The sequence below is a fragment of the Neobacillus niacini genome, assembly GCF_023715785.1.
Lineage (GTDB): Bacteria > Bacillota > Bacilli > Bacillales > Cytobacillaceae > Neobacillus > Neobacillus niacini_E.
The window spans coordinates 115,344-173,014 of the sequence record NZ_JAMBOX010000012.1 but is presented as its reverse complement, the minus strand read 5'-3'; the positions used below and the strand labels follow the sequence as shown (position 1 = coordinate 173,014).

The window sequence follows — 57,671 nt, the reverse complement described above, 5'->3', positions numbered from 1 at the left end:
CTTACTGCAAGTTCAGCAAGCATTTTGCGGTTTACTTCGATGCCGGCAAGCTTTAAGCCATGCATTAAACGGCTGTAAGAAAGACCGTTGATGCGAGCTGCTGCGTTGATACGAGTGATCCAAAGTTTGCGGAAGTCGCGCTTTTTCTGGCGACGGTCACGAAATGCATATTGCAATGATTTCATAACCTGCTGGTTAGCAACTTTGTATAATGTATGTTTTGAACCGAAATAACCTTTAGCTAATTTAAGAACTTTTTTACGACGTTTGCGAGTAACTGTACCGCCTTTTACACGTGGCATGTAATTTCCCTCCTAGTTTAAATCAATGCTTATCTATTACTTCACGTTGGTTAATAACTGACGAATGCGCTTGAAATCGCCTTTTGAAACAAGAGAAGATTTGCGAAGCTTACGCTTTGCTTTTGTTGATTTGTTTGCAAATAAGTGGCTTGTATAAGCATGGTCACGCTTTAGTTGACCAGTTCCAGTTTTCTTAAAACGCTTAGCCGCGCCTCTGTGAGTTTTCATTTTTGGCATTGGGAAGTCCTCCTTATTACTTATCGTTTTTAGGTGCTAATACCAAGAACATGCTTCGGCCATCCATCTTTGGATGAGATTCAACCGTTGACACTTCCTTGCATAGCTCAGCAAAACGGTCTAACACTTTCTGACCGATTTCTTTATGGGTAATCGCCCGTCCCTTAAACCGAATCGAAGCTTTTACCTTATCGCCTTTTTCCAAAAACTTGATTGCATTGCGAAGCTTTGTATTAAAGTCATGCTCATCAATCGTTGGGCTTAGACGAACCTCTTTTGTCGTGATAATTTTTTGGTTCTTCCGAGCTTCTTTTTCTTTCTTCTGCTGCTCGAATTTAAATTTGCCGTAGTCCATAATCCGGGCTACCGGAGGCTTTGCGTTTGGTGCAACAAGCACTAAATCCAGATTCACTCTTCCGGCAATCTCCAGCGCTTCGTTTTTGGATTTAATCCCCAATTGTTCGCCGTTTTGATCAATCAGGCGTACTTCACGAGCGCGAATCCCCTCATTTAACAACATGTCTTTGCTAATAATTAGCCACCTCCAAGGTTTAATCAAGAATACTTTTGTCCGGGACCGTTCCCCCTCTGATTCTGTCGCGGATTGGCAGTCCGAAAGCAAATAAAAAAGTGCGGATGAACACACCCACACTTTACGAAACATAGTTAAAAAACTAAATAGTCCACGTAAAACCTGCCAACAGCCTAATCGCGTCAATTCAGGTGAGAAGCGGGTGCTTCTTCTTTTCCCAGTAACTAGTATTCAATTTTATACCTTAGTAACTATATCATAAGCGAAAGCCGCATGTCAAATGGACTTTTTCATGACAACGAAATTCATTGTAGCAGGAAACCAAAAATTATTCAACAAATTTTTATGAATTTCTTCATTGGAAAAGTTAACAAAATATTCAAATCCATTTCATGCATTATTTGTTAGGATTGATTTGGAGTCTAAGAAAGGATGTGGCACATGGCCTATAAAAATCGAACACAGCCCGAGGAATTAATCATTTTGAGATTGTTAAATATCCGAATGATCTTGTCGGAAGCTGATAAGCAGCACTACTTTGCGCTTAAAAAGGGGTATGAAGGGGAAGTAATGTTTGATCAGTTAACAGAAAAGCTCCAATGCGAATGCTATATCATAAATGATTTGCTGCTTAAAGTGAACAACAAAACATTTCAAATTGACACGCTGATTATTCTTTATAAAAAAATCCTGATTTTTGAGGTGAAAAATTATGAAGGCGATTATTTTTCCCCTCTATCTGGAGCCGCTTTGTCTTTAAGAAGCTTGTTCAAAGACAATTTGACCCTTTTCCAGGGGGATTTTGTCTTTGATTATCCAATTACTTACAAAAAGGTCATTCTCGCCTTTTCCACCGTCGCTCTTATACTTAAAAAGGAAAAAAAGGGGGATCAACTCCCCCTTTTCGACATCACTTTATTTTTGCACTTCCGCCTTAAGCCCAGCCAGAAACTCCTCAAACGCCACTGTCTCAGACTTTTGTTCACCATATTTACGAACATTGACGGCCTGTTCAGCCACTTCCTTGTCACCGACCACGAGCATATATGGAATCTTTTGCATCTGCGCTTCGCGGATTTTATAGCCGATTTTTTCATCACGACCATCCAACTCCACGCGGAAGCCTGCCGCTTTAAGCTGGTCTTGGACTTGGCGGGCATATTCGTAATGCGCTTCCGGGGATACCGGTATCACTTGAACCTGTACCGGCGCGAGCCAAGTTGGAAATGCCCCCTTGTATTCTTCAATCAGATAAGCAACAAAGCGCTCCATTGTGGAGACCACTCCGCGGTGGATCACAACCGGACGGTGCTGCTTGCCGTCTTCACCGACATACGTTAAATCAAAGCGTTCAGGCAGCAAGAAATCCAACTGAACAGTCGATAAAGTTTCGTCCTTGCCCAATGCAGTTCTCACTTGAACGTCAAGCTTAGGACCGTAGAACGCAGCTTCCCCTTCAGCCTCAAAATAATTAAGCCCAAGGTCGTCCATCGCTGCTTTAAGCATACTTTGCGCTTTTTCCCACATCGCGTCATCATCAAAGTACTTTTCCTTATCCTGAGGGTCGCGATAGGACAAGCGGAACGAATATTCCTTAATGTCAAAGTCTTTGTAAACCTCCAGAATCAGTCGAACAACCCGTTGGAATTCTTCCTTGATTTGATCCGGACGGACAAAGATATGAGCATCATTCAAGGTCATCCCGCGAACCCGTTGCAGACCTGACAACGCACCGGACATTTCATAACGGTGCATCGTGCCAAGCTCGGCAATCCGAATTGGCAGCTCGCGGTAGCTGTGCATCGCATTTTTATATACCATCATATGGTGCGGACAATTCATCGGACGAAGTACCAGTTGCTCGTTGTCCATATCCATGACCGGGAACATGTCCTCATGATAATGGTCCCAGTGACCGGAAGTCTTGTACAATTCAACATTGGCCATGATTGGTGTATAAACATGGTCATAGCCTAAGCTAACTTCTTTATCAACAATATAACGCTCCACAATGCGGCGGATGGTCGCGCCTTTTGGAAGCCAGAGCGGCAAACCTTGACCGACCTTTTGCGAAGTAGTAAATAGGTTCAGTTCTTTACCGAGTTTACGGTGGTCGCGCTCTTTTGCTTCTTCCAGCAAACGGAGATGCTCAGCCAAATCTTCCTTCTTGAAAAAGGCCGTTCCATATACGCGCTGCAGCATTTTGTTATCGCTGTCGCCACGCCAGTATGCACCAGCAATGCTTAACAGCTTAAACTCTTTAATTTTTCCAGTAGATGGAACATGGACACCGCGGCAAAGGTCGAAGAACTCGCCCTGCTCATAAATGGTCACTTGTTCATCGTCCGGAATCGCTTCAATCAATTCAAGCTTATATTCGTCGTCTATTTCCTTAAAAAGCTGAACCGCCTCAGCACGGCTGACTTCTTTGCGGACAACCTCAAGGTTTTCACTTACGATTTTCGCCATTTCTTTTTCAATCTTAGGCAAGTCTTCCGGAGTTAGCGACTCTTCAAGATCCATATCGTAGTAGAATCCACCTTCAATAACCGGACCGACACCAAGCTTTGCTCCAGGGTACAGGCGCTTCACAGCTTGAGCCATTAAGTGGGCTGTGCTGTGGCGCAATACCTCGAGGGCATCTGCCGAATCTGGTGTCACGATTTCTATAGAGCCGTCTTCATGCAAAGGACGGCGCAGGTCAACCATTTGTCCGTTAAATTTACCGGCAATTGCCTTTTTCTTTAGGCCCGGGCTGATCGAAGCAGCAATATCTTCGGTTGTCGTTCCCCGCGGAAACTCCTTTACTGCTCCGTCCGGAAACGCAATTTTAACAACGTCTGACATAACAATTCCTCCATTTCCGCGTTTTGTAACGCTTTTTAAAAATAAAAAAACCCGTCCCTAAGGAATAGGGACGAGTTTGTTAACACGTGGTTCCACCCAATTTTTCATTTTTTGCTCAAGCAAGCAAAAAATGACTTTAGTTCAGGTAACGGCTGCGGCCGTCAACAATTACTAACCTCACAACAGAGGGGTTCACTGCTGAAGTTTAAAGGTGGTAAGTATTTCTTTCGTATTAGGAGGCTTTCAGCCGTGACCTCCCTCTCTTGAAACCGTAAAAAAATACTATTGTCCTTATCATTACTTTTGATGTGAATTAAACTATGTACAGTATTATAATGATATATTATTGAAAAAGCAACTTATTATCCTAATTATTTTGACATTTTCTCTAACTATCCGTGGTTTTTTGCCGAAGTCCCGCCACCTTCGCGATTCTTTAATTCTCTTAGGCCATGGTAGGCACGGACAATCACTCGTTCTTCAAAAATATTTTTGATTGTTCTTACTAGCGGGGCATCCTCATCCTTGACGTAAAGGAAAATGGCGGTCGGCGCTAGCGATAACAACGGGGCAATCGAAGCGGAGTCGACATAGACAGGATGATTAACAAGCAATCTTCGGTCAATCATTTTTGTTAACTCGCCACGTTTAATTTCCTGGAGCTCCTCATTGTAAAAAGTAATTTCATCATCAAACAGCAGGTGGAGCTTTTCCATTTTCGGCTCGCGATTTGCCAGAAAATCCCGCAGCATTTGGACAAACATTTGGTACTCCTGCTCCATTTTGTATTCATCAATGGAAATTTCCACGTAACTTTCCAGCAGTTCGAGATACGAACGGAGACGAAATTTTACAAACGAATCAAACGAAAAGGAAACATTCTCCTGCAAAACGTGTTCAATGGCTTCTTTAACATTTGGTTCCTCAACACTATCTTTTAAAAAATGGCTCAAATCCTCCCTTTGGCCATCCATTATGGAATAGAGAATTTCCAAAATCTGCTGCTGTTCCTCAAAGTCCTCGAAATAAAACTGGTTCATCAAAATTTCGCGAAACCAATCTTCGCGTTTTATTACCGTAATAAAATCATAAAATGCCCCTTTAAATTGCTGAAAAAACTCCTCTGAAACGGAACCGTTTAAAACCTTTACTATATGTCGATCTTCAAAAAGAAGAATATTTTCATAATCTGGATCATACTTTAGACATTCCCGCAAATGATGATAAAACTTGTTTGCATCCTGTTTGCTATGGAAGATGATTTCTGCCAACCAAATCCCCCCTTTAACCAAATCTCTGTTTTAATATATATGGGGAACTTGGCCAAAATAGAAGTTGGCAGTTGGCGGGATTTATTATTTGGCGAAAAAAAAGACTGCCAATTATAATTGGCAATCCACATAAAAATTATAACTAAAATAATTAACGACGGTTTGGCCCCACAACGTGGACAGGTTCACTCAGGGACCGAATTCGTTCCATAATCCGCATCGCCTTCATTTTTTCCTCTTCGCCGCGCTGGCTGTAGGTCAGATGGTGCTCGAGCCCTTGAAAATCAAAATTGGAGGTAAAGAATGTCGGAAGGTTTTCAAGCATCCGGAATTGCAGAATCGGCCCCAATACCTCATCCCTTGTCCAACTCGACATCGCTTCGGCGCCGATATCATCCAACATCAAAATGGGTTCCTTTTTCAATGCCTCAATTTTTTCGTTTAAACTGGAATCGGCAATCGAACTCTTTAATTCTCTAAATAACTCAGGGACATACACAATCATCGAGGAAATCTGTTTTTTCGCCAGTTCATTGGCAATAGCCCCTAAAATATAAGATTTTCCTACTCCAAATTTTCCGTACAAATATAGTCCCTTCGCCTTTTTGCCGCTTTCATAATTCATCAGGAATGTAGCAGCCTTGTCGCCTGCATCCAGTCTGCCGGGGTCCCCTTCAAAATCCTCAAAGGTGGCTTTCAAGATATCCTTAGGGACATAAAGGCTTTTAATCAGCTTTTCATTTTTCGCTTTTTCATCCGCCATTATTTTTCTTGGGCATCGCTTATAGATCACATCGATGGCATTACGATTAATGACGAGCTCGGGATGGTAGCCTTTCATGAAATTAACGCAGCCTTCAAGGCTTTCGCATTTATTGCATTCCTTGCTCTGGTTTGTATACTCAAACAGCTTGCTCATGCCTTTTTCAATCATGGTCTGATCAATTTCATTTTGATGCTGCATTAAAAACGCTTTGACACCGGGGTTTTGTAGAACCTGCTGGCGCTCCTGCTCATAGCGCTTTTGAAAGTTCTCGTTCGCTGCCAATTTCTTTAATGTTTGATTGATTTTTTCCAACCTTGGTCACCCCCTTATTTGCGAAAAGCCTTTAATTTTTCTTCCATTGCACGTTTTTTGGCTTCTATATCGGTATCGTTTGACTGTGGTAAGATTTTTTCAGTCACTGCAGGATCATTATCGAACCAATCAGGGATTAGCTCTTTACGCACCGGCTTTTTCCTTCCTGCCCAACCTGCCTTTTTATTTTCCATTTCTTTATAATCCTTGCGCGCGTATTCAATTGCATCCTTTACCGTTTTTAATTGGAGCCTAGCCCAATGACCAGCAATTTTCTCGACATAGGATTTTGTGAATTTTTTATCGGCCAGCAGCATGACGTACCAAATCAGGACATTAACGATTCCAGGGAGGAGCTTTTGCGTAATCATGATGTCCTCAATAATTTTTATGTCTCCGGAAGGCGGCGCTCCGCCATCCGAAAGATCGGTTAACACCTTTAGCGGTGAAACATTCTCAAAATAGTAAATTAATTGTTCATCTTTTGTTTTTGGTTCAACGACCCTGCTTTTATAGACAGGAGGCTGGGTTCGTTCCACCAGGCTTGGAAGTTGGTCATAATGAACAAATTGATACCAATCGCGCGCCCCTTTTCTTAAATCCTCAATATCAATCTCATCATGCTCATTAAGGGCACCAAGGATAAAATTCTTCATTTCAATGGCATTAATCCCGTACAGAAATGCCAAATTGCTAATCACATTTTTCACCTTTGGCGTCAAGGCTTTTTTCGGCACAAGTGATTCCTTTAATCCGGCCATTAGCAGGTCGAAGTCAAAGGTATTCTGGTCAATTTGGATGGGGGCCGCTTCAGTCCGGCCGATAAAATTTTGATTTTCTTCGGCTTTGATTTCCCCGGCCACCCCCTGAATATATTCCATGCTAGCCGGGGAAGCCGCTTCAAATACATCCTGGAAAGCTCTGGTCACATCATGATATTCTTCCTTCGGGATTTGCTGATCGGAGAAAAAGCGCTTTAATCTGGCAAAATGATTTTTGCCGATTTTTCGATATAGGAAAATGTTAAGCATTCCATCCAGAAAAAATTGTTCGGGATTGAGCGGCGGATAAAGCTCATAGATAAAAGAGCGCTCCCCATCAACGTTTTTGACATAGCATTTTAGCAGGCCGATGCCTTCAAGCTTTAAGCGTGCTTCATAAATATCATTTAGGTTTACTCCTAACAGGTTCATCAATAAATGATGGGTGGAGGTTTCCCCCCACAGCCGATTTTCCTCAAGCTCTGCCCAAAGCGTCATATAGAGGCTTAAGCAGGATGAGCCGATTAGGGGCTGATATAGGAATGTCAGCACTTTCCGGTCATAATCATGCAACAGCCCATTTGCTGTCACAATATAACGATCGATTGGAAGTATTTCCTGCCAATGCTGCACCATAACTCTAAATCCTCCCCATTTTAAGCAAAAAAGAGCCCCAAACAGCTCTTTATGATTTCTCTTTTTTAATCAATTCCTTTAATTCGTCAATAAAGACATTTATATCTTTAAATTGGCGGTAAACAGAAGCAAACCGGACATAAGCAACTTCATCGACCTGTGCTAGCCTGTCCATGACCATTTCGCCGATTGCTTCGCTTTTAATTTCTGAAATTCCTTGGCTGCGAAGCGCTTTTTCGACACCGTGGGTTATGTCTTCTAATTCCTTTAAAGCAACAGGACGCTTTTCACAAGCTTTAATCAACCCGCGAAGTATTTTGTCGCGGCTGAATTCCTCTCTCGTTCCCTCTTTTTTGACAACGATTAACGGAATCTCTTCGATTTTCTCAAAGGTGGTAAAACGATAGCCGCATTCTTCACACTCTCGTCTTCTCCTTGTGGCACGTCCTTCATCAACAGGACGAGAATCGAGGACCCGTGTACCATAATGTTGACAGGAAGGGCATTTCATCGAATCAACTCCAACTCTTTGCGGCATTAACGACAATTTCCGCACTTTATCCTACTACTATCTTATAAAAAAGCTGCCCTTTTCACAAGTACAACTGTTATCCGTTTTTTCTGGTGCCAACAAGGGTATGTAATTGATTCATTTTCTGATAGTAAGCGTTAATCCGCTTTTTTAAGCTTGGATAAGTCCCAAGCAGGGAAAACTTCTCGGATGAAATATTAAAATCAATTGCTGTTTCCATTGGCTTGACGGAAACGACTGTGGCAATTAAAAAACAAGGGAACGGCTTATTGACTTCAACCGCAATTTCCCCGTGTTCTTTTGAAACCGTCGTAACCTGACAATCCGCATCCTCCCTGAACATTTTTTCCACGGATTCGAACAGCTGGTTGAAAGTTGCTTTATAATAGTGCGTTTTTAAGGCGTCATCCGTTTGATGATCTGCTGTTTCAATTTCCCTTTTAAACCGTGTAAATAGCCCCATAATAATCCTCCTGAAAAATCACTTTATCATTATTTTATAACAATAATCCCAAAATATAAAAAGAGGCGTATCTGCTACACCTCTACATTCATCCATTAATTAAGTATTAAAGGGCTTTTGCCTGCTTCACGTGTACAGGGCCCATGCCGCGTGGAATTTCAATGTTCTCACGAGTTTTGGCATTCAAGGCTTCAGCGATATAATCAGCAGCAACATTTGGATTCAAATCTCCGCAAGTGAACACGTCAATGCTTGCATATCCATGTTCCGGAAAGCTGTGGATGGTTAGGTGCGATTCAGAAATAATCACGACACCGCTCACGCCTTGCGGGGCAAATTTGTGAAATGCCACTTCGCGAATTTCCGCTCCAGATTTAAGAGCCGCTTCCACAAAAGTCTTTTCGATAAAATCCATATCGTTCAATTTTTCAAGGTTGCATCCCCATAATTCAGAGATCACATGACGTCCCATTGTTTCCATATTTAATTCCCCCTCGAGACTTTTTGAGCCCTTCTTAAAACCCTGATATTGATGGTAACGGCCAATTACCACGGGGGAAAGTTAGTCCAGAGAGGTCCTAACCCTTTAAGTAATCAGACGGCACCTAATTATAAGAAGTTCACGATGACTAGTATACTTTGTTTATATTTTTTTTGCAACCTATGAAAGTCAAAATATATGTAAAAAGCTGCCAGATTGAAGGCAGCTTTTCCGTTATATTAACCGACTTTTACTTGGTTCATTTTGGCCAATTCCGCAGCCACGAACAAACTAAGGTCAACCACTCGTGCCGAATAGCCCCATTCATTGTCGTACCAAGCTAAAACCTTCACTTTTCTTGTCCCCATCACTATTGTCGACAGTCCATCGATAATCGCGGAATGCTCGTTTGTATTAAAATCAACGGAAACCAATGGCTCCATTGTAAAATCAAGGATCCCTTTCAATGAGCCGGAAGCTGCTTCCTTAAATGCATTGTTAATATCATCCATGGTTATATCTTGTTTCAGGTCGACCACCAAATCAACCAGCGATACATTAGGAGTTGGAACCCGTAGTGCCATTCCATGTAATTTTCCTTTTAGCTGCGGCAGCACAAGCGATATGGCTTTGGCAGCACCTGTCGTGGTGGGAATGATGGATTGTCCGCATGCACGAGCTCTCCGAAGATCCTTGTGCGGGTTATCGATATTTTTTTGGTCATTTGTATAAGAATGAATGGTTGTCATCAAACCACTTTCAATTCCAAACTTGTCGTCCAATACTTTGGCAACAGGGGCAAGACAATTCGTTGTACAAGAAGCATTGGAAATGATGTCGTGCTGATGTATATCCAGCATTTCTTCATTAACACCCATTACGATGGTAACATCTTCGTTTTTACCCGGCGCAGTCAAGATTACCTTTTTGGCTCCTGCATCCAGATGAAGCGCTGCTTTTTCCCTGGAGTTAAATTTACCGGTCGCTTCTATGACAATATCGATCCCCAGCTCTTTCCATGGCAGCTGCTCCGGATTGCGATTGCTTAATAGCTTGATTCTTTTTCCATTCACTAAAAGTTCATTATCTAAAGGGATGACATCTCCCTGAAATGTTCCATGATTGGTATCATATTTAATTAAATGTGCTAACGTTTCAGCCGGATAACTGGCATTAATGGCTACCACATCAAGCCTCTTTTCAAGGATTGCTTGTCTAAATACCATTCTCCCGATTCTCCCAAACCCATTAATTGCTATTCTGGCCTTCATTTTGCGGCTCCTTCCGTATTAATGTTATACTCTATTCACCCTTTGTTGGTAATAGTATAACACATTAGTCTGGAATTGCGATGAACAAATAGCTCAATTTTAAATGTTTCACAATTCAGATAATTACGGCCAAAAAAAAGAAGAGAGCACACCCTCTTCTTTTTCTTTACACTGTCGTTTTCCCGATGCCCCAGCCAGACAAAATTGCCGCAAGCTGTGTCCGGCTTTCCTCAATTGTTCCATTATTATCAATGACCGCGTCGGCCAGTTTAACTTTTTCCGATAAAGGCATTTGCGAACTGATTCTTGCCTCCGCATCCTCTTTAGTCAGACTGTTTCTCTCCATCAGCCGTTTTAATTGGGTCGCTGGATCGACGTAGACAAGCAGGGTTTTATCGGCCATAAACGTTAGCTTGCTTTCAATCAAGAGCGGAATATCTAGTACAATGACCTCTTCGTTTTTCCGGACAGCCTCCTCAATTTGCCGCTTCATTCGATTTCTGACTTCCGGATGGACAATGGAATTAAGGATTTGCCGTTTTTCCGCTTGGTGGAAAATAATGGCCCCCAGCTTTTGCCGGTCAATTTCCCCACCAGGCAACAATACCCCTTTGCCAAATTCTGCCATAATTTTCTGATGGGCCGTTTCCCCTTTTTGGACAGCAAGACGGGCCTCTACATCTGCATCAATGACTGTTACTCCCATTTCCTTGAACATATTTGATACGGTACTTTTTCCACTGGCAATCCCGCCTGTTAATCCAATAACTAGTGACATCCTTCGTATCCTTTCTTTTCGTTAGATTTTCCAAATCCCTATGATAATTAAGAGCACTCCCGGCAAAAAGGCGAACCGCTGCACCCAATCGAACTTATGAAATAAACTTCCACTCTTAATCCCGAAGAATACGAATAATGAACTCATCACCGCAACCGAGATTGCCAGGTTAATTGGAGAAAACCCAAGCATGGCCGCTCCGATCCCAGCACCAAAGGAATCCAACGACAGGGCAAAGCCCAGCATAAATGCCTCAATCCCAGTAATGGTTCCGGAACGGTCAAAATCGGCTGACATCGGCTTTTTTAATATATTGATCGCCAAGCCGAGGGAACGAATTTCAAAGTTTACAATCATTTTTTCATGTTCAACGGGCTCCTTCTCCTTCTCCGGGCGAAAAAATTGATACAATACCCAGGCGCCGAGTCCGATAAGAATGATTCCCCCGAGGCTTTCGGTCATCCGCGGCGATAAAACCCTTTCGAGGCCGTGCCCAATTGACACAGCGATCATCAGCGAGACAGCTGAGCATGTAGCAATAATAAGGATGGACTTAAATGGCATTGCCATTTTTCGTAATCCATAGGTAAATCCTACACTGAAGCTGTCGAGGCTAAGTGCAAATGCTAGGATGAGAAGTGAGAACAACTGACTCATGATGTCTAGAACTCCTTCCTGAAAATCACTACGATAGTATATGGAAGGAGCCCATCTTATGTGTTTCTGTTGTTATCAGTTTTTCTACATTAAACCTTCTGGCAGTTCGGGCAGAAATGCGTTCCTCTGCCGCCTACTTTTATCTTTTCAAGCGGCCGTCCGCAGCGTTTGCATTCTTCCCCCTGGCGCCCATAAGCATATAACTCGAGCTGGAACATGCCGATTTCCCCTTGAGAATTGACATAAGAGCGAATCGTGCTGCCGCCCTTTTTGACAGCTTCACTCAAAGTGGCGACAATCTCCCGATGGAGTCCGGTTATTTCCGGTTCGGTCAGCGAACTAGCGATTCTTTCTGGATGAATCCCCGCTCTAAACAAGGCTTCATCTACATAAATATTGCCAAGCCCGACAAGCAAATTTTGGTCCAACAATGCCGGTTTGACTTTGCGGTTTGTTTTTCTTAGTTTTTCAGTCAAATATTCAACTGTGAACTCTTCGGAAAACGGCTCGGGACCGAGGGCAATCAGGGGCGGATAGTTGAATTCATCCCCTTTTTTGTATAGATGCATCGTTCCAAACTTGCGGACATCTCGATACCTCAATTCCGTTCCATCTGTAAAATGAAAGATGACATGTGTATGCTTGTCGTAAGGCTCGTCACCGGGATGGAGTCCATAGCGGCCTTCCATCCGCAGATGCGATACCAAAGCGAATGTTTCGGTATAGATGATTAAAAATTTTCCTCTTCGTCCGACATCAACAATGGTCTCACCTTTTAAGGCATCGATAAATTGCTCTACCTCGACGGGGTTTTTAATGATTTTTGGCCAATGAATCGTCACTTGATCGATCGTTTTATGAAGAACTAGCTTTTTTAATGTTTTTCTGACAGTTTCCACTTCAGGAAGCTCCGGCATTTAGTGGCACCCCCCTATTGTCCAGCTCCAGCGACTAGGGGCTCGGGGTCATAAGCCAATCCGTCAAGAAGGCTAAAAAGCGCCTTCCCGCCGGCTCGTCTTATGCCTGTCGCCCCTGGTCAAGGCGCTTCCACTTTTCTTTTTACTTTGCGTCAAACCATGTTGGCCCATATGCATAATCCACTTTTAACGGCACCGAAAGTTCAATCGCATTTTCCATTACTAGCGGAACCAATTCTTTGAGGATTTCCACTTCTTCTTCAGGCGCTTCAAAAATCAATTCATCGTGCACCTGGAGCAGCAGCCTTGATTTTAAATTTTTATCTTTTAAGGCTTCGTCCATATCGATCATCGCTTTTTTAATGATATCCGCTGCGCTCCCCTGAATCGGTGTATTCATCGCCGTTCTTTCCGCAAAGCTTCTCAGATTAAAGTTGCGGCTGGTGATTTCCGGGAGGTAGCGTCTTCTATGCAGCAATGTGGTTACGAAGCCACTTTGCTTTGCCATATGAACAATTTCATCCATATATTCCTTTACACCTGGATAACTGTTAAGATAACGGTCGATAAAGCTTCCCGCTTCTTTTCTTGTAATTCCTAACGACTGAGAAAGACCGTAATCGCTGATGCCATAGACAATCCCGAAATTGACGGCCTTGGCATGCCGGCGCATATTCGAGGTTACTTCATCCTCACCAACATGAAAGACCTCCATTGCGGTTTTCGTATGGATATCAAGATCATCCCTAAACGCTTGAATCAACTTCTCATCCTTGGAAATATGGGCAAGGACACGGAGCTCAATTTGCGAATAATCCGCTGCAAAAATGACCCAGCCAGGCTCCGACGGGACAAATGCCTGACGAATTCTCCGGCCTTCCTCGAGGCGAATCGGGATATTTTGGAGATTTGGGTCAATCGAGCTTAACCGTCCCGTTGAGGTCAAGGTTTGTTGGAATCGCGTATGGACCTTCTGCGTTTTCGGTTCAATGAACTTAAGCAATCCTTCAATATAGGTTGATTGTAGTTTGCCTAACTGCCTGTAAAGAAGGATGTGCTCAATAATTTCATGCTTTCCTGCCAGCTTTTCCAACACATCAGCCGATGTGGAATAACCCGTTTTGGTTTTTTTAAATGGCGGCAATCCCAATTTTTCAAAAAGAATTACACCGAGTTGTTTTGTTGAGTTTATATTGAATTTTTCTCCGGCCAATTCACATATTTTTTCTTCAATCTCGATCAGCCGCTCATTCAACTCTCTTCCCATCGCTTCAAGGCGCTCGCGTTCCACTTTGATTCCGGTAGATTCCATATCCGCCAAAATCAGCGATAACGGCATTTCAAGTTCGGCAAATAATTCAAATTGTTCATTTTTATGTAATTCAACATCAAGTGTTTCCTGCAGCTGCGACATGGCCATTGCCTTTCTGACCAAATGCCCGGCAAGTGCATCCCCTTCTGGAACTCTCCGCTTAACGCCTTTACCGTAGAAGGATTCGTCACTTTGGATATTTCTTATATTATATTTCCCGGCGATCGCTGCAAGGTCCTCGAGATTATCGGAAGGATTAATAATATAAGAAGCCACAAGTATATCAAACTCGACGCCTTTTAAATGGATATCGTGCTTTCTTAATGATACTTCAGACCTCTTGGCATCATAGACCGTTTTCTTCTTCGTCTCGTCTTCAGCCCAATTTTTAAACGCTGTAGATTGGAATGCCAATTCTGTCGGCAAAAAGAATTGACCATTTTCATTGGCAATTCCAAAGCCGATTATTTCGGCATAGTGATAGTTATCATCCAGCAATTCAACATAAAAATAACTATGGTCAGTAAACAGGTCGTCTGTTATTTCTGATGGTATCTCATAGGAGATTTCCTCCAGTTCTTGCTGTACCTCTGTAACAGCGGCTTCTCCCAACTTGTCCAAAAGGGAGGTAAAGCCCAATTCCTTAAACAAGGCAACGACCTTTTCTCTGGTGAACCCCTCATATTCTGTAGCTTCCACATCCACATTAACAGGTGCCTTCCGTTCAATGGTGGCTAGCTGTTTACTCATAAATGCTTGTTCTTTATTCCCTTCCAGCTTTTCCTTCAGCTTGGCGCCGCTCACCTGGTCAATAGAAGAAAAAAGATTTTCCAGTGTGGAAAATTCCTTAAGCAGTTTGATGGCCGTTTTTTCACCGACTCCTGGAACACCAGGTATATTATCGGATGCATCACCCATCAAACCTTTCATATCGATAATTTGCTCGGGGACCAGACCGTACTTTTCCTGGACGTGTTCCGGCGTGTATTCCTCGATATCGGTTATTCCTTTACGGGTAATCCCAACTGTTGTTTTTGGAGAAGTGAGCTGGGTTAAATCCTTATCCCCGGAAATTACCTTTACTTCATAATTGTTTTGTTCGGCAATTAAGGAAAGAGTGCCGATAATATCGTCGGCCTCATAATTTTCCAACTCATATCTAGTGATACCATAGGCATCCAAAAGTTCACGGATAAACGGAAACTGTTCTGACAGTTCAGGCGGTGTTTTTTGTCTTCCGCCCTTGTATTCCTTAAACGTTTGATGTCTGAATGTTGTCTTGCCGGCATCGAAGGCAACCAGCATATGCGTTGGCTTTTCTTCCTCCATAATTTTCATCAGCATCATGGTAAAACCATAAACTGCATTAGTATGTATCCCTTTATCGTTATTTAGGAGCGGCAATGCAAAAAAAGCACGGTATGCAATACTATTTCCGTCTATCAGCACCAGCTTTTTGTTTCCCATCTTTTCACCTTCAATTCCATTTTTTCTTGAGTTCGATAATAAATTCGCTGCCTTGTCCTGGGCTACTTTTGACATTAATATGGCCATGATGCGCTTCAACCAAATGTTTTACAATGGCAAGACCAAGTCCAGTCCCGCCCGAGTTTCGGCTTCGTGCCCGGTCCACCCGATAAAATCGCTCAAATATCCTCGGAATTTCTTCTTTTTCTATTCCGACTCCGGAATCCTTTACATGGATCATAACATGGTCAGACTGGTCAACAAGTCTTACTGTAACCTCTCCTTTTTCGGGCGTATAAGTAATCGCATTGCCGATTAAATTGATGAAAACTTGCTTTAAACGGTCGAAATCGCCTTGAATGAACACCGGTTCTTGAAGGCTGATAAATTCAAGCTTGATATCCTTAGCCATCGCTTTGCCGTCGAGCAATGGTATGACTTCTACGAGCAGGTCATGCAAGTCCAATTTTTGAATATTTAACTGAAAACCTTGCTGTTCAATTTTTGAAAGCTCGAGCAAGTCCTGAATTAGCGATTGGAGCCTGTCGCTTTCCTTTAAGATAATCGATAAAAAGGCTTCAAGGGTTTCTTTATTGTTCATTGCCCCATCCAAAAGTGTCTCTGTAAATCCTTTTATCGAGGTAACCGGGGTTTTTAATTCATGTGATACATTGGCTACAAAATCCTTCCGCATTTGCTCGAGTTTTTTTAATTCGGTAATATCGTGAAAAACGAGCAAAACTCCTTTCCAAACATTGTCCGTTCCGATTATTGGCACTCCGTAAACATCAAAATAACGTCTTTCAATTGCTAATGGCAATAGCAATTGCTTTTTTACCTTTTGTTCAGTTCGGAAAACCTCGGCAACCAAATAGGAAATTTCTTCATAGTCAATGACCTGGTAATAAATCTTATTTAGGTAATCGGATGGTTCAACCTGGAAAATATCTATAAACCCTTTATTGACTAAGTTAATGGTGCCTCGACTGTCGATTAGTATTAAACCCGCCCCTATATTCTCAATTAACGCAGTTAACCGGTCCTGCTGCATTTCTTGTTCCCGTACCAGTTCCTGAAGGTTTTCCGCCAGCATATTTATGGATGTTGCCAGCATTTCTGCTTCATCCCGCCTGTCAATGGATGCACGTGCCCGATAATTTCCCTTCGCCAGTTCAATTGCAACCTTTGTCACTTTTTCAATCGGTTTTGTATATTGAGATTTAATTCGAATGCCTAGATAGATTGTAATAATAAAGGACACCCATATACTGATAGAAATAATCCACCAAATTTGTCCATACATCTGGTTCAGTTCATACGTTTTAAAAATTTGCGCAAACAATATTTCTAATGCAACAACTAATACAGCAATAATCGATACTGCAATTAAAAGCTTTGTCCGAAATTTATTCATTCCTGCTTTGGCTCCTCGAGTTTATAACCAAGACCACGAATCGTTTTAATATAAACCGGCTTTTTCGTGTCTGCCTCGATTTTTTCTCGCAGATGTGAAATATGTACATCGACAATTCTAGTATCACCAGCAAAGTCATAATTCCAAACAGCGCTTAATAATTGGTCGCGGGTCATGACCCTGCCTTTGTTTTGGGCAAGGTATATTAAGAGTTCGAATTCCTTTAGCGTCAACTCAAGCAGCTGGTCAGAAAAGAATGCTTCATATTTTTCGGGATAGATTTTCAGCTTCCCGATATTGATTTGTGCCCCCTCATCGGAGTCTCCATCTGCGGCTTCTTTTAGTTGTTGCGTTCTTCTTAAGATTGCCTTCACCCTGGCAATGACTTCTCTTGGGCTGAATGGTTTAACCATATAATCATCCGCGCCAAGCTCTAACCCCAATATTTTATCCAGTTCGTCGTCCTTTGCCGTCAGCATTAAAATGGGCGTCATAATTTTTTCTTGTCGAAGCTGCTTGCAGACTTCCATCCCATCTAATTTAGGAAGCATCAAATCTAGGACGATAATATCCGGTTCCTCGAGTTCAGCCCTGCGTTTTCCTTCTTCTCCATCCATGGCTGTGATTACTTCATATCCGGCCTGCTCCAAATTATATTGAAGCAAGGTTACAATCGATTGTTCATCATCAACGACCAATACTTTGGTTTTCATAATGCCCCCACCCGATAAATATTTTTAGTGAATTTAGTTTCATTATAAACTAAATCGGCAAAGAATACTTCCCTCGCACACCTTAAGGGGAAAGCAAAAAAAGGAATGCTGCGAACATTCCTTTTTTCATTAACTGTTAAAAATTATCCAGTGCTCTGCCGTGAATGTCCTCGAGACGGTATGGGGGGCAAACGTTGAGGCTTCCGCTGATGACAGTTTCCTTGTCCTCATTTGTCCCTACTACCTTGATAACGATAAAATGTTCCTCATTTCTTACCTCGGTGACCTCAAATAAAAATTCAACGGTTCCATAGTGATAAACGGGCTTAATGAAATCAATATGCTGAGTTAAGATATGGCTTCCCGGTCCAGGCAAGTATTTTGAAATGGCAGAGGTAATCATGCCCGTCAGCATAATTCCGGGGACAATCGGCTTTTCAAAGGGAGTTTGTGATGCGTAATCATGCTGAATGTATAGCGGGTTGGCGTCGTCCGTTAAACCTAAATAAAGGAGGATATCCTTATCTTCCACCTTTTCAGTTAACGCCAATTTTTCACCAACGCTAATTTCTTCAATTCTTCTTCCCAGCTTTCGTTTTTTTCCTAATAGCATCCATAACGCCTCCAACCTGTAAGCGATTTCATAACTATATAGAGAAATTCGGGGAACTATTGAACCCCGAATTCCATAAATTATTAAGCTAGTACATTCATTACATTGCGGACGGATTCAACCGACTTATCCAACGCCGCTTTTTCTTCAGCAGTCAATTCCAGTTGTATTACCTTTTCGATTCCGCTTGCACCAAGGATGGTCGGAACTCCAAGATAAATTCCATCGTAGCCATATTCGCCTTCAAGGTAAGCAATCGTAGGCAATACCCGACGCTGGTCTTTTAGAATGGCTTCACACATTTCCACTAAAGATGCAGCAGGTGCATAATAAGCGCTGCCATTGCCAAGCAGGTTGACAATTTCGCCGCCGCCTTTACGTGTACGTTCCACAATTTTATCAAGTCGATCTTTTGGAATTAATGTTTCTAGCGGGATTCCGCCTGCATAGGAGTAACGGACAAGCGGTACCATGTCATCTCCATGTCCGCCTAATACAAAGCCGGTGATGTCTTTAACGGAAAAATTTAGTTCCTGTGCAACAAAGGTGCGGAAGCGGGCTGTATCAAGAACACCCGATTGGCCGATTACCCGGTTTTTAGGAAAGCCTGATTCCTTATAAACGGTATAAGTCATTGCATCAACAGGGTTCGTTAATACAACGATTGTACAATTAGGAGAATACTTTACTACTTCCTGTGTTACACTCTTCATAATCTTTTGGTTTGTTTGCACCAAATCATCACGGCTCATGCCTGGTTTGCGGGCAATGCCTGCTGTGATGACAACGATATCGGAATCTTTTGTGTCCTCATAGTTGGATGTGCCGATGATGTTGGCATCAAACCCTAGAACAGGGCTTGCTTCAAGCATATCTAAAGCCTTTCCTTTTGTCGGGTTTTCCATTTGCGGGATATCAACTAATACAACATCACCAAGTTCTTTTTGTGCAAGCAAGAATGCAGTTGTAGCTCCAGTAAAACCGCCGCCGATTACAGAAACCTTTTTACGCTTCAATGACATACCAGATCTCCCCTTTGTATGTAATGGATAGAGGCTGTCTGATTAGACAACCTCTTAATTAAAGATTTCAGAAACAATTATTCCATGTTTTTGATTAGCTCATCTGCGAACTCGGAAGTCTTCACTTCTGTTGCGCCTTCCATTAAGCGGGCGAAGTCGTAAGTAACAACTTTAGATGCAATAGTTTTTTCAACAGACTTAATGACCATTTTAGCAGCTTCATTCCAGCCAAGGTGTTCAAGCATTAATACACCAGATAAAATAACCGATGAAGGATTTACTTTATCAAGACCAGCGTATTTTGGTGCAGTACCGTGTGTTGCTTCGAATATAGCATGACCGGTTTCGTAGTTGATGTTTGCCCCTGGAGCAATACCAATTCCGCCTACCTGTGCAGCAAGTGCATCTGAAATGTAGTCACCATTTAAGTTCATTGTTGCAACAACATCAAACTCACGTGGACGAGTAAGGATTTGCTGTAAGAAGATATCAGCAATTGCATCCTTTACGATGATTTTGCCAGCTGCTTCAGCATCAGCTTGCGCTTTGTTCGCTGCTTCTGTGCCTTGTTCAGCTTTAATGCGGTCATATTGAGCCCAAGTGAATACTTTATCGCCGAATTCTTTTTCAGCAAGCTCATATCCCCAGTTTTTAAATGCACCTTCAGTAAATTTCATGATATTACCTTTATGCACTAGTGTTAATGATTTGCGGCCTTCTTTAATAGCATAATTAAGGGCAGCACGTACTAGGCGGGTTGTTCCTTCTTCAGAAACAGGCTTAATGCCAATACCAGAAGTTTCTGGGAATCTGATTTTATTAACGCCCAATTCAGTTTGCAAGAAGTTAATAAGCTTATGAACTGCCTCTGAGCCTTTTTCATATTCGATACCTGCATAAATATCTTCAGTATTTTCACGGAAAATCACCATATCAGTATCCTGTGGACGTTTAACAGGTGAAGGAACACCTTCAAACCATCTTACAGGGCGAAGGCAAACAAATAGATCTAGTTCTTGACGTAAAGCAACGTTCAAAGAACGAATTCCGCCGCCAACAGGAGTTGTTAACGGGCCTTTAATAGCAATCAAATATTCATTGATGACATCAAGAGTTTCTTGTGGAAGCCATTCACCTGTTTGATTGAAAGCTTTTTCTCCAGCTAGAACCTCTTTCCAAACTATTTTACGTTCGCCTTTATAAGCTTTTTCAACCGCTGCAGTTAAGACTCTCTCAGAAGCAGCCCAAATATCTGGCCCGATCCCATCTCCTTCAATGAATGGGATAACTGGGTTGTTAGGAACGTTTAATACTCCATTTGTTACTGTGATTTTTTCTCCTTGCATAAAACTACCCCTCCTAGTATGTAAATCATAGAAACATCAAAAGGCTGAAGCAAAGGTTAGAGGATAGTAACCCCTAACCTTTAACATCCAATCTTATTGAATCAATTTTTCGGAAAAAAGTAAAATATTATCCTCTTTGTTCAATAGGAACATATTTTTGCATGCCTGGGCCGGTATACTCCGCGCGTGGACGGATAAGCCGGTTGTTTTCAAATTGCTCCAGAATATGGGCAAGCCAACCGGAAACGCGGCTAACAGCAAAAATTGGTGTCATTAGATCATGGTCCACTCCCAAGCTATGGTAAACGGATGCCGAATAGAAATCAACGTTTGGCGGCAATTTCTTTTCGCCGGTAACAATGCTTTCAATCTTCACCGACATATCATACCAGTGCGGTTCGCCTGTCAGCTCGGTTAATTTTTTGGACATGGCTTTTAAATGCTTCGCGCGCGGATCGCCCTGACGATAGACGCGGTGACCGAATCCCATGATTTTTTCCTTCTTTTCGAGCTTGCCGCGAACATATGGATCAACATTATCAAGGGTGCCGATTTCCGTCAGCATTTTCATTACAGCTTCGTTGGCTCCGCCGTGAAGAGGACCCTTTAACGCGCCGATTGCTGCCGTTACACCAGAATATACATCAGATAAAGTTGCTACACAAACACGTGCGGTGAAAGTCGAAGCGTTTAATTCGTGGTCGGCGTGAAGCACGAGTGCCTTATCAATCGCCTCAACAGCAACCGCATCCGGCTCTTTTCCGGTTAACATGTAAAGGAAATTGGCAGCAAAGCTTAGGTCCTGTCTAGGTGCAACAGGCTCAAGTCCTTTTCTGATTCGGGCGAACGCTGCCACAATGGATGGCATTTTCGCTTGCAGACGGATTGCCTTTCGATAGTTGGCTTCCGCATCCATTACATCTGCTTCGTCATCGTACAACCCCAGTAAAGAAACTGCTGAGCGGAGCGCTGCCATTGGATGTACTGTGTGAATCGGAAACAGCTTGAAATGATCAATCACTTCCTGCGGGAGAGTGGCATTTTCAGCAAGCTGCTGCTTTAGTTCTGCCAATTGCTCAGCATTTGGAAGCTTAAGGTGCCACAATAAATAAACTACCTCTTCAAAGCTAGCATTTTCAGCTAAATCATCAATGTCATACCCAACATAAGTAAGCGTATCGTCAATGATTGAACTGATCGAGGATGTTGTTGCTACTACCCCTTCAAGACCGCGAGTTACTGTCATCATAAATCTCTCCTTTATTTTCTAAAATTCCCCATTACCCAACTAAAAAAAGTGATACTTCTGCGGACTAGCCGACAGTTGATCTTGAATGAAATGGCATTGAAATATTTTCGAAGACTTATATTTCTTAACTATATAGTTTGACTGAGCGTTTGCTCAGCCAAACTATAATTTGTATGCCCTTTCATTCGCAGGAATAAATAATCCTTCACATGAAATACAGTATTCATATAGGGTTTATGTAAAAAACGAGATACTTACATGCCTATTATAAACAATAATCAGATTTTTGTGAATGAAATAGAACTGAAAATAGTAAAAAAATATTATTTTAAAAAAAATCAACTAAAAAAACTAAATAGTTTCATCCCGGCGTAAGCAATCCCGGCACCAATTAAAGGACCGACGGCAACCCCTTTAAAAATAGACACCGAAAGAATGGTGCCCAGAACCAAGGCAACAGTGATTTGGGGATCTTCTCCTAAAAGTTTAACGCCGCCTTTTGCCAATAGCGCCACCAGCATCCCGGAAATAAGAGCCACCCAAGCATATGGGGATTTAAAGGCCGCCATTAAGTCTTTAAAACCAATTTCCCCGCTGGCAATCGGTGCCAACACAGCGATAGTTATGACGGTTACACCCCAATTGATTCCCTTTGCTTGAATAAAAGAGAAGAACTTGGCATCAAATCCAAAAAGTTTCAGGACAAACAAAACGCCGATGGATACCATCAACGAGCTATTTTTTGCTATAAAACCGATTACCAATAGCAAAACCAAGAATAATATCGACTCACTGATCATTTCATAAGCACACCTTTTCAAAAGCTATTTTAGCATAACATCATTAAAATATAGAAAACTTTTAACTCGAAGCTCGTTCTTTTATCAACGAGCGAAACTTTTTTCGGAGGGACAGAGAAAAATTATTATCTTGTCTCCAATGTGGAAGATTATGCAGTATTATTAATAAAATGGTAAGATATAGTTACCGATTTTGAGTGGAATGGAGGTTTTGTATTGAATCTCAAATACATATATAGGACAATCAGGTTTTTACTAGTGATTGGTGCAGTCGTTCTAGGTCTCCTTTCCTTTTATTACCTTTCAAAGGTTACCTATCCTTTTTTAATTGGGCTAATTATAGCTTTTATCATTAACCCGATCGTTAATTTTTTGGAAACAAGAGCCAAAATGCCGCGGGTACTTTCTGTGCTTGTAGCGCTTGTCCTTATGTTTGCCATTTTCGCCGGGTTAATAACTTTGCTCATTGTGGAGATTGTTTCGGGAGCAAATTATTTGGCAAAAGTAATTCCACAGCATCTTAATACGTTGATTACCTTCTTGGAAAATTACTTTACATCCCTATACAATCAACTTTATAGTGTATTCAATAAACTAGAAGCGGGACAAAAGAATACGATTATTGATAATATCCAAAATATCGGCACCAAGATTGGAAGTACAGTGGGCAACTTCATACAAGATTTAGTAGGAAGTATACCTAATATTATTTCTTGGTTTCCCAATGCCGCAACTGTCCTGATTTTTTCGTTATTAGCCACCTTCTTTATCAGCAAAGACTGGTATCGCTTGCAGCGGCTAGGCAGCAAATTGATGCCTGAAAAAGCAAGAACGAGCGGAAAAACGGTGTTTGCCGATCTGAAGATGGCGTTATTTGGTTTTATCAAAGCCCAACTGACCCTAATATCGATTACAACCGTGATCATTCTGATTGGCTTGCTAATTTTAAGAGTTGACTATGCGATTACCATTGCCCTGTTAACGGGTATCGTTGACATCATTCCCTATTTGGGTACCGGCGCCGTATTTGTACCATGGATTATATACGAAGTTATCAGCGGCGATATGGGATTGGCCATTGGCCTTGGTGTATTGTACGTCATTGTCCTCGTTCAACGGCAGATCATGGAGCCTAAGATTCTTTCTTCCAATATTGGCCTTGACCCATTGGCGACTCTGATCGCTTTATTTGTCGGATTTAAATTAATCGGTTTCCTCGGACTGATCGCCGGACCGGTTACACTCGTAATCATCAGCACTTTATACCGCGCAAATGTTTTTCATGATATTTGGCAGTTTATCAAAGGTAAATAAATGAAAACTCGCCGATTGGCGAGTCCGTTAGGACGATGACAGAGGCCTAGTTGAATTTATGCGACATAAGGAATTATCAAATTGGAGAAATTTTATAATTCCTTATTAGCTAAGTATAAAAAACGTCAGCCAAGCTAGGCTGACGTTTTTTTATTATAGGACACTTGCGTGACCGTTATAAATAGTTCCTCTTGTTGCATCGACCGTTACCTCTTGCCCATCTTCAAATAACGCCAATGCGTTTTCTACTCCTACAATGACTGGAATACCGAGGCTCAAGCCGACTACCGCCGCATGGCTGGTCAATCCGCCTTCCTCCGTAATTAGGGCAGCGCACTTTTCAATTGCCGGAACCATTTCGCGGTCCGACCCAATTGTAACAAGGATTGAACCTGATTTTGTTTTTTCAATGGCTTCCTGCGCATTGCGTGCAGTCACAACCCTGCCAAAAGCAGATTTTCGGCCAATTCCTTGCGCCTTCGCAAGGATATCCCCAATGATATGAATTTTCATCAAGTTGGTGGTTCCAGCTTCACCGACCGGAACACCGGCAGTAATCACCACTAAATCCCCGTGCTTGACAATCCCGCTGTTTAAGCCTTCCTCAATGGCTATTTCAACCATTTCATCCGTAGTTTGGGCAACTCGTCCTAATTGCGGATAGACGCCCCAAACTAATGATAAGCGGCGGCACACCTCTTCATTGGCTGTAACCGCCACAATGGAGGCTTTTGGGCGATACTTCGAAATCATTCTTGCGGTGTGGCCGCTTTCTGTCGGCGTAATGATGGACTTTACGTCTAAATTCAATGCGGTATGAGCAACCGACTGACAAATGGCGTCTGTAACATTATGTTCCGTATTCTTACTCCGGTTGGATAAAATCTCCTTATGTTCAAGAGCCTGCTCCGCTCTCAAGGCAATATTATGCATCGTTTGTACTGCTTCAACAGGATATTGGCCAGCAGCAGTTTCACCGGATAACATGATGGCATCCGTACCATCAAAGATGGCATTTGCCACGTCACTTGCTTCCGCTCTGGTAGGTCTTGGATTCCGCTGCATGGAATCAAGCATCTGTGTTGCAGTAATGACAGGCTTCCCAAATGCGTTGCATTTTTTGATCAGCATTTTTTGCACAAGCGGCACTTCTTCCGCAGGGATTTCCACGCCCAAATCACCGCGCGCCACCATTAGGCCGTCCGAAACCTCAAGAATTTCGTCGATATTGTCAACGCCTTCCTGATTTTCGATTTTAGGAATGATTTGGATATGGGCCGCATTGTTTTCCTCTAACAATTGACGAATTTCTAAAACATCTTTAGCGCGGCGAACAAATGAGGCTGCGACAAAATCAACGCCTTGCTCAATGCCAAACAAAATATCCTGTTTATCCTTTTCGGTGATACCCGGTAAATTTACCGAAACACCAGGAACATTACACCCTTTTTTGTTTTTTAACGTTCCGCTATTTAAAATTTTAGTATGAATTTCGTTTGCGGCATGATCCACATTTAGGACTTCGAGACCGATTAAACCATCGTCTAAAAGAATTTTCGAGCCAACATGGACATCGTCGATTAAACCAGGGTATGTAACGGAAAACTTATCTGTTGTTCCTTCGACTTCTGTCATGGAGACAACGATATTGTCCCCTGCCTTAAGTTCAATAGCCCCGTTAGCCATGTTATGTGTGCGAATTTCCGGTCCTTTTGTGTCCAGAAGAATAGCAGCGGTTTTTCCTGTTTGCGCGGCTGCCTCACGAATATTTCTAATCCTTGCCCCATGCTCCTCAAAATCTCCATGAGAAAAATTTAAGCGGGCCACATTCATTCCCGATGTCAGCAATTGTGATAATTTCTCCACGCTCTCACTTGCGGGACCAATCGTACATACTATTTTTGTTTTTCGCAACATGTTTTTCCTCCATTTTAATATGCCGGACCCGACATTTTCTTTGTTGAATTTTTTAAATAGACAATTCCTGTGAAAGTTTATAAAGGTCCAGATCTAACTTATGCTTTCTGCTAAGCGCTTCAATAATATCATAATCCACCAGGCGATTATTCTCCAACCCTACAGCCCGGCCGCCCTTACCTTCAATTAAAAGCTCAACAGCCCGTGCCCCAAGCCTGCTGGCTAAAACCCTGTCGGCTGCCGTTGGAGAACCGCCGCGTTGCATATGACCCAATACGGACACTCTCGTATCAAAGTTTGTGGATTCTTGAAGCAGTTTGCCAAACTCAACTCCGCTAGTGACACCCTCAGCCACAATGATGATGCTATGCTTTTTGCCGCGCTCCTGACCCTTGCGCAATCGGTCGGCGATATCATTCAAATCATAGTTTTCTTCAGGAATCAGGATGGTTTCTGCCCCTCCTGCAAGCCCAGCACATAGGGCGATATCGCCGGCATCTCTTCCCATTACCTCGATGACAAAAGTTCGTTCATGTGATGTGGCTGTATCTCGAATTTTATCGATTGCATCAATCACCGTATTTAATGCTGTATCAAAGCCAATGGTTATATCTGTGCCTGGGATATCGTTATCAATTGTCCCTGGCACTCCGACGCAAGGAAAACCCTGTTCTGTCAATGCCTTTGCGCCCCTATAAGAACCGTCTCCGCCAATGACGACAAGCCCCTCAATACCGAGTGCCTTTAATTGTTGAATTCCTTTTTGCTGTCCCTCTTTTGTCTTAAATTCAGGGCAGCGGGCAGACTGAAGCATTGTGCCGCCACGATGGATAATATCGCCAACAGACCCTAGCTCTAGCTTTTTAATGTTTCCGGAAATTAATCCTGCATAACCTCCGTAGATGCCATAAACTTCGACATTATGAAAAATTGCTTTCCTTACAACTGCACGAATGGCCGGATTCATTCCCGGTGAATCCCCGCCGCTTGTCAGTACACCGATTTTTTTCATGATCATCACCTCAGTACTGTAATGAGAAACCTAAAAGAAAATGACGGGAAGGACAATGTATGTATCAAATTATGATTCCTTCTCCTATTATTTACATAAAGTCATTGAATATTAATAAAATAACATGAAGAAATCCCTATAACAACTGAATCACATCGGATAAACCAATAGACGAAATAGTTAGTAAACTGCAACCGTTTTATTTATCAATGACAGCGATATCATTGTCTAATTTGTGAATTTCTGATGGAAGTTTGCTTGGACTTGCTAAATGAAAAACGCGCCCGGCAAGAGCACGTTCTTCTTTAATTTACACTTAATAAATCATTGATTAAGCCATATTCGCCGATTGTCCGGAATCGATTGTATCGGTCAGCGATTAATTCCTCTTCGGACAGATGCAAAAGTTCTTTGAGGCTAGCGGTCAGAATTTTTTCAATTTCCTCCGCCTGCTTCTTTACATCCTTATGGGCGCCGCCCTTAATTTCAGGAATGATTTCATCAATAACCCCTAATCCCTTTAGATCGGGGGCGGTAATTTTCATCGTTTCAGCGGCAGTTTTCGCATGTGCGGCATCCTTCCACAATATGGCCGCAGCTCCCTCCGGCGAAATGACGGAGTACGTGGAGTTTTCCAGCATATAAATGCGGTTGCCTACTCCAAGAGCAAGAGCCCCGCCGCTTCCGCCTTCACCAATGACAATGCAAATTACCGGTACATGCAACCCAGCCATTTCAAATAGATTTCGGGCAATTGCTTCACTTTGTCCGCGTTCTTCAGCAGCCTTTCCCGGATAAGCGCCCTTAGTATCGATGAAACAGATAATTGGACGGCGAAATTTGTCCGCCTGTTTCATTAACCTAAGCGCTTTTCTATATCCTTCTGGATGCGGCATGCCAAAATTCCTGCGAATATTTTCTTTTGTGTCCTTGCCGCGCTGATGGCCAATCACTGTCACCGGCAACCCTTTAAATTTGGCAATGCCGCCGACAATGGCTTCGTCGTCCGCAAACGTACGGTCACCATGGCATTCAAAAAAGTTTTCAAACAGAAAGGAAATATAATCAAGCGTTGTCGGCCTCTCAGGATGCCTGGCGATTTGAACCCGATCCCAGGGCTTGATATTTTCATAGATATCTTCTTCAAGTTTTGCCAGTCTGCCCTCCAATTTCTGGATCTCTGAACTTAAATCCACATCGGCATTTTTGGTAAACTCTTTTAATTCGGTTATTTTTTTTCTTAATTCAATGATTGGTCGTTCAAATTCCAATTCTACTGCCATGTGATCTCACCTCTTGGCTGATGAATATCAAGAATATCGGTAATCTTTTCAACTAGATCAAGCCGTGAAATAATCGCATCCAGCTGGCCGTGCTTTAGCAGAAACTCCGCCGTTTGAAAATCCTCCGGCAATTTTTCGCGAATGGATTGTTCAATGACTCTCCGGCCGGCAAAGCCGATTAATGCACCTGGCTCAGCAAAGTTGAAGTCACCCAATGATGCGAAGCTCGCAGAAACGCCTCCGGTTGTCGGATGGGTCATAATCGAGATGATTAACCCGCCATGATTGCTAAATTTCTTTAAGGCAACACTTGTTTTCGCCATTTGCATTAGGCTTAGTGCCCCTTCCTGCATTCTCGCACCGCCTGATGCAGTAAAAATGATGAACGGCACGGAAAGTTCATCCGCTTTTTCAATCGCCAGGGTAATTTTTTCCCCGACAACCGATCCCATACTTCCCATCCGAAAGGTAGAATCCATAATCGCCGTCACAATTTTGTGGCCGCCCACTGTTCCAATCCCGGTTATTACAGCTTCATTAAGACTGGTTTTTTGGCGGTCGGCTTCAAGTTTCTCCAGATAACCCGGGAATTGCAGTGGATTTCCTGAAATCATGTTTTCATTTAGTTCTTGAAAGCTTCCTTCATCAATAAAACTGGCAATCCGTTCTTTCGAATTCATTGGAAAATGGTGTTCGCAATGTAAACATACTTTCACATTTTTCGAAAGTTCTTTCGTATACATGATCTTTTTACAAGATGGACATTTTGTCATAATACCTTCGGGAACGTCATTTTTCGCCGCTTCGGTAGGAATGGTTGCATACTTTTTCTTCTTCACTTGGTTTTTTGTAAACAAATCTTTAAGCGCCAAAAATTATACCTCCCTTTATGCCACTGGCAGATGGCATGTTTCCCCATTTTTCGCTCTACTCAGCAGTCTTTCTATCCACATTAAATCCCATACCTTTTAACCGCTAAAAAGTGGTCAGACCACCACAAGATTAAAAATGCCCTTCATGGGCTTGTACAGATTCCAATATAAATGAACAACAGTTTAAAATGTGTTAGTATTTGTCGTCAATCAATAGACAAATTTCGTAATTTACAATAGGCAGAAAGTGTTTTTTGTTCATTTTTTTCTGCAAGTGCTTTAAACAAAAGAAAATAGTCTTTTCGATCATAATGAACAGGGTTTGCTATTAAAGCATTATAATAGTCCTTTAGGATTCCCCATATGCGTGAAAACAAATGGTTTTCGGCACCTTGTACAATCTGGCAGAAAAAGTCGTCATCATGGAATTGTGCCGTTTCCGACAGCCATTTTTCCATACTATATATCATGGCATCATCCATTTTTTTAACCGCCAGTCGCAGACAATCCATTTCTAACAGATATTTTGTTTCATATACATCACTTTTTGCTTTTTCATCCTGCAAAATGAACGTGCTTAGCAGCTGCACCAGCTGATGGCCGTGAAAGTCACGGATAAAGGTTCCTTCCCCCCGCCTGGTTTCAATCAATCCAAGCAGTTCGAGCGCCCTTAATGCTTCACGAACGGAAGAGCGCCCGACATTCAGGCGCTCAGATAATTCACGTTCAGATGGGATTTTATCTCCTTGCATTAATCCATCAGCTGCAATCATTTCTCTTAGCTGCTTCACGATTTCCAAGTAAACTTTTGAATTAGCCAATTACTTAATCACTCACTTTTTCCAATTAGAGCGAGCCGCTTGGTTTTTTCTTTGATTTCCTCAGGGTCGACCTTAATCCTGGCAACGCCTGTTTCCATCGCCGCCTTAGCAACGGCTGCTGCCACATTTGGAGCAACCCTCGGGTCAAATGGTCCCGGTATGACATAATCGGCATTTAATTCCTCGTCACTGATTAAACCTGCAATAGCTTCCACCGCAGCAATTTTCATTTTTTCATTAATATGTGTTGCCCGAACATCTAGTGCGCCACGGAATATGCCAGGGAATGCCAAAACATTATTTACCTGATTTGGAAAATCGGAACGCCCTGTCCCTACCACTTTTGCTCCCGCTTCTTTTGCCGCGTCCGGCATAATTTCCGGATTAGGATTTGCCATCGCAAAAATGATCGGATCCGGATTCATGGATTCAACCATTTCTTTTGTTAATGCACCAGCAACTGACACACCAATAAATACATCCGCACCTTTGATGACATCCGCAAGGCTTCCCTCAATACTATCTCGATTGGTATACTTTGCCACTTCGGCCTTGACCTCGTTCATGCCAGTCGGGCGGCCTTCATAAATGGCACCCTTGGTATCGCACATGATGATGTCTCTAACACCGTAGCTGTATAATAATTTGATAATTGCAATCCCAGCAGCTCCTGCACCGTTGGCGACTACTTTAATTTCTGTCATCTTTTTCCCTGTTAGCTTTAGGGCATTGACAAGGCCTGCCGCGGTTACAATCGCCGTTCCATGCTGATCATCATGGAATACTGGGATATTCGTCTCTTTCTTTAATCTTTCCTCAATTACAAAGCAATTTGGAGCGGCAATATCCTCAAGATTCACCCCGCCAAATGTTGGTTCAAGGAGCTTAACCGTTTCAATAATTTTTTCGACATCGGTCGTGTTTAAACAAATGGGAAAAGCGTCTACACCAGCAAAGCTTTTAAATAAAACCGACTTTCCCTCCATGACCGGCAGTGCAGCCTCCGGCCCTATATTGCCAAGACCGAGCACAGCTGTCCCATCGGAAACAACAGCAACCATATTGCCTTTCATTGTATAGTCGTAGACTGTTTCTGGCTTCTCGTAAATCTCCTTGCATGGCTCAGCCACACCAGGAGAATAGGCCAAGCTTAAATCATGTGCGTTTCTGACTGGCACCTTTGATTTCGACTCCAACTTTCCTTTGTTAATACGATGCATATGCAATGCTTCTTCTCGTAAAGTCAAGATTGGTCACCCCTTGAATGATTAGAAAGATAAATAATCCGAATAAAAAAACTTGGTGGTCAGACCACACACGTCTCTTTAACACTATAACATATCTTCGATAGTTGTAAAGAATTAATCTTTAAGAACAACGTTTTGGGAGCCTAGGAATTGCCTCAAGGACTGGAGCAGCGATTGTGTTGGATTCACCTTGACTGCATCCCCAAGCCGCACCGTTTTTCTGGTTTCTTCGTAGTGTAGGACAACACTTGCAGCCCCCTTATTTTCCCTCAACAATTGATTGATATGCTGCAGTGCTAGCTCATCCTGTTTATCTTTCACAATTTTCAAATATAGTACCGGCTGAGTTTTTGATTTGCTTGTTAACCACTGTTGTATTTCAAATACCTGCTGAATAATAAACTGCCGCTTATCATGGCGTTCCTCAACTTTCCCTTCAAGAAGCGTGAATTTCCCTTGTGATAAAAATGGCATGAACCTCCTGTATACATCCGGGAAGGCAATCGCCTCCATTTCGCCGCTTGAGTCGCTGACCGTCAAAAAGGCCATCGCTTCGCCCTTTTTTGTTCTAATCGTTTTTTTTGCCGCGATATAGATGCCTGTTGAAACCCTTCGCCCATCCTTATTTAATTGATACAAAGGCTGTGCTCCGCATCTGGCAAGTTCTTTTTCGTATATCGAAATAGGATGGTCGGAAAGATAGAAGCCGAGTGCTTCCTTTTCAAAAGTCAGTTTCATCTCCTGGCTAATTGGGTCGACCATTACATATTTTGGTTTAGGTATCAATTCATCTTCGAATAAATCAATTTGACTTGAGTCATCCGGCTTAAAAATTTGCGCATGGTCGATTGCGACATCCAGGCTGGCCAAAAGAACGGCCCGGTCCTGGCCAAATTCATCAAAGCTGCCGGAATGAATCAGGTTCTCCATCGTTTTTCGATTGACGGCCTTAGATGAAACTCGAATGCAAAAATCAAAAAGGTCGGCAAATTTTTTTCGTTTCCGGGTTTGAAAAATTTCCTTCAATGCCGCAGCGCCAACACCCCTAATCGCCGCCAAGCTGTATCGAATTTTATCGCCCTCCACCTGGAAGGAAAACCCGCTTTTGTTAATGGAGGGTGGCAATATGGCAATATCCATTTGCTTTGCTTCCAAAATATACTGAGCAATTTTTATATCATTTCCAATGGCCGATGTCAGCAACCCGGCCATAAAATGCAACGGGTAATTCGCTTTTAAGTAGGCAAGCTGATAGGCAATCATACTATATGCCACCGCATGGCTGCGATTAAAGCCGTAATTCGCGAAGCGGACAATCAAATCATAAATCTCATTCGCCAGGGTCTGGCCATAGCCTTTCTTTATTGCGCCATGGACGAAGTGGGCCCGCTCTTTATCCAATACTTCCTTTTGCTTTTTCGAAACCGCTCTTCTTAACAGGTCTGCTTCTCCAAGAGTGAATCCTGCCATCTTTGATGCAATCTGGATGATTTGCTCCTGATAGACAATGACTCCATACGTATTCTCGAGTATCGGCTGCAAATCAGGGTGGGGATAATGAACTGCCTCGCGCCCATGTTTCCTGTCAATAAAAAGCGGAATATTTTCCATCGGTCCCGGCCGGTACAAGGCATTTACAGCAACAATATCCTCAAACCGCGACGGCTTCAGCCGGACCAGCACCTTTCTCATCCCTTCCGACTCCAATTGGAATATTCCGGTTGTATCCCCTCTTGCCAATAAATCAAAAGTGGCAGCGTCATCAAGGGGAATCGAACGGATGTCAATCCTTGTCCCACTGTGGCGATAAACTGAGGACAGGATGGTTTCAAGCAAGGTTAAATTTCTGAGACCGAGAAAGTCCATTTTCAAAAGGCCCAGTTCCTCAAGATATTCCATGGTATACTGCGTCAAATAAATGTTGTTCGAGCCCTGCTGAATGGGAATCAAGTCAACTAAAGGCTTCTCGCTAATCACAACACCAGCGGCATGGGTTGAAGTGTGTCTGGGAAGACCCTCGAGCTTTAATGCCGTATCGAAAAGCCTTTTGTTAAGGTCCGACTCATTTATATACCTTCGAAGACCCTCGGATTCATTAAAGGCTGTCTTTAATGTTAAGCCAGGACGTGAGGGTACCTGTCTTGACAACTGCTCCAATTCCTTCGTATTAAGTCCGAACGCCCTGCCGACGTCCCTTAGTGCCGCCTTTGCGGCAAGCGTTCCAAAAGTGGCAATTTGGGCAACATGGAGCTCACCGTATTTGCGTGCAACATACTCAATGACTTCGTCACGCCGATGGTCAGGAAAATCAATATCAATATCGGGCATCGAGATCCGCTCGGGATTTAAAAACCGTTCAAATAGCAGGTTGTGTTCCAGCGGATCGACGTCGGTTATATATAAAACATAGGCAACCAGCGAGCCGGCCGCCGATCCCCTGCCCGGTCCGGTCAAAATCCCGTGTTCACGGGCATATTTCATAAAATCCCAAACAATTAAAAAATAATTGCTAAATTTCATTCGTTTAATCACGGACAATTCATAGGCAAGGCGCTCGATGTAGGCCTGTGCAGGATTTTGAAAGCGCTCGTCAAGTCCTTTTTGGCAAAGCTTTTCGAGAAATCCATCGGCAGGAAGCCCATTTTCTGTCGGATAGGTCGGCAGGTACGTCTTATTCAATTCAATATTGATCTGGCATCTTTCCGCAATAGTAAGCGTATTTTCCAGCGCATCCGGCATTTCCGCTAAGCAGTCCGCCATTTCATCTGCCGTTTTTAAATAAAATTGGTCGCTCCCCAGTTGTTCGCGATGATCATCCTGCAATTTATCTCCATTTTTAATGGCCAGCAGGCATTCATGGGCAAATGTATCTTCTTTCTCCAAATAGTAAACCCGATTGGTTGCCACCAATGGAATATGCAATTCCTTCGATAACGCAATTAATTGATCCGCAATGGCAGACTCTTGTTCCAGTTGATGATTTTGAAGGGACAGGAAAAAGCTTTCCCTGCCAAACAGATTGGAATATTTTAAGATGAATTCTTTGGCAGCGTCCAACTGCCCATTGAGGATGGCCTGTTCAATTTCCCCCTTAATCCCCGGGGTGATGGCAATAAGACCCGCCGCATAATGTTTTAACCATTTAAACGGGATGCCCTTTTCGGCCTTTGTTTGGAACGCACTGGATATTTTTAATAGATTATTAAAACCTGCGTCGTTTTCAGCAAGAAGGACAAGCGGAAAGGCTTCATTTTCTGTCCGCTCGCTCGCCACATCCACGGTAAGGCCGATGATCGGTTTAATATTTTGCTTTTTACATAGCTTATAAAACTCGATTGTCCCGTACATCACATTTCGGTCGGTCAGCGCCAGAGCGCGGAATCCCTTATCCCGGGCATTTTCAACCAATTCCGGTACCGATGCCGTGCTTGACAATAAACTATACGCGCTATATACATGCAGGTGAATAAAAGACATGCTTGTCACACCCTTACACTTTTCTCAATTTCTATTATAGAGGTTTAGGGCAAAAAAGGAAAATATGTTCTCATTTTGTTGATTCATATTTGAATAGGGTTGTCCATATAAATGGTAGTAGTGCATTCCATTATAAAGGCGGTGGAAAAATGAAAGAACTAGGCTTTTTCCCAGCATTTATCGAAAGCTATTTTATTGCTTTAGGCGTTGTTCTCGGGGGGGCGCTGATCGGGGGAATTGCCTCTTTTTTAACCGGACAGCCTCCGCTTACTACCGTATACCGCTTATCATCTGCTCTCAGGATATGGGCAATTGTGGCAGCCATCGGCGGCACGTTCGATACTGTTTATACGTTTGAACGCGGTTTCTTAGAGGCAGAAACAAAGGATCTGTTTAAGCAGTTTTTATTGATACTATCCGCCTTGGGCGGGGCTCAAACCGGAGCTTTGATTATTAATTGGCTGACCCAGGAGCATATTGCATCATGAGAATCCCGCCTTATTACCGCAAACCCTCCTGGCAGCGTTTTTTTTCGGGGATGGCCATTGGCGGAGCGATCAGCTGGTGCATTTTCTTGTATATCTTTGGTGTCTGGCAGGAGGAAAATTCCAAACTCATTCAAACTCAGCGGGAAGAAATCAGCGAATTGAAGGACGAAATCAAAATTTGGCAGGAGGATTATGCAAACCTAAATCAAGAAAACCTTGAAAAGATTACGGTTCAAAAAATTAACATCAAAATAACCAACTCCGAAAAGTATCGGCTTGACGACTTCAGTGTGTTTCAAGCGGAGGAGGCGGTCAGGGATGATATCAAAACAGTGCTGGCAAAGGATTTGGAAACCGTCGCCAAAAGTAAGGACATGCTAAAAAAAATCATCGAAAACAAGCCGATCACCTTAAACGACAAGCGCTATAAGTTCAAGGTAAAAGAAATGGTCATCTATACCACACTAACAATCCAGCTCGAATTACAGTTTGATGAATAAGAGGCTGCCACAGGCAGCCTCAGGCTGTCGAGAAACTTTCGACAGCCTTTATTTTATATAACTACTTTAACAATTCACCGCGTTAATTTATTATAATGATATTAATCCAAAACTATTCGATATGTCTGTTGATTTGCGCTCCAGGCACTTCGCTTTCCGCGGGCGTGCCTGGGAGCCTCCTCGGCGCAAGCGCCTGCGGGGTCTCCCACTGCCCCGTACTCCCGCAGGAGTCTTCGTGCCTTCCGCGCAAATCAACAGGTGTTATTAATAAGTTAAGAAGTTCAACCAATAATTATTAAAAATAAGTGATGAATTCAATGTTTAAGTCTAAAGAGTCTAGTCAAAGTGAATTTGAATTTGTGTCTATTGATGAATTAGTTCCGGATGATCACCTTCTTCGTTTAATTGATAAATATGTAGACTTTTCATTTCTTCTTGAAAAAGTACGTCCATTTTATAGTGATGATAACGGCCGTCCATCTGATCCCCTTATAAATACAAATCTGATTCGAAAAAATGTGAAAGCTGCCCATTTTTATCCGAATGCACACGTTCAAAAAATAAGGTCAAAGTAGTAACACGACATGTTTGGGAGGAGTACAAGGAAAAGATAAGAGTAAATCGCTTATCTAATTCAGGAAAAGAACTTTATAAATTTAGAAAGGAAAAAATTGAGCGAAGCTTCGCAGACTCAAAAGAGCTGCATGGGCTTCGCTACTGCCGGTTGCGGGGAATAAAAAAAGCAAGTGAGCAAGCGCTTCTAACCGCAGCTTGCCAGAACATGAAAAAGATTGCGACACATTTATTCAGGTTGGAAAAGGTGTGTTGCAATACTTCAGGTTGATTATCTCCTGTTGATTGGAGCGGAAGGTGCGAAGACTCCTGCGGGAGTACGGGACAGGGGAGACCCCGCAGGCGCGGAACGCGCTGAGGAGGCTTCCCGAACCGCCCGCGGAAAGCGAAGCACCTGGAACGGAAATCAACAGGCCCCCTAGCAGGGGCAATTTTAATAAAATCGGCCATTCAATTTCCATTAAAATAAAAAATTGCCGAGAAATATACCCTTTCTCGACAATCTGAGGCTGCCACAGGCAGCCTCTATAATTATGATTTACATACAGCATGCAGTTCCTTCAAGACTGCATCCATTTCATCCCATGAATGGATTGAGGCGCCAGAGGCGAGTGGGTGACCACCACCATTAAACTTGCGGGCAACACCATTGATAACCGGACCCTTCGAGCGCAGCCGGACCCTTATTTGATCATCCTCTTCTATGAAGAAGACCCATGCCTTAATTCCTTTTACATCGCCTAAATTGGAAACCAGCAATGACGCTTCTGCCGGTCTGGCATCAAATTCCGCCAGCAGATCCTTAGTTAAAACCACGGACCCGACACCATTTTCCTGAAGCTCAAAGTTTTGCAGGATATAACCGTTCAACTTGATAATATTGGCGTCCAGTTCATACATGCGGTCAAACAGTTCAGGTCTGGAGAAATCGTAATGAATTAATTCACCGGCATAGGCAAACGTTTTTTCCGTGGTACTTGGATAAAGGAATCTTCCGGTATCACCGACAATCCCAGCAAATAGCAGTCTTCCCGCCTCATCATTCATTTTCAGACCTTGGTCTTTCCCAAATAAATAAAAATCATAAATCATTTCGCTGCAAGAGCTTGCCGTTGTGTCCACCCATAATAAATCCCCATAAGGGTCTTCATTGGGATGGTGGTCAATTTTTATCAGCATATCTCCTAAAGAATACCGCTTGTCGCAAATCCTCTCCTCGTTTGCCGTATCACAAACAATCACAAGGGCGCCTTGATAGGCTTCATCATCGATGGAATCGAGTCTGCGCATGTAATGAAGGGTGGGCTCCTCTTGACCGACTGCGTAGATGTTTTTCTTAGGAAAGGATTCCTTAAGGATTGCTGCGAGGCCCCCTTGAGAACCGTAAGCGTCCGGATCCGGGCGCACGTGACGATGCAGAATGATTGTGTCAAATTGTTTAATCGTATCCAAAATTTTCTGTTTCATAAAGTCTCCTTTATTCGTAAATCGATGGTAATGGTGGCATTTTTGGTTCATTATAGGTAAAATAGTAAATGATTTTTTAAACTGGAGGAACCAATATGTTCGTGCTTGTTGTTTTAATCGTTATTTTATTTGCCTTTTATTTATTTTATAAAACAAAATATTTCAGAAGCAATCGCCCGGTCGAAAAAAAATGGCTGTCCGCCAAATCGAATATTGCTCTTGGGCTGTTTGTACTGCTGTTTGGAATTAATTCATTTTTCGTGAACCCGTCAACGGTCACCTACATTGTTGGGGCCATATTCATTGTGTATGGAATCATGTTCAGCTGGACCGGATTTAAGAAATATAAACATTATCTTCCGTTTGCCATTGAGGAAGCGGAATTGCTGGAAAATCAAAAATAATTGGAGCCGCTTCTTTGTCTAGAAGCGGCTTTTTTTAGGTCCTATCTAACAACTGGCACATCATCATTGCTTTTCCAACTAGTATCCCTTCATTGTATACTTCGACATCGACCTTTCCAAACTTTCGGCCGACCTCGAGGATTTTCGGATAGATCTCCAGGGTACTTTCCATTTGAACAGGTTTTATAAAGTAAATCGTCATATTTTCAACGACTAGATCACCTTTTTTATAGCCTTTAAGCACACGATTGGCCGCTTCGGAAACAATAGTGGTGAAAACGCCGTAAGAAATAGTGCCAAGATGATTTGTCATCTGTGGGGAAACCTCACAAGTGAAGGCATCTTCCCCCTTGCCTCTTCCCTGCATCAAAACCATTTGGTTCGTCACGATATCATCTAGCGTTTCACCAACTTGCGGCTGGCGTTGATTCATTTGCAGAGCCTTTAAGACATCTTGCCTGCTAATCAGCCCTTCCAGTCGATTCGAATCATCGGCAACCGGAAGAACCTCAATCCCTTCCCAAACCATCATATGGGCTGTTGAAGCGACACTTGTTTTTCCGGTCACAGTCATCGGTTGTTTGGTCATAATTTTTTCAATCGAAATATCAGCATTCTGACCCAATACATCCTTACTAGTTACCATCCCTTGAATCTTCATATTGTGGTCAACTACCGGGTAGCGGCTGTGAGTCGTTTGCTGATTTAATTCGTGCCATTTTTCCACCTTATCGGATGTTTTCAGATAAAAGGTTTCCGATAAAGGGGTTAAGATATCCTCAACCAAAATGATTTCTTTTTTAATCAATTGGTCGTAAATGGCGCGATTGATCATCGTGGCGACTGTAAAGGTATCATAGCTTGAAGAGATAATTGGCAGTTCCAGCTGGTCCGCCAGTTTCTTTACTTGCTCTTCCGTATCAAACCCGCCGGTAATAAGGACGGCCGCCCCCGCTTTCAGCGCAAGCTCGTGTGCCTGTGTCCGGTTTCCGACAATCAGGAGGTTGCCGGCCTCGGTATAGCGCATCATGGCCTCGAGTTTCATGGCACCGATGACAAATTTATTCAAGGTTTTATGCAGCCCGGTTCGCCCCCCTAAAACCTGGCCGTCAACGATATTTACAACTTCGGCAAATGTCAGCTTCTCAATATTTTCTTTTTTCTTTCGTTCAATCCGTATCGTTCCGACCCGTTCTATCGTGCTGACGTAACCTTTATTCTCCGCTTCCTTAATGGCGCGGTAGGCTGTGCCTTCACTCACATTCATGGCCTTGGCAATTTGCCTGACCGAGATTTTCTCACCGATTGGAAGTTCATCGATGTATTCCAAGATTTGTTCGTGCTTTGTCTTAGTGGCCAAGACCTTCACCCTTTATAGTAAAATTCTTTTTATCCGGTCAACAGATATCTAAATTTCATTATAAAGTTTAAAAAGCCTTGATTCAAATGAGATTTGGGGCCAGTCAGATAAAATTCAATGAAACGAGCGTTTTTTGGTACGCTCAGACGAGAGTTTTTGCAACTGCTTTTTCGGCGTATAGAGCAGGCCTGTCAGATTTCCGGCAATGACGAATAACGCAAACACCAGCCAAGAAATCGCGAAAATACCTTCCAAGCCATGTGTGGATACCGACAGCCTTGGCACTGCAAAATATAACATGAAGGCACTAAGCAGCAGACATAACAAATAGCGGTTCTTTTTCAATTCGACTTTCCTCCTTCAAAATAAAAGACTGCTTGTTCCATCTTTATGCATATCGGAGGAAAAAAAGTAGTTAAATTTCGATTGCTTCACCCGGCTGAAGCACTTTTCCATTTTTAGCTTCCAGTAATTCAATAAAACGATTCGGATCCTGTTTAATTGGCGGGAAGGTATTATAATGGATAGGTACTACCATCTTGGCATTCAACAATTTAGCCGCATAGGCAGCATCCTCCTGCCCCATGGTAAAGTTATCTCCAATTGGCAGGAAGGCCAGGTCGATTGAATGGCGTTCACCAATTAATTTCATGTCGGAAAATAACCCCGTATCCCCAGCGTGGTAAATGGTCTTCCCTTCGCTGCTAAACAAAACGCCAGTCGGCATACCGCAATAAATGATTTCGTTGTTTACCGTAGCATAGCCTGAGCCATGGAAGGCCTGTGTCAGTTTCACTTTGCCAAAATCAAATTCCCAGGCTCCGCCGATATTCATTCCATGGGTTTCAACTCCCTGCCAGCCAAGATAGGTCGTAAGGTCGGCATTGGCAACGACCAACGACCCGCATCTTTTGGCAATGGACACGGTATCTCCGACATGGTCGTTATGTCCATGGGTTAGAATAATAGCATCGGCATGCACTTCATCAGCCTTTAAATCTGTCAAGCTATTGCCGGTAATAAATGGGTCAATTAAAATAGTTTTTCCATTGGTGTTAATTTGAACGACAGAATGTCCATGATAGGAAACTTTCATCTGATTTTCCCCTTTCAAATTCGTGATAAATACTACTTCCATAAAAGTTCAAGAATTCCTTCCACATTTTTCCCATAATCACCCTGTTTTAGCATATCCTAAAGTATGATAGTTTACAATTAATCATTAGATTGTTACTCTCAAATAGGAATGAGATTTTAACAGGGAGGTCCCTAAAAATGAATCAACGGATTGAAAAGCTGCAAAGCTGGATGAAGGAAAACGATATTGAGGTAAGTTTTGTCACTTCATCGGAAAATGTTTTTTATTTAAGCGGATACTATACCGACCCGCATGAGCGCTTACTGGCCCTCGCCGTTTTCCAAGAGGAAGAGCCATTTTTGGTTTGTCCGGAAATGGAGCTTTATAATGCAAGGAACGCTGGCTGGCAGCAGGAAATTATCGGATTTAACGATATTCAAAATCCATGGGAAATGATTGTGGCTGCCATCAGAAAACGCGGCATTAACGTTGGGAAAGCTGCGATTGAAAAAGAACACATGAATGTGGAACGCTATGAACAGCTATCAGAATTGTTCCCGAACGCAGCATTTGTCTCTGCTGAGGAAAAATTAAGAACGCTCCGTATGATTAAGGATGCAAAGGAATTAAAAATCCTAGAAGAAGCCTGCGCTCTTGCGGATTTTGCCGTTGAGTACGGTGCCAGTGAAATCAAAGAGGGCAAAACTGAACTCGATGTTTTAAATGCGATTGAGTACGCCTTAAAACAAAAAGGCGTAACAGAAATGTCGTTTTCGACCATGGTGCTGACCGGTGCAAACGCAGCTTCCCCGCACGGAAATCCAGGCTTGACCAAAATTAAAAAAGGCGACCTCGTGCTATTCGATTTAGGCGTAGTCGTCGACCGCTATTGTTCCGATATTACCAGAACGGTTGCGTATGGGGATATAAATGACAAGCAGAAAGAAATTTATGATACCGTGTTAAAAGCACAGCTAGCTGCACTCGAGGCAAGCAAGCCGGGGGCTACTGCTGCTGAAGTGGATCAAACTGCCAGAAAAACTATTACCGATGCTGGGTACGGCCAATATTTTCCTCACCGACTCGGCCATGGTCTTGGAATCAGCATTCACGAATATCCATCAATGACCGAAACAAATCCGTTAGTCATTCAGGAAGGCATGGTTTACACAATTGAACCAGGCATTTATGTTCCTGGGGTAGCTGGCGTACGAATTGAGGATGATGTATATATAGGGTCAAATGGAGCGATTGCCTTAACCAAATACCCGAAAGAACTGCAAATCATTAAATAGTCAGGTTGGCTTTTTTTAACATTGCAGTGACTGTGCAAATGGTGTAATATACAAATACAGGCTGCGTTGTTCGTAATGATAATAAAGTTTTAACCTTTAAGCTGTAATAGGGAGTTTAAACACTGAAGCCGAAATGACAAGCCTCTGTCTATATGACATGGAGGACACGCAGGAAAGCTTCTAAGAACACCCACTTTGAGGAGTGGTGGTTTAAAACTTTCTTATATGAAATACGGCAAATGCGGCTTTACAAAATTGGGTCTTTCAAACCAGCTTCCTAGAGATGCTGGTTTTTTTGTTGTAAACAAACATATGGGAAAAATAAAAGAGAGCCAAACAATAGCTCTCTTCCGATCAACCTATCCCAACAGTTCTCTTGCGTCTTTGTATTGCAGTCCGAGGGATTCGGCCACTGCCTTGTAGGTTACATGGCCAGCTAGTGTGTTAATCCCCTTTAATAATGCCTCATTTTCCAAGCATGCCTGACGGTAGCCCTTATTGGCAATTTGCAAGGCGTATGGAACCGTTACATTTGTCAACGCAATTGTCGATGTTCGTGGAACCGCACCCGGCATATTGGCAACTGCATAGTGGACGACCCCGTGCTTTACATAGGTTGGATTATCATGCGTGGTAATCTGGTCAGTTGTTTCGAAAATACCGCCCTGGTCAATCGCAATATCCACGACCACACTCCCAGGCTTCATTGACCTGACCATCTCTTCGGTCACAAGTTTTGGGGCTTTGGCACCCGGAATCAGCACAGCGCCAATCACCAAATCCGACTCTTTCACCGCTTCGGCAATATTGTACGGATTGGACATAAGCGTTGTAACATCTGCCCCAAAAATATCATCCAACTGTCGGAGACGGTCCGGATTCAAATCAATAATTGTTACCTTTGCGCCTAGTCCAATTGCCATTTTTGCCGCATTTGTGCCGGCAACCCCGCCGCCAATAATGGTGACTTTCCCTCTTTGGACGCCTGGAACACCTGATAGCAGGATCCCCATTCCGCCATACACCTTTTCCAAAAATTGTGCCCCAACCTGGGCTGCCATACGTCCAGCCACTTCACTCATCGGCGTTAATAACGGCAGGCTGCGATTGGGCAACTGTACCGTTTCATAAGCGATGCCGACGACTTTATTGTCCATTAACGCCTTTGTTAATTCCGGTTCCGGGGCTAAATGTAAATATGTAAACAGGATTAAATTTTCACGAAAATATTGATATTCAGTTGGAAGCGGCTCTTTTACCTTCATGACCATGTCCAATGCCCAGGCATCCGCCGCAGAATCTACAATTGATGCACCAGCAGACCGATAATCCTCATCCGTAAAACCAGACCCTTCTCCAGCCCCTTTTTCAATAAACACATTATGGCCGGAATGCACCAGGTGCACGACTCCCGCTGGTGTCATGGCAACCCGATTCTCATTGTTCTTTATTTCTTTAGGAACACCTATCCGCATATCAATACCTCCGCAATGATTTATGTGAACAATTTCATTCTATCAAAAATTTCACTGTTTCCAAAATAATCCTTAAAATATATTGAAGGCCACGCCAATAAATGTAAAAGTATGGAAGGGTTTGGGGCATACAAAAGGACTGTCCTTCGCAGGTGGCAGTCCTAGTTGCTTTTTCCTATCTATCGTTTGCAGTGAAATCATCACTATCAGCTATTGCAGTCCCCTGGTCAACATAACCGCTATTATATGAATCCATGATTTGTTCACTAACCAGATTGGCTCCTTGATCGTCAAATTCAAAGGTATATTGCTTATTTGGGTCCATTTTGCCCATGTCAAAAACCTCCCTTCGGTGTTTGCTACCCCTTTATTGTTCGAAAAATTGCAACAGTTATACATTGTTAAATATTGTATAATAAGGGTGAGGAGATGATGATCATGGGACTTAAATATCAACATATTTTAGTTGCTATTGACGGGTCGAAGGAAGCTGATTGGGCGTTCAAGAAGGGGATAGAAGTAGCAAAGAGAAATCATTGCCCGCTTCTCTTGGTGCATGTTATTGATACAAGGTCATTCGCATTAATTGAGGCCTACGACACAGTGATTGGCGACCGGGCCGAGAAGCTTGCCAAGGATATGCTGGAAAACTATAAAAGGCAGGCTGAGGACGCCGGAGTACCAAATGTAGAGTACGAAATTGATTTTGGTTCACCTAAAATTCGCATCCCTCGAGATTTGGCCAAGAAACATAAGATTGATTTGATTATCTGTGGCGCCACCGGAATGAACGTGGTGGAACGCTTCTTTATAGGCAGCGTTTCCGAACATATCACCCGCTATGCACCATGCGACGTCCTCGTTGTTCGGACTCCAAAAGATTTGGAATAACCATTTTAAGCACGAAGCATCTGCTTCGTGCTTTTTTACTGAAATATCATTTCAAAGTATAGTAAAATAAAAGGACCATAACTTCGTGGAGGACATTATGACAGATCATTTTTCTTTTGACCAGCGCCTTGGTATTCATATTCCGGTTTTAACTAAGGAATGGGATCTATACAGTAAAGAAACACAGGAGGAAATTCTCCTGCGCTGGGAGCGGATTCGCGGGTCAATACCTGACCGAATCATCGACCTTGAACAAGACATTAACCACAAACAAGCACAGCTTTCAGATGAAAATGATTTCACGCGTTCCTGCCAATTGAACACTGAAATTGCCGAACTTGCTTCCATCATCAATGATTTATGGCTTTGGTATCGGGCCAACCAAACAATGTCGGATAAAGCACATTTTTAGCGAAAAGCGGAAGCGCCTTGATCAGCCCCGACAAGCTTAAGACGTAACCCGCAGGACGGGCCTGCCCTCCGGAGGGGGACGGCTTAAGACTCGAGCTGCTCAAAGCTATCGCTTCTCGCAAGATACTCTGAGGAGCCTATTCGGGGATGAAAACTGGCTAGGCGCTGGAGCTAGACAAAAAACTCCCTTACGCCAAGGGAGTTTTCTCTGTTTATAAATCTTTTTTAATCTCCTTTACGACATGGCCAATCTCCGGCAGAATTAGCCTATTCATCGCCAACCTAACCGCTCCTGATGACCCGGGAGTCGAGAATACAGCTTTATTTTTTACAACTCCGGCGATTGCACGTGAAAGAATTGCTGCAGACCCGATATCTTCCTGGTAGCTTAGCATTCTAAATAACTCCCCGAATCCCACGATTTCTTTCTCCAGCAACGCTTGAACCGTTTCGATGGTTACATCACGCTTGGCAATACCTGTTCCGCCATTGGTTAAAATGACGTCAATATTGTCCCGGCCGCAGCCACGCAAAATTTCCGTTTTAATTGGCTCAGCTTCATCTTTAACGATTGCGTATTCGACAATTCGGTGGCCCGCCTCTTCCAGCAGGTCCATCATCAGCCTGCCACTTTTGTCGGTTTCTTTGTCTCTCGTATCACTGACCGTGATTACCTTACAATTGACAGAGCCTTGAGCTGTTTTTCTATGTTCTTGAATACTCATTTATAATTCCTCTTTTTCATTAAGATAACGAAGTTGATAATATTTTTGCGCCAGAACGGTCACCTTTCTAGTCAGCTGATAGTTCACCCCGGCGCCAATCCCCATGCTGATCAGCGGAAGTTCCTGAATCAATCTTTTCTTAAAAAGTGTGATGACCATGGCTTTTAGCAGCTGTTGAAGCGGCAGGTCTATCCAGGTAATATCCGTCATTTCCTCCTTGCCTTCATAAAAATATGGCGTGTGCTCAGCAGCCATTTCCTCTATTAACATCGACCAGCCTTGTTTTTGCAGTCTTGGCGGCAATGTTGCGGTATGAAACACCTTTAATGACGTCATCATTTCATGCGGGGTATTCGTTTCGAATCCATATGCCATCGCGATTAATTGGACCACACGTAAATTAATGACCGCCATTGCCGGAATATCCATTCCCAAGAGCAGCGGACCACCCGTACCGGCAATACCACCTTGGATTAAGGAGTACATTCGGTGCCGGGCAATTTGCTGGTCGGCTATGTACTGCAATTGATTGATATCCAAACTCTTTAAATCTTCTATTTTTTCTAATTCCTGGTGAAAAATTCTCCCGGAGGACAGGATTCTTTCCTTGGCATCCTGCTGTAGCTGTGAGGCTTGAATCATATTATGCAAATAATATAGCCACGTATCGATAACCGAAAAAAATTGTCGTTGCGTTTTTTCAGGTAAAACAGAAAAGGCTTGCTCCAAATATTTTTCATAAGTCAATTGAAAGTCGTTCGGCTCATTAGAAAATAATCCCTGTTCCCATTCCCTTATTTCCTGTAAGATTTTCTGTTCGCGGTCAGTCAAAGGCACACCATATACCTCCTTTCCGAGGATTTTCCTAAAGTATACCATAAAGTGAAACTTCAATCAGTGGGGTTTTTTCCATCCCCACTGATTGTTAGTTGAGGCCAGCAGGATGCTGGTCACGCAGACGTTGCCACAGGCGTATTTAGTCTGCGTTCATTTTTTCGGACATTTACGGGCAGTTGTCCCCCACCTATACTTCTTTGATTTTTCTAAGTATCGAGATGGGGGTCTTACTGCCCGTTAATGTGGGATAAACAAATATCTATATATAAAGGCAAAAGCCATTTAGACTTTTGCCTTTACTATTAGTGAATATCTGTAAGCCGTATAACATCGCGGGCAATCATGACTTCTTCATTGGTAGGGATGACAATGACCTTTACCGGTGAATGCGGGTAATTGACAAACGCCTCCTCACCTCTGACCTGATTAAGCGCAGGATCCCAATACACACCCATGAACTCAAGCCCTTTTAATACACTGGCACGAATAGTATCACTATTTTCACCAATGCCGGCAGTGAAGATAATCGCATCGACGCCGTTCATCCGTGCGGCATAAGAACCGATATATTTATGAATTCGGTTAGAGAATACATCCAAGGCAAGCTGTGCACGCTCATTTCCCTGTTTTGCCTGAATTTCAATATCCCTTAAATCACTGGAAAATCCAGAAACAGCCAGCATACCGCTTTTCTTATTTAAGACCTCAAGCACTTCATCCGCTGTTTTCCCCGTTTTTTCCATGATAAATGGAATCAATGCTGGGTCGATGTTACCGGAACGTGTACCCATCGTTACCCCAGCAAGCGGCGTAAAGCCCATCGATGTATCGATTGATTTACCGCCCTGAATGGCCGCAATACTTGCTCCATTTCCCAGATGGCAGGAAATCAGTCTAATCTGCTCCAACGGGCGTCCCAATAGCTGGGCGGCACGCTGTGAAACATATTTATGGCTGGTTCCATGGAAGCCGTACTTGCGGATCCCATAGTTCTTATAGTACTCAAATGGAAGACTATATAGATAAGAACTTGCCGGCATAGTTTGATGGAAAGCAGTATCAAAGACCGCAATTGCCGGCACATCCGGAAGGACACGCTTGAATGCCTTGATTCCCGTTACGTTTGCTGGGTTATGTAACGGCGCCAAATCTGATAATTCTTCAATTTTCTGTAACACTTCATCGGTAATGAGTGCAGAGTCATTAAACTCTTCACCGCCATGAACGACCCGATGGCCGATTCCGTCAATTTCATTTAAAGATTTGATAATTCCTAGTGTTGTCAATTTATCCAACAGCATCTTGACGGCAACCTCATGGTCCGGAATGTCCAGGGTTTCCTGGATCTTTTCGCCATTTACTGTAATGGAAAAGATGGAATCGCTAAGTCCGATACGTTCAATTAATCCTTTAGTAATGACTTCCTCTGCCGGCATTTCAAACAATTGAAATTTCAGCGAGGAACTTCCTGCATTAATTGCAATAATTTTTGCCATTTGTAACCGCTCCTTTATTTATGTACACAACAACATAGTTATATTTTGTTCAATGCTCTCCGAATTATCGCCCTCAACTTCTCATTTAAACATTGAAAAATATTCTTTTCAAGGTATAAAATCACTGTCAGCGGTTACATGCAAAATATAAATCAATTCAAATTATTCGTAAAAGTGTAAAAGGATGACCGCAATAGTCATCCTTTGTTTTCGTGGAACCATTTATCAATTTCGGTAAGAATTTTATCCATTTCCTGGCGTTTTGACAGGCTCGGCAGGTTGACCAGCAGTGCCTGCTTGGGCGGCTTGATGCCTTCTCCTCTTTTCTGTAGAACCAGAATGCTTTTTGCTGCGCTTTTCGTTTTGAACATGGTCGTTGGCAGTTGCAGAAGCCCTTGGATAATAACCTGTTCCTTAAAATAATTACGAAGCTGTTCTGCCTGCTCACTTTCAAACAGCCCGTTGGGGATAACGAAAAATAAATACCCACCGGGCTTCGTATGGCGGACACTTTGTTCGATAAATAGATGATGAGCATAGGAATGGCCAGAAGCAGCTTTTAGCTGATAATCCGCCGCTCTTACGTCGTTAGGGTAGAACCCAACTGGCAAATCAGCAATGACTGCATCAACAGGATCAATAAATAATGGCTCTAGGCTATCCTGATTGAAAAACTGTACGGCCTGCCTTTGCAAATTGGCACTCACATAAGCAAGTTTGATCAGCAGGTCATCAATATCGACGCCTATTGCGTCCGTGTCCTTCCCAACATGATTTAGCACCGTCATTAATAAATTGCCCGTTCCAACCGCCGGGTCAAGCAAACGGAATGACTTGTCCTTGATAAAACGGCCGACAAGATAGGCAACAAGCATACCTACAGTATCAGGGGTCATTTGGTGGTTGGACTGGACGGTTTCCTTCATTCCTTTTAGAATGACCAGCTGGAAGGATTTACGGATCTCCTCGTTTGAATATCTATCTAGTTCAATCCCCTGATACTGCTTGTTCAGCCGTTTCACTGTCAACTCGCTAAGCTCATCCTGAAGGATCGTGCCATGGAATAGATTCTCTCCCGTTTCGGCCAGCGCTTCCAAAAGGGAGCAATCCAATTCTTCCTGTAATACTGTTGCCGTCTCATTAAATAAGGTAAATAATTTTTCAATTGGAGATAAGGTCATCGGTCTCCTCCATTTTTCAATTTTCTCTCACCATTTTTATCTTCGGCGGGGAATTTTAAACAAAGTTAAAAGACCCCGCCAATGACGAGGCCTCCTGCATTTATATTACTTCGCGTTTCTTGCCGCTTCAAGTGCCGCTTCATAGTTAGGATGGTTGGTCGCTTCGCTTACATATTCCACATATGTCACAGTATCGCTGGAATCAACCACAAAGACAGCGCGGGTTAATAATCTTAGTTCCTGGATTCCTACCCCATAAGCTTCTCCAAAAGAAAGATCGCGATGGTCAGATAAGGTCTGCACGTTTTCAATACCGGCAGCAGCACACCAGCGTTTTTGGGCAAATGGAAGGTCTACGCTTACAGTCAGTACTTTTACGTTTCCAAGGCTATTTGCTTCCTCATTGAAACGACGTGTTTCCGCATCACAAACGCCTGTATCAAGCGATGGAACAGAAGTAATCAACCGAACCTGACCCTTCGTGCTGTCTAAAGTAACCTCTGACAAGTCATTAGCCAGTACTGTGAAATTTGGTGCTTTGTCACCAACCTTTACTTCATTGCCTAATAGTGTAATTGGGTTCCCCTTAAATGTTACATTTGCCATGTTTACATCCTCCTTTGTCATTTCCGAGCCCCATCCCGCATAAGGAACTGGCTCAATTGGTATATGTACAGAGTTACTATATCCTGTCAAAATTATTTTTGCAATTATTATGAACTTTGTCAGCGCCATTTTTTACCCCAAGAAAAAGGCTAATCCCCAATATGGAGGATTAACCTTTCATCCTATAAGTCTAAATCATTTATTAGCTGTTCGTTTTGCTGCTCCGATAAATTATTCTGCTGTGAGTTGCCTTGTTTCTGTTGGTTATTTTGCTTTTGCTGGTTATTTTGCTGATCTCTTTTCGAGAACATTTGCTGGATTTTATCAACCGCTTGCGGGGCTAGTTCAAGGATCTTCTCATATAAATGTGTGCTTTCATCCAAATGAAGCATTTTAACGCCTTGAGAATTGACAATTAGAAACGCAATTGGCGTGATGGACACACCGGCACCGCTTCCGCCGCCGAATGGGAGGTGCGACTGCCCTTGGCCTTGTCCTTGACCTTGACTTTGCCCGCCATCCATCTTGAATTCACTTCCCCCGGCGGCAAATCCGAAGCCCACCTTCGATACTGTTAAAATCACACTGCCATCGGGAGTTTCTACTGGGTCACCAATAATCGTATTGACATCAATCATTTCTTTTAAGCTTTCCATCGCTGTTGTCATCAAACCTTGAATCGGATGCTCAGCCATAGCAGTAATCCTCCTTATTTAAACAGATTTCATTTTTTCATTTGAAAAATTAGTTTTATTGCTGGCAGGCGTTTTTGCGCCTCTCCAAAACTTAATCAGTTTTAATCCTGCCAATATAGCATGCCCGATTCGAAATTGAAAAATACATGAAATCCGGGTTTGAATCACTGTAGCCTGAAAATGCGGGGTAATCGAAATGTGCGGCTCTGCTACCAATCTTAAATTATGGCTGAGAATTCCTAGAGCACTCCCTTTGATTGCCCATAATCCCCCTGCAGCTATACCCGTGTGGGCGGCATTTCCCAAACCGATTAATGAATGCCATTCAAACTTTTTTATCTTGACCTTCATCAGAAACTTTTTGATGATCACTTTCAAACCCGAAACCTTATGAAGGAAATCCTTTGCCTTTTCCAGATAAGATTTTACGCTATCTTCGGTTATTTGTTTTGTGCCGGTATCCGAACTTTGTTCATTACCGTCCGCTGGTTTCTCGGTTTTGGCAATAATACTCGGAGAATCATCATCAACTTTGATTAATGGAATTTGACGCTTAAACCTAATGATTCCAAACCAAATTCGAATTTCCAGTTTAAGGTCATCATTATCATTATGATGATAATATTCTGCCAAAATCGTTAATTTCGTAAAAATAATTAAGAGAAATAATAGAAAAAATAGCAGCAAAATCAGCAGGAACCAAAACACCCCATTCACAACCTTTCAACCTGCTATTATATCCCACCCCCTAAAAAATAAACCTGCCAACAATCCTGTTGACAGGTTTAAAAATCCTAGTCTGTATGAACCACTGTCGTGTCCGTAAACAAATCATGCAACCCTTGTTTTTTGGGCAAAAATGCAACGATAATATAACCAATGACGACAGTTGCCGATATGAACCTGCCAATCCACTCACGAAACAGTACGGTCCCCCAAGTCAAATTTTGCTGGTGCAGGTCAACCACTTTTAAGCCAAACACCATTTTACCAAGTGTTTGATTGAAGTATTTAGTCATCAAGACAAAATATAAATAAAAGACTGCCGCTGAAGCGATTGAAACAGGAGCAAACATATTGGCCTCGACCAATGATATTTTCATCAATCTAAACAGTGGATTAACTACCAGGCGTTCGATACTTCCTACCACAACCAAGTCCAAAAGGAAGGCCCAAAACCGCATCCAAAAGCCGGCATATCGGACGGGCACTTGTTGATAGTGAGATATCTGCCCCTCGTTTTTTTCAAAGCCATGTTCCGAAGTTATACCATAACCATTTTCTAATTGAGAATCGGTTTCCGTCACGTCTATTGTGTTTTCTTGCGAATCCATCCTATCCATCTTGTTCCACTCCCTCTACTCCGCGTATAAGTACATAAGCCGCGGTGAATTTGGTTTGGAGAGAACCTTCATCAGGCCGGCCATTTCGGCACTTTCGCCAAGCCATTTCTTTGTCTGAATCTTGAATAGAGAACCAAAACCAAGATCTTCTGTATAACGGACCACCTGGGCGCCCTTTAGCTTTTCATTTTTTTTCATTTCCGCAATGACATCATCGAGATAGCCAAAGCCATCGATCAAATTCAGTTCCTTCGCCTGCCGACCGTCATAAACCCGGCCATCGGCAATTTGCTTGACCTGATCGATACTCATCCCGCGGCCGTCTGAAATCACTTTTACAAAGCCCTCATATGAATTGTCCACCATCTTTTGCAGGATCTGCCGTTCCTCCTCGGTCATTTCCCGTGACGGGCTCATAATATCCTTATACTTGCCGCTTTTAATCGTCACAAAATCAACACCATATTTATCGGCCAGGCCTTTATAATTAATCCCTTCCATAATGACCCCAAGGCTGCCTGTCAAAGTTTCCGGGCTGGCGTAAATTTTATTGGCTGCAGTTGAAATATAATAGCCACCGGAAGCGGCCATTGAGCCCATCGATATGTATACAGGTTTTTTGCTATCCTTGGCAATTTCCTTAAGCTTATCGTGAATTTCTGCACTTTCCACGACCCCGCCACCTGGTGAATTCACTCTGACAATAACCCCTTTAACCGAATCGTCCTCTTTAATCATATTGAGCTTTTTCATAAACCTCTGATGGTTATAAGAGGAGTCAGCGAATAATGATTCGGCTTCACCCGTATCCTGGATGACACCATCGACATCAAGAATGACAATTTTTTTAAATTCACTGCCCTCCTCTACAACTTCTTCTGTGAACGGCTCCTCCGTCGTAGCCATTAATTCGCTGAAATTGGTTTGAAATCCTTTAAAGGCAAAGGACGATAACAGGTTTATGACAACAGATACAAAAAATAATGCCGCGGCAATCCCTAGGGCGGCCCATCGCTTTCCATTCATGTGTATTCCCCCTACTTAAATGTCTAATCTGTTAAATTTACGTTCCTTCCCTCATATTGTTTCAAAAAAGTGCTAAACTAATTTGAGACTATTATTATTATTTTAGCAAAAATTGATTTTTGAATGGGCAATCTCAATGCAATTTTTTTATCTTTTTACAAGGAGGTCCAAAAATGTCAGAGAGACGGAATATTTATTACTCTTACAGACGCGATGCGGATATGCTTGCAAAAGCCGGACCGCTGTTTGAAGCGACTGAACGCTATGGCTTTACGATTGTGGATGATTACAGGAAGGCAAACATTATTGCCAGTATTGGCGATGATGGGGCATTTCTTCAGGCTGTCCGAAAAACTGGCTTCCGTGACGACTGCCTTTATATGGGGATTTCTACAACAAATAACCTGAATATGTATTGCGATTTTCGAATTGGCGAAACATCTAATATGATTAATGCCATGCAGAATGAGAAACTAGAGGTACGTCGCTATCCGCTCATAGAAGTATCGGTCGATGACCAAGGTACCTTTACCTGCTTAAACGAATTTAGTCTCAACTCAGCAATCATTAAAACACTTGTGATTGATGTTTTTATTGATCAGCTGCATTTTGAAACCTTCCGCGGCGATGGATTGATTGTTTCTACGCCAACCGGAAGCTCCGCGTACAATAAATCGGTTCGTGGTGCGGTTGTCGACCCGCTGCTTCCATGTATGCAAGTCAGTGAAATAGCTTCAATTAATAATAACCGTTACAGGACGCTTGGGTCCTCCTTTATTTTAAGCGGTGACCGAAGCCTTACCCTTAAAGTGGTTCCCGAAGGCAACGACTATCCTACGATGGGCATGGACAACGAAGCGTTGAGCATTCGTTATGTTGATAAAATAAGTATAAAGCTAAGCGACAAGAAATTAAAAACCTTAAAACTGAAGGACAACTCCTTCTTTGAAAAAGTGAAGAGAACATTCCTTTAATACAAAAACCTTATCCACCGTCAGGATAAGGTTTTTTCTTTACGCATTTTTAATTCGATTTCGGCAAATAGCTTGGTTCTCGACAGTGAGTAGATTGTTAAAGCTGTCCAGATGAAAATAAAGGACAGGAGCTGCACTTTTGAAAAATGCTCATCGTAAACAAATACCCCAAGTAAAAGCATTATAGTTGGCGCAATATACTGTAGAAAACCTAGCAGCGATAATGGAATTTTTTGCGCGCCCTTTGCAAAATAAAGCAGCGGCACAGCTGTGGCGGCGCCCGCACCGATTAACAGCAGGTCCGTCGCAATGCTTGGATTCAAAAAGGAATTGCTTCCCTTTACAAATAGAACGAGCATATAAATGGCGGCAATTGGAGTCATGACCAAAGTTTCCAGTGTTAATCCGACAGCCGAATCAACATTGATTACTTTTTTCACTAATCCATACACCCCAAAGGTTACGGCCAAAACAATCGCTACCCAAGGAAATTCGCCATGGGCAATCGTAATAATCAGCACTCCGATTGTAGCCAATCCGAATGATATATACTGATAAATCGATAATTTTTCTTTTAAAACGAGCATCCCCAACAAAATGCTGACCAGAGGATTGATATAATATCCGAGGCTCGTTTCAATCAAATGCCCGTTATTGACAGCCCAGATATAGACAAACCAGTTGATACTGATTAAAACGGAAGCCACGATTAATGCATACATCTGTTTTTTTCTCTGGGCAAAACCCTTCAGAGTCTCCACAAGCAATCCTAATTTTTTTGAAAAAACTAGGATCAACAGCATAAAAACAAACGACCAAAATACACGGTTTGCCAGAATTTCTTTTGCCTCTACCGTATTTAACAGCTTCCAATAGATCGGCAATAACCCCCAAAGTAAATATGAAAAGGCAGCGTGGATTGTCCCCAGCTGAACTTCATTTTTTTTCATTTATCCCTTTTCCCCGTTTCCTTCTAGTCTCGAAATAATTTCTATTATACATGGAAACTTTATAATCGGGAAGATTATTTGCTTGGGTGCCTAATAGTAAAAAAGAAATCGGTGCTTTCACCGATTTCTTCGTTTTCTATCTATTTTTTGCGGCAGCCAATTCCTGCTGGCGCAATTCAACCCTGCGGATTTTCCCTGATGTTGTCTTCGGCAGTTCAGCCAAATATTCGATTTTCCTTGGATATTTGTATGGTGCTGTCAACGTTTTAACATGTTCCTGGAGTGTTTTTGTCAGATTAGGATCAGCAGAATCCACACCTTCTACTAATACAACAAATGCTTTTACGATAAAACCACGGATTTCATCTGGGCTTGCGACAACCGCACATTCTTTTACGTACGGATGTTTAACTAGGGCGTCTTCTACTTCAAACGGTCCAATTGTATATCCCGAGCTAATAATGATATCATCGCCGCGGCCTTCAAACCAGAAATAACCGTCTTCGTCCATTTTTGCCTTATCCCCGGTTACATAATAATCGCCGCGGAATTGCATGGCCGTTCTTTCAGGGTCCTTATAATAATTTTTAAACAGTGCTGGCGTTTCTACGTGAACGGCAATGTCGCCGACCTCACCAACAGCACAGACTTCACCTTCATCATTAATAATTTCCACCCGATTGCCCGGTGTAGGTTTGCCCATTGAGCCCGGTCTTAGTTCCATTCCCTTGGTTACCCCAACAAGAAGCGTATTTTCGGTTTGTCCATAGCCATCACGGACGTCTATATTAAAATACTTTCTGAAAGTATCAATTACTTCGCGATTTAGCGGCTCACCAGCAGATACAGCACTATGGAGCTTTGGCAATTGATAGTCAGCCAAGTTATCCACTTTTGCCATTAACCGGTATTCTGTCGGTGTACAGCAAAGGACATTGACCTGATATTTTTGCAGAAGGTTTAAGTATGTTTTTGGCTCAAATTTTCCATTATAGACAAAACCTGTTGCACCTGAACCAAGAACGGACAAGAACGGGCTCCAAATCCACTTTTGCCACCCCGGACCGGCGGTAGCCCATACTATATCGCTTTCTTCAATGCAAAGCCACTTGGCCGCTGCAGTTCTGAGATGGGCGAAGGCCCACCCATGCGTATGAACAACCCCTTTTGGATTGCCTGTCGTTCCCGATGTATAGGATAAAAACGCCATGTCATCTCTAAGAGTATCGGCGATTTGGAAATCATCTGAAACCTTGTCCATTTCCTCATCCAATTGAATCCAGCCCGTTTCATCAGCCCCGATAACAAACTTGCTCAATTGTTCTGTTTCCGCGATATTTTTAAATTGGTCAACATAAGGGTAATAGCTGACAACAGCCTTCACATCACCATGGGTAATACGGTATTTAAGGTCCTTCTCTCTCAGCATTTCCGAACTTGGGATCACTACCATTCCCGCCTTTAGCGCAGCTAAATAAACTACATACGCTTCAATCAGGCGTGGGACGATGACCAGGACGATATCGCCTTTTGCCAATCCGTTTTGTGTAAAGACATTCGCTGCCTTGTTTACCCGCTTCAATAGCTGTTCATAGGTAACTTCCTTTGTTTCCCCTGCTTCATTTTCCCATTTCAGGGCCACCTTTGCGGGATCTTTCGCAAAACGTTCAACTTCCGATACCAGATTATACCGTTCTGGTGCAATTAAATCTTCCCGTTTCATTTTCTTCCCCTCCAACTATTTTTTTATTATTTGATGCTATTACCTAGTACTAATTATAAGACTTTTCATACAAAATAAAAAGAGAGAGCGGAAAAAATTCCACTCTCTCTGTAGCCATCATATTCTTTTTTAATTAACGAGAAAATCCGCCGCCTAATTGAGATTCAGCCATTGAAACTAGACGCTTTGTGATTTCACCACCAACAGATCCGTTAGCGCGTGAAGTAGTGTCAGCACCAAGGTTAACACCAAATTCTTGAGCAATTTCATATTTCATTTGGTCAAGAGCCTGTTGAGCTCCGCTTACTAACAATTGGTTAGAGCTATTGTTGTTTGCCATCTATACTCACCTCCTTGTGAGTATAGAATGTGTAGATTAACTTAGCTTCATTCGAAATAAGAGTTGGTAATTATTCACAAAATTTTCGAGTATAACAAAGAAATATCCTTTGCCTTTCACGCTTTGGATAGTGTTAAAATAATTCATCAAACTCTGAATTTGAGTTCCAATCCGGTTTTATATGAAGGGTTTCAACTTCTTCTACAGCTTCTTTAATTAACGGTTCAAAATCAAAATAACTTTCATACTGGTTTACTTTTTCGCGCTTCGGTTTCGTTTTTGGTGATGCCGGGACGAAAATTGTGCAGCAATCTTCATATGGCCGATTAGATATCTCGAGTGTGTCAATTGCACTCGCGATTTTTATAATATCGGTTTTGTCCATCGAAATCAAGGGGCGCAAAATCGGTGTATTTGTGACCTCGTTAATCGCAAACATGCTTTCGAGTGTCTGGCTTGCAACCTGACCGAGATTTTCCCCGGTTATAATTGCCAGTCCCTCTTGCTTTGCCCGGATTTTATCGGTAATTTTCAGCATCATTCTTCTTGTCGACGTCATTGTATAATTTTCTGGAACCTGCTCCCGAATCGCCTGTTGGATATCAGTAAAATGAACAATATGCAATTTCATCGACCCGCCGCTGATTTCCGCTAATTTTTTACATAGATCAATTACCTTTTCCTTTGCGCGTTCGCTCGTAAACGGCGGGCTAAAGAAGTGCACCGCCTCGACCTCAACACCACGCCTCATCGCCTGATAGGCAGCTACCGGACTATCAATCCCTCCAGAAAGCATCAGCAAAGCCTTTCCGCTTGACCCAACCGGAAGTCCGCCTGCACCTTGAATCGTCTCGCATGACAGATAAATCGCTTCTTTTCGGATTTCGACCCGTAGGTTGATATCAGGATTTCTCACATCGACTTTTAAATCAGGGATGTTTTGCAGCAAATACCCGCCAACAGCATGATTGGTTTCATCTGTATTTAGTTCAAAGGTTTTGTCAGACCTTTTTGCTGTTACCTTGAAAGTTTGTCCGGGCTGATACAGGGAATTAACTAACTCTAAAGACGCCTGTTTCAATATCTCCACATCTTTTTCGATTTTGATGGCCGGACTAAAGGATTGAATCCCAAATATATTCTTCAATTTATTGACAATTTCTATCCCGTTTTCTCCATTTAATAATACGT

Annotated in this window: 57 protein-coding genes, 1 other RNA gene, 2 pseudogenes and 2 other annotated features (2 of these 62 cut by a window edge); of the genes and pseudogenes, 12 read left to right on the top strand and 48 right to left on the bottom strand. The window is 42.7% G+C overall.

The genetic code is table 11. The features are described 5' to 3' along the window. The 3 genes in view from rplT to infC are tightly spaced (at most 36 nt apart) and all read right to left on the bottom strand, a layout consistent with a single transcriptional unit that may run on beyond the window. Nucleotides 1–302: the 5' portion of a 50S ribosomal protein L20 gene (gene rplT / locus M3234_RS20190; RefSeq protein ID WP_066311372.1), read on the bottom strand. The gene continues 58 nt to the left of window position 1, outside the view; the window shows 302 of its 360 coding nt (coding positions 1–302); its start codon is at nt 300–302; the stop codon falls past the left edge of the window. A gap of 36 nt (nt 303–338) precedes the next feature. After that, complete coding sequence (rpmI, locus tag M3234_RS20185; protein ID WP_066311369.1) at nt 339–539, bottom strand: 50S ribosomal protein L35; 201 nt, start codon at nt 537–539, stop codon at nt 339–341. A gap of 16 nt (nt 540–555) precedes the next feature. Next, entirely contained in the window at nt 556–1,059 is a 504-nt protein-coding gene (gene infC, locus M3234_RS20180; RefSeq protein WP_066311366.1) for a translation initiation factor IF-3, read from the bottom strand. Between the two features lie 98 nt (nt 1,060–1,157). Continuing rightward, nucleotides 1,158–1,291: a sequence feature (ribosomal protein L20 leader region), on the bottom strand. 212 nt (nt 1,292–1,503) lie between these two features. Here infC and M3234_RS29355 point away from each other — a divergent pair. Further along, a pseudogene (locus M3234_RS29355) lies at nt 1,504–1,788 on the top strand (nuclease-related domain-containing protein); the annotation flags it as partial. 198 nt (nt 1,789–1,986) lie between these two features. On the opposite strand, the gene thrS reads toward M3234_RS29355, so the two are convergent. From thrS to M3234_RS20080, 19 genes are all read right to left on the bottom strand, one after another. After that, on the bottom strand, nt 1,987–3,918 hold the full coding sequence (gene thrS / locus M3234_RS20170; RefSeq protein WP_262306437.1) for a threonine--tRNA ligase: 1,932 nt from the start codon (nt 3,916–3,918) through the stop codon (nt 1,987–1,989). A 63-nt stretch (nt 3,919–3,981) separates the two neighbouring features. Next, nucleotides 3,982–4,225, bottom strand: a binding site (T-box leader). 85 nt (nt 4,226–4,310) lie between these two features. Beyond that, the gene (locus tag M3234_RS20165; RefSeq protein ID WP_262306436.1) at nt 4,311–5,189 is read right to left on the bottom strand and encodes a putative sporulation protein YtxC; all 879 of its coding nucleotides are present in this window, start codon (nt 5,187–5,189) and stop codon (nt 4,311–4,313) included. A 151-nt stretch (nt 5,190–5,340) separates the two neighbouring features. Then, complete coding sequence (dnaI, locus tag M3234_RS20160) at nt 5,341–6,267, bottom strand: primosomal protein DnaI (protein ID WP_262306435.1); 927 nt, start codon at nt 6,265–6,267, stop codon at nt 5,341–5,343. A gap of 14 nt (nt 6,268–6,281) precedes the next feature. Then, a complete protein-coding gene (locus tag M3234_RS20155; protein ID WP_262306434.1) occupies nt 6,282–7,664 on the bottom strand; it encodes a replication initiation and membrane attachment family protein in 1,383 nt (460 codons plus the stop codon). 49 nt (nt 7,665–7,713) lie between these two features. Further along, nucleotides 7,714–8,175, bottom strand: a complete 462-nt coding sequence (nrdR, locus tag M3234_RS20150; protein ID WP_262306433.1) for a transcriptional regulator NrdR — start codon at nt 8,173–8,175, stop codon at nt 7,714–7,716. Nucleotides 8,176–8,272: 97 nt separating this feature from the next. Next, nucleotides 8,273–8,659 (bottom strand): hypothetical protein, encoded by a 387-nt coding sequence (locus M3234_RS20145; protein WP_262306432.1) that lies wholly within the window; start codon nt 8,657–8,659, stop codon nt 8,273–8,275. A gap of 106 nt (nt 8,660–8,765) precedes the next feature. Next, entirely contained in the window at nt 8,766–9,140 is a 375-nt protein-coding gene (gene speD / locus M3234_RS20140; protein ID WP_066311338.1) for an adenosylmethionine decarboxylase, read from the bottom strand. A 239-nt stretch (nt 9,141–9,379) separates the two neighbouring features. Then, nucleotides 9,380–10,411, bottom strand: a complete 1,032-nt coding sequence (locus M3234_RS20135; RefSeq protein ID WP_262306431.1) for a glyceraldehyde-3-phosphate dehydrogenase — start codon at nt 10,409–10,411, stop codon at nt 9,380–9,382. Between the two features lie 166 nt (nt 10,412–10,577). Continuing rightward, nucleotides 10,578–11,189, bottom strand: a complete 612-nt coding sequence (gene coaE / locus M3234_RS20130) for a dephospho-CoA kinase (protein WP_262306430.1) — start codon at nt 11,187–11,189, stop codon at nt 10,578–10,580. A gap of 21 nt (nt 11,190–11,210) precedes the next feature. Then, complete coding sequence (ytaF, locus tag M3234_RS20125) at nt 11,211–11,846, bottom strand: sporulation membrane protein YtaF (protein WP_262306429.1); 636 nt, start codon at nt 11,844–11,846, stop codon at nt 11,211–11,213. Between the two features lie 89 nt (nt 11,847–11,935). Further along, nucleotides 11,936–12,763: a DNA-formamidopyrimidine glycosylase gene (gene mutM, locus M3234_RS20120; RefSeq protein ID WP_262306428.1), complete on the bottom strand. Its 828-nt coding sequence runs from the start codon at nt 12,761–12,763 to the stop codon at nt 11,936–11,938. A 142-nt stretch (nt 12,764–12,905) separates the two neighbouring features. Then, nucleotides 12,906–15,542 (bottom strand): DNA polymerase I, encoded by a 2,637-nt coding sequence (gene polA, locus M3234_RS20115; RefSeq protein ID WP_262306450.1) that lies wholly within the window; start codon nt 15,540–15,542, stop codon nt 12,906–12,908. A gap of 10 nt (nt 15,543–15,552) precedes the next feature. Then, nucleotides 15,553–16,956, bottom strand: coding sequence for a two-component system histidine kinase PnpS (gene pnpS / locus M3234_RS20110; protein ID WP_262306427.1), 1,404 nt, complete (start codon nt 16,954–16,956; stop codon nt 15,553–15,555). After that, on the bottom strand, nt 16,953–17,669 hold the full coding sequence (locus tag M3234_RS20105; protein ID WP_262306426.1) for a response regulator transcription factor: 717 nt from the start codon (nt 17,667–17,669) through the stop codon (nt 16,953–16,955). The genes pnpS and M3234_RS20105 overlap by 4 nt, the downstream gene beginning before the upstream one ends. Nucleotides 17,670–17,805: 136 nt before the next feature. Beyond that, entirely contained in the window at nt 17,806–18,282 is a 477-nt protein-coding gene (locus M3234_RS20100; RefSeq protein WP_262306425.1) for a MaoC/PaaZ C-terminal domain-containing protein, read from the bottom strand. An 83-nt stretch (nt 18,283–18,365) separates the two neighbouring features. Then, a complete protein-coding gene (mdh, locus tag M3234_RS20095; RefSeq protein ID WP_262306424.1) occupies nt 18,366–19,304 on the bottom strand; it encodes a malate dehydrogenase in 939 nt (312 codons plus the stop codon). 77 nt (nt 19,305–19,381) lie between these two features. Then, a complete protein-coding gene (gene icd, locus M3234_RS20090; protein WP_262306423.1) occupies nt 19,382–20,650 on the bottom strand; it encodes an NADP-dependent isocitrate dehydrogenase in 1,269 nt (422 codons plus the stop codon). Nucleotides 20,651–20,777: 127 nt separating this feature from the next. Beyond that, nucleotides 20,778–21,896: a citrate synthase gene (gene citZ, locus M3234_RS20085; protein ID WP_262306449.1), complete on the bottom strand. Its 1,119-nt coding sequence runs from the start codon at nt 21,894–21,896 to the stop codon at nt 20,778–20,780. A gap of 341 nt (nt 21,897–22,237) precedes the next feature. Next, on the bottom strand, nt 22,238–22,699 hold the full coding sequence (locus M3234_RS20080) for a DUF441 domain-containing protein (protein WP_262306422.1): 462 nt from the start codon (nt 22,697–22,699) through the stop codon (nt 22,238–22,240). Between the two features lie 216 nt (nt 22,700–22,915). Between M3234_RS20080 and ytvI the strand changes: the two genes are divergently transcribed. Beyond that, a complete protein-coding gene (ytvI, locus tag M3234_RS20075; RefSeq protein ID WP_262306421.1) occupies nt 22,916–24,013 on the top strand; it encodes a sporulation integral membrane protein YtvI in 1,098 nt (365 codons plus the stop codon). 153 nt (nt 24,014–24,166) lie between these two features. Here ytvI and pyk read toward each other — a convergent pair whose 3' ends face one another. From pyk to dnaE, 7 genes are all read right to left on the bottom strand, one after another. Beyond that, nucleotides 24,167–25,927 carry a pyruvate kinase gene (gene pyk, locus M3234_RS20070; protein ID WP_262306448.1) on the bottom strand — a complete coding sequence of 587 codons (1,761 nt, stop codon included), beginning with the start codon at nt 25,925–25,927 and terminating at the stop codon, nt 24,167–24,169. Nucleotides 25,928–25,982: 55 nt separating this feature from the next. Further along, complete coding sequence (gene pfkA, locus M3234_RS20065) at nt 25,983–26,942, bottom strand: 6-phosphofructokinase (RefSeq protein WP_066311300.1); 960 nt, start codon at nt 26,940–26,942, stop codon at nt 25,983–25,985. A 305-nt stretch (nt 26,943–27,247) separates the two neighbouring features. After that, the gene (gene accA / locus M3234_RS20060; RefSeq protein WP_262306420.1) at nt 27,248–28,225 is read right to left on the bottom strand and encodes an acetyl-CoA carboxylase carboxyl transferase subunit alpha; all 978 of its coding nucleotides are present in this window, start codon (nt 28,223–28,225) and stop codon (nt 27,248–27,250) included. Beyond that, nucleotides 28,216–29,097 carry an acetyl-CoA carboxylase, carboxyltransferase subunit beta gene (accD, locus tag M3234_RS20055; RefSeq protein WP_262306419.1) on the bottom strand — a complete coding sequence of 294 codons (882 nt, stop codon included), beginning with the start codon at nt 29,095–29,097 and terminating at the stop codon, nt 28,216–28,218. Before accD ends, accA begins: the two co-directional genes overlap by 10 nt. Nucleotides 29,098–29,303: 206 nt before the next feature. After that, a complete protein-coding gene (locus tag M3234_RS20050) occupies nt 29,304–29,918 on the bottom strand; it encodes a FadR/GntR family transcriptional regulator (protein WP_311315670.1) in 615 nt (204 codons plus the stop codon). Nucleotides 29,919–29,926: 8 nt separating this feature from the next. Beyond that, nucleotides 29,927–31,165 (bottom strand): NADP-dependent malic enzyme, encoded by a 1,239-nt coding sequence (gene ystJ, locus M3234_RS20045; RefSeq protein ID WP_262306418.1) that lies wholly within the window; start codon nt 31,163–31,165, stop codon nt 29,927–29,929. Nucleotides 31,166–31,279: 114 nt separating this feature from the next. Then, nucleotides 31,280–34,642, bottom strand: a complete 3,363-nt coding sequence (gene dnaE / locus M3234_RS20040) for a DNA polymerase III subunit alpha (protein ID WP_262306417.1) — start codon at nt 34,640–34,642, stop codon at nt 31,280–31,282. 149 nt (nt 34,643–34,791) lie between these two features. On the opposite strand from dnaE, the gene ytrH reads away from it, so the two are divergent. From ytrH to M3234_RS20025, 4 genes and pseudogenes are all read left to right on the top strand, one after another. Then, the gene (ytrH, locus tag M3234_RS20035) at nt 34,792–35,130 is read left to right on the top strand and encodes a sporulation membrane protein YtrH (protein ID WP_262306416.1); all 339 of its coding nucleotides are present in this window, start codon (nt 34,792–34,794) and stop codon (nt 35,128–35,130) included. Further along, the gene (gene ytrI, locus M3234_RS20030; RefSeq protein ID WP_262306415.1) at nt 35,127–35,630 is read left to right on the top strand and encodes a sporulation membrane protein YtrI; all 504 of its coding nucleotides are present in this window, start codon (nt 35,127–35,129) and stop codon (nt 35,628–35,630) included. The genes ytrH and ytrI overlap by 4 nt, the downstream gene beginning before the upstream one ends. Before the next feature lie 308 nt (nt 35,631–35,938). After that, nucleotides 35,939–36,205 carry a transposase gene (locus M3234_RS29895; RefSeq protein ID WP_464514954.1) on the top strand — a complete coding sequence of 89 codons (267 nt, stop codon included), beginning with the start codon at nt 35,939–35,941 and terminating at the stop codon, nt 36,203–36,205. Further along, nucleotides 36,124–36,474 (top strand): annotated as a pseudogene (locus tag M3234_RS20025) (transposase); the annotation flags it as partial. The gene M3234_RS29895 and the pseudogene M3234_RS20025, both read left to right, overlap by 82 nt. A gap of 260 nt (nt 36,475–36,734) precedes the next feature. Here the strand turns inward: M3234_RS20025 and M3234_RS20020 are convergent. Continuing rightward, nucleotides 36,735–37,670, bottom strand: coding sequence for a DHH family phosphoesterase (locus M3234_RS20020; RefSeq protein WP_262306414.1), 936 nt, complete (start codon nt 37,668–37,670; stop codon nt 36,735–36,737). A 95-nt stretch (nt 37,671–37,765) separates the two neighbouring features. On the opposite strand from M3234_RS20020, the gene M3234_RS20015 reads away from it, so the two are divergent. Beyond that, the gene (locus tag M3234_RS20015) at nt 37,766–38,074 is read left to right on the top strand and encodes a YtpI family protein (RefSeq protein ID WP_262306413.1); all 309 of its coding nucleotides are present in this window, start codon (nt 37,766–37,768) and stop codon (nt 38,072–38,074) included. A gap of 34 nt (nt 38,075–38,108) precedes the next feature. Here the strand turns inward: M3234_RS20015 and M3234_RS20010 are convergent, their stop codons facing one another. The 3 genes from M3234_RS20010 to M3234_RS20000 form a co-directional block, all read right to left on the bottom strand. Beyond that, nucleotides 38,109–39,434 carry a CBS domain-containing protein gene (locus tag M3234_RS20010; protein WP_262306412.1) on the bottom strand — a complete coding sequence of 442 codons (1,326 nt, stop codon included), beginning with the start codon at nt 39,432–39,434 and terminating at the stop codon, nt 38,109–38,111. Between the two features lie 114 nt (nt 39,435–39,548). After that, entirely contained in the window at nt 39,549–39,779 is a 231-nt protein-coding gene (locus M3234_RS20005; protein ID WP_262306411.1) for a hypothetical protein, read from the bottom strand. A gap of 70 nt (nt 39,780–39,849) precedes the next feature. Continuing rightward, nucleotides 39,850–40,530 carry a metal-dependent hydrolase gene (locus M3234_RS20000; protein WP_262306410.1) on the bottom strand — a complete coding sequence of 227 codons (681 nt, stop codon included), beginning with the start codon at nt 40,528–40,530 and terminating at the stop codon, nt 39,850–39,852. 179 nt (nt 40,531–40,709) lie between these two features. Between M3234_RS20000 and M3234_RS19995 the strand changes: the two genes are divergently transcribed. Both M3234_RS19995 and ssrS read left to right on the top strand, forming a co-directional pair. Next, nucleotides 40,710–41,807, top strand: a complete 1,098-nt coding sequence (locus tag M3234_RS19995) for a M24 family metallopeptidase (RefSeq protein ID WP_262306409.1) — start codon at nt 40,710–40,712, stop codon at nt 41,805–41,807. A 55-nt stretch (nt 41,808–41,862) separates the two neighbouring features. After that, nucleotides 41,863–42,059: non-coding RNA, 6S RNA (gene ssrS, locus M3234_RS19990), on the top strand. A 107-nt stretch (nt 42,060–42,166) separates the two neighbouring features. On the opposite strand, the gene ald is transcribed toward ssrS, so the two are convergent. Both ald and M3234_RS19980 read right to left on the bottom strand, forming a co-directional pair. Then, entirely contained in the window at nt 42,167–43,282 is a 1,116-nt protein-coding gene (gene ald / locus M3234_RS19985; RefSeq protein ID WP_262306408.1) for an alanine dehydrogenase, read from the bottom strand. Nucleotides 43,283–43,457: 175 nt separating this feature from the next. Beyond that, nucleotides 43,458–43,616 (bottom strand): hypothetical protein, encoded by a 159-nt coding sequence (locus M3234_RS19980; RefSeq protein ID WP_172799216.1) that lies wholly within the window; start codon nt 43,614–43,616, stop codon nt 43,458–43,460. A 104-nt stretch (nt 43,617–43,720) separates the two neighbouring features. On the opposite strand from M3234_RS19980, the gene M3234_RS19975 reads away from it, so the two are divergent. Together M3234_RS19975 and M3234_RS19970 are read left to right on the top strand one after the other, a co-directional pair. Then, nucleotides 43,721–44,173, top strand: coding sequence for a universal stress protein (locus M3234_RS19975; RefSeq protein WP_066311258.1), 453 nt, complete (start codon nt 43,721–43,723; stop codon nt 44,171–44,173). Between the two features lie 97 nt (nt 44,174–44,270). After that, the gene (locus M3234_RS19970; RefSeq protein WP_262306407.1) at nt 44,271–44,585 is read left to right on the top strand and encodes a hypothetical protein; all 315 of its coding nucleotides are present in this window, start codon (nt 44,271–44,273) and stop codon (nt 44,583–44,585) included. A 211-nt stretch (nt 44,586–44,796) separates the two neighbouring features. Here M3234_RS19970 and M3234_RS19965 read toward each other — a convergent pair whose 3' ends face one another. From M3234_RS19965 to sppA, 9 genes are all read right to left on the bottom strand, one after another. Then, entirely contained in the window at nt 44,797–45,309 is a 513-nt protein-coding gene (locus M3234_RS19965; RefSeq protein WP_262306406.1) for a MogA/MoaB family molybdenum cofactor biosynthesis protein, read from the bottom strand. Beyond that, nucleotides 45,310–46,146 carry an EcsC family protein gene (locus tag M3234_RS19960; RefSeq protein WP_262306405.1) on the bottom strand — a complete coding sequence of 279 codons (837 nt, stop codon included), beginning with the start codon at nt 46,144–46,146 and terminating at the stop codon, nt 45,310–45,312. A gap of 302 nt (nt 46,147–46,448) precedes the next feature. Next, nucleotides 46,449–47,642: an acetate kinase gene (locus M3234_RS19955; protein WP_262306404.1), complete on the bottom strand. Its 1,194-nt coding sequence runs from the start codon at nt 47,640–47,642 to the stop codon at nt 46,449–46,451. Between the two features lie 197 nt (nt 47,643–47,839). Beyond that, nucleotides 47,840–48,823, bottom strand: coding sequence for a class I SAM-dependent methyltransferase (locus tag M3234_RS19950; RefSeq protein ID WP_262306403.1), 984 nt, complete (start codon nt 48,821–48,823; stop codon nt 47,840–47,842). A 105-nt stretch (nt 48,824–48,928) separates the two neighbouring features. Then, entirely contained in the window at nt 48,929–49,429 is a 501-nt protein-coding gene (gene tpx / locus M3234_RS19945; RefSeq protein WP_262306402.1) for a thiol peroxidase, read from the bottom strand. Nucleotides 49,430–49,611: 182 nt separating this feature from the next. Beyond that, nucleotides 49,612–50,124, bottom strand: a complete 513-nt coding sequence (ytfJ, locus tag M3234_RS19940) for a GerW family sporulation protein (RefSeq protein ID WP_262306401.1) — start codon at nt 50,122–50,124, stop codon at nt 49,612–49,614. Nucleotides 50,125–50,142: 18 nt separating this feature from the next. Beyond that, complete coding sequence (locus tag M3234_RS19935; protein ID WP_262306400.1) at nt 50,143–50,841, bottom strand: DUF2953 domain-containing protein; 699 nt, start codon at nt 50,839–50,841, stop codon at nt 50,143–50,145. Nucleotides 50,842–50,918: 77 nt separating this feature from the next. After that, complete coding sequence (locus tag M3234_RS19930; protein WP_262306446.1) at nt 50,919–51,308, bottom strand: RDD family protein; 390 nt, start codon at nt 51,306–51,308, stop codon at nt 50,919–50,921. 174 nt (nt 51,309–51,482) lie between these two features. Further along, complete coding sequence (gene sppA, locus M3234_RS19925) at nt 51,483–52,493, bottom strand: signal peptide peptidase SppA (protein ID WP_262306399.1); 1,011 nt, start codon at nt 52,491–52,493, stop codon at nt 51,483–51,485. A 173-nt stretch (nt 52,494–52,666) separates the two neighbouring features. On the opposite strand from sppA, the gene M3234_RS19920 reads away from it, so the two are divergent. Then, nucleotides 52,667–53,467 carry an NAD kinase gene (locus M3234_RS19920; RefSeq protein ID WP_262306398.1) on the top strand — a complete coding sequence of 267 codons (801 nt, stop codon included), beginning with the start codon at nt 52,667–52,669 and terminating at the stop codon, nt 53,465–53,467. A 20-nt stretch (nt 53,468–53,487) separates the two neighbouring features. Here the strand turns inward: M3234_RS19920 and rarD are convergent, their stop codons facing one another. The 4 genes from rarD to thiI all read right to left on the bottom strand — a co-directional run. Further along, on the bottom strand, nt 53,488–54,417 hold the full coding sequence (rarD, locus tag M3234_RS19915) for an EamA family transporter RarD (protein WP_262306397.1): 930 nt from the start codon (nt 54,415–54,417) through the stop codon (nt 53,488–53,490). 136 nt (nt 54,418–54,553) lie between these two features. Beyond that, nucleotides 54,554–56,140 (bottom strand): acyl-CoA synthetase MbcS, encoded by a 1,587-nt coding sequence (mbcS, locus tag M3234_RS19910; protein WP_262306396.1) that lies wholly within the window; start codon nt 56,138–56,140, stop codon nt 54,554–54,556. Between the two features lie 133 nt (nt 56,141–56,273). Then, complete coding sequence (locus M3234_RS19905) at nt 56,274–56,480, bottom strand: alpha/beta-type small acid-soluble spore protein (RefSeq protein ID WP_262306395.1); 207 nt, start codon at nt 56,478–56,480, stop codon at nt 56,274–56,276. Between the two features lie 133 nt (nt 56,481–56,613). Next, a protein-coding gene (gene thiI / locus M3234_RS19900; protein WP_262306394.1) for a tRNA uracil 4-sulfurtransferase ThiI crosses the window boundary here: on the bottom strand, nt 56,614–57,671 show its 3' portion. The gene runs 151 nt beyond the window's last position; only the last 1,058 of its 1,209 coding nucleotides appear in the window; its start codon lies off the right edge, out of view; its stop codon occupies nt 56,614–56,616.

Bases quoted from the DNA above. Each gene is read 5' to 3' on its own strand.
- M3234_RS19975 (WP_066311258.1), top strand. From the start codon at position 43,721: ATGGGACTTAAATATCAACATATTTTAGTTGCTATTGACGGGTCGAAG.
- speD (WP_066311338.1), bottom strand. From the start codon at position 9,140: ATGGAAACAATGGGACGTCATGTGATCTCTGAATTATGGGGATGCAAC.
- dnaE (WP_262306417.1), bottom strand. From the start codon at position 34,642: ATGTCTTTTATTCACCTGCATGTATATAGCGCGTATAGTTTATTGTCA.
- M3234_RS20000 (WP_262306410.1), bottom strand. From the start codon at position 40,530: ATGAAAGTTTCCTATCATGGACATTCTGTCGTTCAAATTAACACCAAT.
- M3234_RS19920 (WP_262306398.1), top strand. From the start codon at position 52,667: ATGTCAGAGAGACGGAATATTTATTACTCTTACAGACGCGATGCGGAT.
- ytrI (WP_262306415.1), top strand. From the start codon at position 35,127: ATGAGAATCCCGCCTTATTACCGCAAACCCTCCTGGCAGCGTTTTTTT.
- M3234_RS19980 (WP_172799216.1), bottom strand. From the start codon at position 43,616: ATGGGCAAAATGGACCCAAATAAGCAATATACCTTTGAATTTGACGAT.
- thrS (WP_262306437.1), bottom strand. From the start codon at position 3,918: ATGTCAGACGTTGTTAAAATTGCGTTTCCGGACGGAGCAGTAAAGGAG.
- tpx (WP_262306402.1), bottom strand. From the start codon at position 49,429: ATGGCAAATGTAACATTTAAGGGGAACCCAATTACACTATTAGGCAAT.
- pfkA (WP_066311300.1), bottom strand. From the start codon at position 26,942: ATGAAAAAAATCGGTGTACTGACAAGCGGCGGGGATTCACCGGGAATG.
- M3234_RS20135 (WP_262306431.1), bottom strand. From the start codon at position 10,411: ATGAAGGCCAGAATAGCAATTAATGGGTTTGGGAGAATCGGGAGAATG.
- rpmI (WP_066311369.1), bottom strand. From the start codon at position 539: ATGCCAAAAATGAAAACTCACAGAGGCGCGGCTAAGCGTTTTAAGAAA.
- citZ (WP_262306449.1), bottom strand. From the start codon at position 21,896: ATGACAGTAACTCGCGGTCTTGAAGGGGTAGTAGCAACAACATCCTCG.
- ald (WP_262306408.1), bottom strand. From the start codon at position 43,282: ATGCGGATAGGTGTTCCTAAAGAAATAAAGAACAATGAGAATCGGGTT.
- ytfJ (WP_262306401.1), bottom strand. From the start codon at position 50,124: ATGGCTGAGCATCCGATTCAAGGTTTGATGACAACAGCGATGGAAAGC.
- M3234_RS19955 (WP_262306404.1), bottom strand. From the start codon at position 47,642: ATGGCAAAAATTATTGCAATTAATGCAGGAAGTTCCTCGCTGAAATTT.
- sppA (WP_262306399.1), bottom strand. From the start codon at position 52,493: ATGAATGGAAAGCGATGGGCCGCCCTAGGGATTGCCGCGGCATTATTT.
- mdh (WP_262306424.1), bottom strand. From the start codon at position 19,304: ATGTCATTGAAGCGTAAAAAGGTTTCTGTAATCGGCGGCGGTTTTACT.
- mbcS (WP_262306396.1), bottom strand. From the start codon at position 56,140: ATGAAACGGGAAGATTTAATTGCACCAGAACGGTATAATCTGGTATCG.
- mutM (WP_262306428.1), bottom strand. From the start codon at position 12,763: ATGCCGGAGCTTCCTGAAGTGGAAACTGTCAGAAAAACATTAAAAAAG.
- accA (WP_262306420.1), bottom strand. From the start codon at position 28,225: ATGGCAGTAGAATTGGAATTTGAACGACCAATCATTGAATTAAGAAAA.
- ytaF (WP_262306429.1), bottom strand. From the start codon at position 11,846: ATGAGTCAGTTGTTCTCACTTCTCATCCTAGCATTTGCACTTAGCCTC.
- ytrH (WP_262306416.1), top strand. From the start codon at position 34,792: ATGAAAGAACTAGGCTTTTTCCCAGCATTTATCGAAAGCTATTTTATT.
- M3234_RS20145 (WP_262306432.1), bottom strand. From the start codon at position 8,659: ATGGGGCTATTTACACGGTTTAAAAGGGAAATTGAAACAGCAGATCAT.
- M3234_RS20015 (WP_262306413.1), top strand. From the start codon at position 37,766: ATGTTCGTGCTTGTTGTTTTAATCGTTATTTTATTTGCCTTTTATTTA.
- coaE (WP_262306430.1), bottom strand. From the start codon at position 11,189: ATGTCACTAGTTATTGGATTAACAGGCGGGATTGCCAGTGGAAAAAGT.
- M3234_RS20020 (WP_262306414.1), bottom strand. From the start codon at position 37,670: ATGAAACAGAAAATTTTGGATACGATTAAACAATTTGACACAATCATT.
- icd (WP_262306423.1), bottom strand. From the start codon at position 20,650: ATGCAAGGAGAAAAAATCACAGTAACAAATGGAGTATTAAACGTTCCT.
- M3234_RS29895 (WP_464514954.1), top strand. From the start codon at position 35,939: ATGAATTCAATGTTTAAGTCTAAAGAGTCTAGTCAAAGTGAATTTGAA.
- infC (WP_066311366.1), bottom strand. From the start codon at position 1,059: ATGTTGTTAAATGAGGGGATTCGCGCTCGTGAAGTACGCCTGATTGAT.
- nrdR (WP_262306433.1), bottom strand. From the start codon at position 8,175: ATGAAATGCCCTTCCTGTCAACATTATGGTACACGGGTCCTCGATTCT.
- M3234_RS20080 (WP_262306422.1), bottom strand. From the start codon at position 22,699: ATGATCAGTGAGTCGATATTATTCTTGGTTTTGCTATTGGTAATCGGT.
- pnpS (WP_262306427.1), bottom strand. From the start codon at position 16,956: ATGAATAAATTTCGGACAAAGCTTTTAATTGCAGTATCGATTATTGCT.
- polA (WP_262306450.1), bottom strand. From the start codon at position 15,542: ATGGGAAACAAAAAGCTGGTGCTGATAGACGGAAATAGTATTGCATAC.
- M3234_RS20105 (WP_262306426.1), bottom strand. From the start codon at position 17,669: ATGAAAACCAAAGTATTGGTCGTTGATGATGAACAATCGATTGTAACC.
- M3234_RS19930 (WP_262306446.1), bottom strand. From the start codon at position 51,308: ATGCGGTTTTGGGCCTTCCTTTTGGACTTGGTTGTGGTAGGAAGTATC.
- M3234_RS20155 (WP_262306434.1), bottom strand. From the start codon at position 7,664: ATGGTGCAGCATTGGCAGGAAATACTTCCAATCGATCGTTATATTGTG.
- M3234_RS19995 (WP_262306409.1), top strand. From the start codon at position 40,710: ATGAATCAACGGATTGAAAAGCTGCAAAGCTGGATGAAGGAAAACGAT.
- M3234_RS20100 (WP_262306425.1), bottom strand. From the start codon at position 18,282: ATGCTATTAGGAAAAAAACGAAAGCTGGGAAGAAGAATTGAAGAAATT.
- M3234_RS19970 (WP_262306407.1), top strand. From the start codon at position 44,271: ATGACAGATCATTTTTCTTTTGACCAGCGCCTTGGTATTCATATTCCG.
- M3234_RS19905 (WP_262306395.1), bottom strand. From the start codon at position 56,480: ATGGCAAACAACAATAGCTCTAACCAATTGTTAGTAAGCGGAGCTCAA.
- rarD (WP_262306397.1), bottom strand. From the start codon at position 54,417: ATGAAAAAAAATGAAGTTCAGCTGGGGACAATCCACGCTGCCTTTTCA.
- M3234_RS19950 (WP_262306403.1), bottom strand. From the start codon at position 48,823: ATGACCTTATCTCCAATTGAAAAATTATTTACCTTATTTAATGAGACG.
- M3234_RS19965 (WP_262306406.1), bottom strand. From the start codon at position 45,309: ATGAGTATTCAAGAACATAGAAAAACAGCTCAAGGCTCTGTCAATTGT.